Origin of the sequence: Herbaspirillum sp. B65, from assembly GCF_000333555.1 — a bacterium.
GTDB classification, from domain to species: Bacteria; Pseudomonadota; Gammaproteobacteria; order Burkholderiales; family Burkholderiaceae_D; genus Herbaspirillum; species Herbaspirillum rubrisubalbicans.
Genome location: NZ_BADI01000076.1, coordinates 1 through 53991, shown reverse-complemented (window position 1 = coordinate 53991; position 53991 = coordinate 1). Strand labels below are relative to the sequence as shown.

Annotated in this window: 56 protein-coding genes and 1 pseudogene; 25 read left to right on the top strand and 32 right to left on the bottom strand. The window is 63.4% G+C overall.

The window, feature by feature from the left end; genetic code table 11:
• The 17 genes and pseudogenes from I5W_RS02080 to I5W_RS02000 form a co-directional block, all read right to left on the bottom strand.
• The coding region (locus I5W_RS02080; protein WP_044528001.1) for a HisA/HisF-related TIM barrel protein at window positions 1–281 on the bottom strand (281 nt) is incomplete at its 3' end.
• A gap of 78 nt (window positions 282–359) precedes the next feature.
• Window positions 360–998 (bottom strand): imidazole glycerol phosphate synthase subunit HisH, encoded by a 639-nt coding sequence (gene hisH, locus I5W_RS02075; RefSeq protein WP_017453775.1) that lies wholly within the window; start codon window positions 996–998, stop codon window positions 360–362.
• A 59-nt stretch (window positions 999–1057) separates the two neighbouring features.
• Window positions 1058–1654, bottom strand: a complete 597-nt coding sequence (gene hisB / locus I5W_RS02070; RefSeq protein WP_017453774.1) for an imidazoleglycerol-phosphate dehydratase HisB — start codon at window positions 1652–1654, stop codon at window positions 1058–1060.
• Between the two features lie 67 nt (window positions 1655–1721).
• On the bottom strand, window positions 1722–2828 hold the full coding sequence (gene hisC / locus I5W_RS02065; protein ID WP_044527999.1) for a histidinol-phosphate transaminase: 1107 nt from the start codon (window positions 2826–2828) through the stop codon (window positions 1722–1724).
• Complete coding sequence (locus I5W_RS02060; protein ID WP_044527998.1) at window positions 2809–3645, bottom strand: DNA-methyltransferase; 837 nt, start codon at window positions 3643–3645, stop codon at window positions 2809–2811. The genes hisC and I5W_RS02060 overlap by 20 nt, the downstream gene beginning before the upstream one ends.
• A gap of 1 nt (window position 3646) precedes the next feature.
• Window positions 3647–4963, bottom strand: coding sequence for a histidinol dehydrogenase (hisD, locus tag I5W_RS02055; RefSeq protein WP_044527997.1), 1317 nt, complete (start codon window positions 4961–4963; stop codon window positions 3647–3649).
• 39 nt (window positions 4964–5002) lie between these two features.
• Window positions 5003–5653, bottom strand: coding sequence for an ATP phosphoribosyltransferase (gene hisG, locus I5W_RS02050; RefSeq protein WP_044527996.1), 651 nt, complete (start codon window positions 5651–5653; stop codon window positions 5003–5005).
• Complete coding sequence (gene murA / locus I5W_RS02045; protein WP_044527995.1) at window positions 5650–6933, bottom strand: UDP-N-acetylglucosamine 1-carboxyvinyltransferase; 1284 nt, start codon at window positions 6931–6933, stop codon at window positions 5650–5652. The genes hisG and murA overlap by 4 nt, the downstream gene beginning before the upstream one ends.
• A gap of 9 nt (window positions 6934–6942) precedes the next feature.
• On the bottom strand, window positions 6943–7179 hold the full coding sequence (locus I5W_RS02040; protein WP_017453768.1) for a BolA family protein: 237 nt from the start codon (window positions 7177–7179) through the stop codon (window positions 6943–6945).
• A gap of 55 nt (window positions 7180–7234) precedes the next feature.
• Window positions 7235–7999 (bottom strand): ABC transporter permease, encoded by a 765-nt coding sequence (locus I5W_RS02035; RefSeq protein WP_017453767.1) that lies wholly within the window; start codon window positions 7997–7999, stop codon window positions 7235–7237.
• Window positions 7996–8907: pseudogene (locus I5W_RS02030) on the bottom strand (ABC transporter ATP-binding protein). Before I5W_RS02030 ends, I5W_RS02035 begins: the two are co-directional and overlap by 4 nt.
• A 315-nt stretch (window positions 8908–9222) precedes the next feature.
• A complete protein-coding gene (locus I5W_RS02025; protein ID WP_017453765.1) occupies window positions 9223–9516 on the bottom strand; it encodes an STAS domain-containing protein in 294 nt (97 codons plus the stop codon).
• Between the two features lie 33 nt (window positions 9517–9549).
• Window positions 9550–10191, bottom strand: a complete 642-nt coding sequence (locus I5W_RS02020) for an MlaC/ttg2D family ABC transporter substrate-binding protein (protein ID WP_044527994.1) — start codon at window positions 10189–10191, stop codon at window positions 9550–9552.
• A gap of 251 nt (window positions 10192–10442) precedes the next feature.
• Entirely contained in the window at window positions 10443–11183 is a 741-nt protein-coding gene (locus I5W_RS02015; protein ID WP_017453763.1) for an MlaA family lipoprotein, read from the bottom strand.
• Window positions 11184–11188: 5 nt separating this feature from the next.
• Complete coding sequence (mlaD, locus tag I5W_RS02010) at window positions 11189–11665, bottom strand: outer membrane lipid asymmetry maintenance protein MlaD (RefSeq protein ID WP_017453762.1); 477 nt, start codon at window positions 11663–11665, stop codon at window positions 11189–11191.
• 63 nt (window positions 11666–11728) lie between these two features.
• Complete coding sequence (mlaE, locus tag I5W_RS02005; RefSeq protein WP_017453761.1) at window positions 11729–12508, bottom strand: lipid asymmetry maintenance ABC transporter permease subunit MlaE; 780 nt, start codon at window positions 12506–12508, stop codon at window positions 11729–11731.
• Window positions 12505–13308, bottom strand: a complete 804-nt coding sequence (locus tag I5W_RS02000) for an ABC transporter ATP-binding protein (RefSeq protein WP_026052193.1) — start codon at window positions 13306–13308, stop codon at window positions 12505–12507. Before I5W_RS02000 ends, mlaE begins: the two co-directional genes overlap by 4 nt.
• 399 nt (window positions 13309–13707) lie before the next feature.
• Between I5W_RS02000 and ychF the strand changes: the two genes are divergently transcribed.
• Window positions 13708–14799 (top strand): redox-regulated ATPase YchF, encoded by a 1092-nt coding sequence (gene ychF / locus I5W_RS01995; protein ID WP_044527993.1) that lies wholly within the window; start codon window positions 13708–13710, stop codon window positions 14797–14799.
• A gap of 198 nt (window positions 14800–14997) precedes the next feature.
• On the opposite strand, the gene I5W_RS01990 is transcribed toward ychF, so the two are convergent.
• Window positions 14998–15558 carry a hypothetical protein gene (locus I5W_RS01990; protein ID WP_044527992.1) on the bottom strand — a complete coding sequence of 187 codons (561 nt, stop codon included), beginning with the start codon at window positions 15556–15558 and terminating at the stop codon, window positions 14998–15000.
• Between the two features lie 459 nt (window positions 15559–16017).
• Window positions 16018–16935 (bottom strand): LysR family transcriptional regulator, encoded by a 918-nt coding sequence (locus tag I5W_RS01985; RefSeq protein ID WP_017453757.1) that lies wholly within the window; start codon window positions 16933–16935, stop codon window positions 16018–16020.
• 130 nt (window positions 16936–17065) lie between these two features.
• On the opposite strand from I5W_RS01985, the gene I5W_RS01980 reads away from it, so the two are divergent.
• From I5W_RS01980 to I5W_RS01955, 6 genes are all read left to right on the top strand, one after another.
• Window positions 17066–17824, top strand: a complete 759-nt coding sequence (locus I5W_RS01980) for a 5-oxoprolinase subunit PxpA (protein ID WP_044527991.1) — start codon at window positions 17066–17068, stop codon at window positions 17822–17824.
• A gap of 40 nt (window positions 17825–17864) precedes the next feature.
• On the top strand, window positions 17865–18113 hold the full coding sequence (locus tag I5W_RS01975) for an acetyl-CoA carboxylase (RefSeq protein WP_017453755.1): 249 nt from the start codon (window positions 17865–17867) through the stop codon (window positions 18111–18113).
• A 10-nt stretch (window positions 18114–18123) separates the two neighbouring features.
• Window positions 18124–19512: an acetyl-CoA carboxylase biotin carboxylase subunit gene (locus I5W_RS01970; RefSeq protein WP_044527990.1), complete on the top strand. Its 1389-nt coding sequence runs from the start codon at window positions 18124–18126 to the stop codon at window positions 19510–19512.
• Between the two features lies 1 nt (window position 19513).
• The gene (locus tag I5W_RS01965; RefSeq protein ID WP_044527989.1) at window positions 19514–20413 is read left to right on the top strand and encodes a 5-oxoprolinase subunit B family protein; all 900 of its coding nucleotides are present in this window, start codon (window positions 19514–19516) and stop codon (window positions 20411–20413) included.
• The gene (locus tag I5W_RS01960; RefSeq protein WP_044527988.1) at window positions 20403–21380 is read left to right on the top strand and encodes a biotin-dependent carboxyltransferase family protein; all 978 of its coding nucleotides are present in this window, start codon (window positions 20403–20405) and stop codon (window positions 21378–21380) included. Before I5W_RS01965 ends, I5W_RS01960 begins: the two co-directional genes overlap by 11 nt.
• A 124-nt stretch (window positions 21381–21504) precedes the next feature.
• Complete coding sequence (locus tag I5W_RS01955; protein WP_044527987.1) at window positions 21505–22833, top strand: purine-cytosine permease family protein; 1329 nt, start codon at window positions 21505–21507, stop codon at window positions 22831–22833.
• Window positions 22834–22949: 116 nt separating this feature from the next.
• Here I5W_RS01955 and I5W_RS01950 read toward each other — a convergent pair whose 3' ends face one another.
• The 6 genes from I5W_RS01950 to I5W_RS01925 all read right to left on the bottom strand — a co-directional run bounded on the left by I5W_RS01950 (window position 22950) and on the right by I5W_RS01925 (window position 30753).
• Complete coding sequence (locus I5W_RS01950; RefSeq protein ID WP_083893440.1) at window positions 22950–23747, bottom strand: ABC transporter ATP-binding protein; 798 nt, start codon at window positions 23745–23747, stop codon at window positions 22950–22952.
• Window positions 23747–25537 carry a branched-chain amino acid ABC transporter ATP-binding protein/permease gene (locus tag I5W_RS01945; RefSeq protein WP_017453749.1) on the bottom strand — a complete coding sequence of 597 codons (1791 nt, stop codon included), beginning with the start codon at window positions 25535–25537 and terminating at the stop codon, window positions 23747–23749. The genes I5W_RS01950 and I5W_RS01945 overlap by 1 nt, the downstream gene beginning before the upstream one ends.
• Before the next feature lie 10 nt (window positions 25538–25547).
• The gene (locus I5W_RS01940) at window positions 25548–26600 is read right to left on the bottom strand and encodes a branched-chain amino acid ABC transporter permease (RefSeq protein WP_044527986.1); all 1053 of its coding nucleotides are present in this window, start codon (window positions 26598–26600) and stop codon (window positions 25548–25550) included.
• Between the two features lie 148 nt (window positions 26601–26748).
• On the bottom strand, window positions 26749–28806 hold the full coding sequence (gene paaZ / locus I5W_RS01935) for a phenylacetic acid degradation bifunctional protein PaaZ (protein ID WP_044527985.1): 2058 nt from the start codon (window positions 28804–28806) through the stop codon (window positions 26749–26751).
• Between the two features lie 109 nt (window positions 28807–28915).
• Window positions 28916–30061, bottom strand: a complete 1146-nt coding sequence (locus tag I5W_RS01930; protein WP_044527984.1) for an ABC transporter substrate-binding protein — start codon at window positions 30059–30061, stop codon at window positions 28916–28918.
• Between the two features lie 71 nt (window positions 30062–30132).
• Entirely contained in the window at window positions 30133–30753 is a 621-nt protein-coding gene (locus I5W_RS01925; protein ID WP_017453745.1) for a TetR/AcrR family transcriptional regulator, read from the bottom strand.
• A gap of 257 nt (window positions 30754–31010) precedes the next feature.
• On the opposite strand from I5W_RS01925, the gene I5W_RS01920 reads away from it, so the two are divergent.
• The 14 genes from I5W_RS01920 to I5W_RS01855 all read left to right on the top strand — a co-directional run bounded on the left by I5W_RS01920 (window position 31011) and on the right by I5W_RS01855 (window position 44222).
• Window positions 31011–31613 (top strand): phenylacetic acid degradation protein PaaY, encoded by a 603-nt coding sequence (locus I5W_RS01920; protein ID WP_044527983.1) that lies wholly within the window; start codon window positions 31011–31013, stop codon window positions 31611–31613.
• 113 nt (window positions 31614–31726) lie between these two features.
• Window positions 31727–32713 carry a 1,2-phenylacetyl-CoA epoxidase subunit PaaA gene (gene paaA / locus I5W_RS01915; protein ID WP_017453743.1) on the top strand — a complete coding sequence of 329 codons (987 nt, stop codon included), beginning with the start codon at window positions 31727–31729 and terminating at the stop codon, window positions 32711–32713.
• Between the two features lie 95 nt (window positions 32714–32808).
• On the top strand, window positions 32809–33093 hold the full coding sequence (paaB, locus tag I5W_RS01910) for a 1,2-phenylacetyl-CoA epoxidase subunit PaaB (RefSeq protein WP_006461548.1): 285 nt from the start codon (window positions 32809–32811) through the stop codon (window positions 33091–33093).
• Between the two features lie 10 nt (window positions 33094–33103).
• Entirely contained in the window at window positions 33104–33856 is a 753-nt protein-coding gene (paaC, locus tag I5W_RS01905; RefSeq protein ID WP_044527982.1) for a 1,2-phenylacetyl-CoA epoxidase subunit PaaC, read from the top strand.
• Window positions 33751–34386, top strand: coding sequence for a 1,2-phenylacetyl-CoA epoxidase subunit PaaD (paaD, locus tag I5W_RS01900; protein ID WP_374702112.1), 636 nt, complete (start codon window positions 33751–33753; stop codon window positions 34384–34386). The genes paaC and paaD overlap by 106 nt, the downstream gene beginning before the upstream one ends.
• 50 nt (window positions 34387–34436) lie before the next feature.
• Complete coding sequence (gene paaE / locus I5W_RS01895; protein WP_044527980.1) at window positions 34437–35507, top strand: 1,2-phenylacetyl-CoA epoxidase subunit PaaE; 1071 nt, start codon at window positions 34437–34439, stop codon at window positions 35505–35507.
• A 2-nt stretch (window positions 35508–35509) separates the two neighbouring features.
• Entirely contained in the window at window positions 35510–36301 is a 792-nt protein-coding gene (gene paaG, locus I5W_RS01890) for a 2-(1,2-epoxy-1,2-dihydrophenyl)acetyl-CoA isomerase PaaG (protein ID WP_044527979.1), read from the top strand.
• 1 nt (window position 36302) lies between these two features.
• A complete protein-coding gene (locus I5W_RS01885; protein WP_044527978.1) occupies window positions 36303–37841 on the top strand; it encodes a 3-hydroxyacyl-CoA dehydrogenase in 1539 nt (512 codons plus the stop codon).
• Entirely contained in the window at window positions 37834–38310 is a 477-nt protein-coding gene (gene paaI, locus I5W_RS01880; protein ID WP_044527977.1) for a hydroxyphenylacetyl-CoA thioesterase PaaI, read from the top strand. The genes I5W_RS01885 and paaI overlap by 8 nt, the downstream gene beginning before the upstream one ends.
• A 49-nt stretch (window positions 38311–38359) precedes the next feature.
• Window positions 38360–39700 (top strand): phenylacetate--CoA ligase PaaK, encoded by a 1341-nt coding sequence (gene paaK / locus I5W_RS01875; protein WP_044527976.1) that lies wholly within the window; start codon window positions 38360–38362, stop codon window positions 39698–39700.
• A 41-nt stretch (window positions 39701–39741) separates the two neighbouring features.
• The gene (gene pcaF, locus I5W_RS01870) at window positions 39742–40947 is read left to right on the top strand and encodes a 3-oxoadipyl-CoA thiolase (protein WP_044527975.1); all 1206 of its coding nucleotides are present in this window, start codon (window positions 39742–39744) and stop codon (window positions 40945–40947) included.
• 11 nt (window positions 40948–40958) lie between these two features.
• Window positions 40959–41735 (top strand): enoyl-CoA hydratase-related protein, encoded by a 777-nt coding sequence (locus I5W_RS01865; RefSeq protein WP_374702111.1) that lies wholly within the window; start codon window positions 40959–40961, stop codon window positions 41733–41735.
• A 246-nt stretch (window positions 41736–41981) separates the two neighbouring features.
• Window positions 41982–42881, top strand: a complete 900-nt coding sequence (locus I5W_RS01860; RefSeq protein ID WP_044527973.1) for a class I SAM-dependent methyltransferase — start codon at window positions 41982–41984, stop codon at window positions 42879–42881.
• A gap of 222 nt (window positions 42882–43103) precedes the next feature.
• On the top strand, window positions 43104–44222 hold the full coding sequence (locus tag I5W_RS01855) for a sensor domain-containing diguanylate cyclase (RefSeq protein ID WP_044527972.1): 1119 nt from the start codon (window positions 43104–43106) through the stop codon (window positions 44220–44222).
• On the opposite strand, the gene I5W_RS01850 is transcribed toward I5W_RS01855, so the two are convergent.
• The 7 genes from I5W_RS01850 to I5W_RS01820 all read right to left on the bottom strand — a co-directional run bounded on the left by I5W_RS01850 (window position 44223) and on the right by I5W_RS01820 (window position 50339).
• Window positions 44223–45113, bottom strand: coding sequence for a DMT family transporter (locus I5W_RS01850; protein WP_044527971.1), 891 nt, complete (start codon window positions 45111–45113; stop codon window positions 44223–44225). It lies immediately after the preceding gene.
• Window positions 45114–45285: 172 nt separating this feature from the next.
• Window positions 45286–45546: a YfhL family 4Fe-4S dicluster ferredoxin gene (locus tag I5W_RS01845; RefSeq protein WP_017453730.1), complete on the bottom strand. Its 261-nt coding sequence runs from the start codon at window positions 45544–45546 to the stop codon at window positions 45286–45288.
• 61 nt (window positions 45547–45607) lie between these two features.
• Window positions 45608–46090 carry a pantetheine-phosphate adenylyltransferase gene (coaD, locus tag I5W_RS01840; RefSeq protein ID WP_006461533.1) on the bottom strand — a complete coding sequence of 161 codons (483 nt, stop codon included), beginning with the start codon at window positions 46088–46090 and terminating at the stop codon, window positions 45608–45610.
• Window positions 46091–46126: 36 nt separating this feature from the next.
• Window positions 46127–46804, bottom strand: coding sequence for a 16S rRNA (guanine(966)-N(2))-methyltransferase RsmD (gene rsmD, locus I5W_RS01835; RefSeq protein WP_044527970.1), 678 nt, complete (start codon window positions 46802–46804; stop codon window positions 46127–46129).
• A 58-nt stretch (window positions 46805–46862) separates the two neighbouring features.
• Window positions 46863–48227, bottom strand: a complete 1365-nt coding sequence (locus I5W_RS01830; protein WP_044527969.1) for a M16 family metallopeptidase — start codon at window positions 48225–48227, stop codon at window positions 46863–46865.
• Window positions 48224–48883: a ParA family protein gene (locus I5W_RS01825; protein ID WP_017453727.1), complete on the bottom strand. Its 660-nt coding sequence runs from the start codon at window positions 48881–48883 to the stop codon at window positions 48224–48226. Before I5W_RS01825 ends, I5W_RS01830 begins: the two co-directional genes overlap by 4 nt.
• Window positions 48884–48959: 76 nt before the next feature.
• Window positions 48960–50339 carry a M16 family metallopeptidase gene (locus I5W_RS01820; RefSeq protein WP_044527968.1) on the bottom strand — a complete coding sequence of 460 codons (1380 nt, stop codon included), beginning with the start codon at window positions 50337–50339 and terminating at the stop codon, window positions 48960–48962.
• 183 nt (window positions 50340–50522) lie between these two features.
• On the opposite strand from I5W_RS01820, the gene ftsY reads away from it, so the two are divergent.
• From ftsY to I5W_RS01800, 4 genes are all read left to right on the top strand, one after another.
• Window positions 50523–51671, top strand: a complete 1149-nt coding sequence (gene ftsY, locus I5W_RS01815) for a signal recognition particle-docking protein FtsY (RefSeq protein WP_083893439.1) — start codon at window positions 50523–50525, stop codon at window positions 51669–51671.
• A gap of 4 nt (window positions 51672–51675) precedes the next feature.
• A complete protein-coding gene (locus I5W_RS01810) occupies window positions 51676–52368 on the top strand; it encodes a cell division ATP-binding protein FtsE (protein ID WP_017453724.1) in 693 nt (230 codons plus the stop codon).
• The gene (gene ftsX, locus I5W_RS01805) at window positions 52365–53288 is read left to right on the top strand and encodes a permease-like cell division protein FtsX (RefSeq protein WP_044527967.1); all 924 of its coding nucleotides are present in this window, start codon (window positions 52365–52367) and stop codon (window positions 53286–53288) included. The genes I5W_RS01810 and ftsX overlap by 4 nt, the downstream gene beginning before the upstream one ends.
• Before the next feature lie 497 nt (window positions 53289–53785).
• Window positions 53786–53991 (top strand): sigma-70 factor domain-containing protein (locus I5W_RS01800; protein WP_305809650.1); only part of this gene is annotated, 206 nt, incomplete at its 3' end.

The following is a 53991-nucleotide window of genomic DNA, read 5'->3' as shown; positions in this document are numbered from 1 at the left end:
GCGGAGCCGCCACCCAGTTGCACCGGGATTTCCTCGACCTCGTTTTCCTCGGCGAAACGGGCGACCACCTGCAGGATGGACTTCACCGCCGCCTCGTTCTTGGGCTTGCCGGCAAAGGCACCGTTGAGGTCCACCAGGTGCAGGCGGCGCGCACCCTGCTTGAGCCAGTGCAGGGCCATTTCCGCCGGATCTTCGGAGAAAACGGTGGCTTGTTCCATATCACCTTGTTTGAGGCGTACGCAATGACCGTCTTTCAGGTCGATGGCGGGTATGAGCAGCATGGCTAGGGGATGACTAGTCAGTAAAAAAAGAGGGGTTATCGAAGCTCAGCAGTGTGATTCTTGCCGGAAAGACAAAAATCAAGGTTTCCAGTGTACGAAATTCCGATACAGCTGCAAACCCGCCGAGGCACTTTTTTCCGGGTGGAACTGGGTAGCAAAGATATTATCGCGTGCCACGGCACAGGCGAAGTCACGACCATACGGCGTCTGGCCGACCACATGGGCGGTCTCGGCCGGCACGGCATAGTAGCTGTGGACGAAATAGAAGAAGGCGTCATCCGCAATCCCTTCCCACAGCGGATGAGTGCGGGTCTGGTGCACATGGTTCCAGCCCATCTGCGGCACCTTGAACAGCGATCCATCATCCTGGCGCAGGCCTTCGAGTTCGAAGCGCACCACCTTGCCGGGCAGCAGGCCCAGGCCGGGAGTGTCGCCTTCTTCACTCCAGTCGAACAGCATCTGCTCGCCCACGCATACGCCGAACAGCGGCTTGGTGCGCGAGGCTTCGAGGACGGCGTCCTGCACGCCCGACTCACGCAAGCTGCGCATACAGTCGGGCATGGCGCCCTGGCCGGGCAGGACCACGCGGTCGGCAGCGCGGATATCGGCGACTTCACCGGAGATGCGCACATCGGCTTCAGGCGCGACATGGCGCAGCGCCTGCGCCACAGAGCGCAGGTTGCCCATGCCGTAATCGACTACAACAATTTTATTCATGGTGAAATTGAACGGCGCTCACGCACCGGAAAACCAGATGATTTAGCGATACCCTGCGTTTACAGGCTGCCCTTGGTCGAGGGAATCGTACCCGCAGCGCGCGCATCGAGCTCGACGGCCATGCGCAGCGCGCGGCCGAAAGCCTTGAACACGGTTTCAGCCTGGTGGTGGGCATTCACGCCACGCAGGTTGTCCACGTGCAGGGTCACCTGCGCATGATTGACGAAACCGTGGAAGAACTCGCTGGTCAGGTCCACATCGAAGGAACCGATCATCGAGCGGGTAAAGGGAATGTGGTATTCCAGGCCGGGACGGCCGGAGAAATCGATCACCACGCGCGACAGGGCTTCATCCAGCGGCACGTAGGCGTGGCCGTAGCGGCGGATGCCCTTCTTGTCGCCGATGGCCTTGGCAAAGGCCATCCCGAGGGTAATCCCCACGTCTTCCACCGTATGGTGCGCATCGATGTGCAGGTCGCCCTTGGCCTGGATATCCAGGTCGATCAGGCCATGGCGGGCGATCTGGTCCAGCATGTGGTCCAGGAAGGGCACGCCGGTATCCAGCTTCTGCTGGCCGGTGCCATCCAGGTTGATGGCAACGCGGATCTGCGTCTCGTTGGTGTTGCGGACGACTTCCGCGGTTCTCGGTGTAGACATGGTCAGGGTTAGACGGGCTTCTATCGTTGGGTAATGCTGGGAGCTTGCCTGGGCGCGATCTTTACCATCACAGTTCGCGCAGTGCTGCTGTCAGGGCCGTCAGGAAGATGGCGTTTTCTTCATCCGAACTGACGGTAATACGCAAACAGTTTTGCAGCAACATATGCATTCTACCGGCATTTTTGACAAGTACCTTGCGCGCCAGTAAAGCGGCAAAGACTTTATCGGCATCCGGGACGCGGATCAAGATGAAATTGGCCGCCGACGGGAACACCTGCACCCCGTCCAGCGCCGCCAGCGCGCTGGCCAGATCGCTGCGCGCCGCACGCAGCCGCGCGGCCTGGGCCTCCAGCACGTGCAGGTGATCCAGCACGAACAGGACGGCCGCTTCGGTCAAGACATTGACGTTATAGGGCGGGCGCACCTTGTCCAATTCACGCAACAGCGCCGGCGCCGCCGACAGGTAGCCCAGGCGCACGCCCGCCAAGCCCAGCTTGGAAACGGTACGCATGACCACCAGGTTGTTGTGCCGCGGCAATGCCGGCATGAGCGTAGAGGCGGCAAAGGGCTGGTAGGCCTCATCGACCACCACCAGGCCATAGGGTGCGGCGGCTTCGATGATGCGCAGCACGTCGGCCATCTCGTAGAGCGTGCCGGTGGGATTGTTGGGGTAGCCGAGCCAGGTGATGACCGGCTTGTGCGTCTCGATGGCCGCCAGCATGGCTGGCAGGTCCAGGCTCAGGTCGGCGCGCAGCGGCACGCCTACGTAGTCCAGCCCGGCCATCTGGGCCGAGATGCCATACATGACGAAGCCCGGCTCCGGTGCCACAATGGTGCGACCGGGCATGGCGCAAGCCACCGAGAGCATGGTGATCAACTCATCCGAACCATTGCCCAGCAATACCTCATAGCCTGCCGGCACCCCCAGGCGCTCGCAGATGGCCGCCTTGAGCTGCGTATAGGACGGCACCGGATAACGGTTCAGCTCCAGCGCAGCCAATCGCTGCGCCAGTTCCTCACGCAGCGCCACCGGCAGCACATAGGGATTTTCCATCGCATCGAGCTTGACCAGTCCCTCCGCCGAGGGCACGTGATAGGAATGCCAGCCGCGCACCACGGGGCGGATCACGTTGGCCACCAGTTGGTCCACGGTCTCAGGCTTGGAGGGATTCATCGTCTTGGCTCGCAGGGGCCGGCGCATCGAGGGCATCAAGGCGCTGGCGGATCAGTTCGCAATAATCGGGGTTGAGTTCGAAACCGGTAAAGTGCCGCCCGCAACGGCGCGCCGCCACGGCCGTAGTGCCACTGCCCATGAAGGGATCAAGCACCACGCCACCCGGCGGACAGGAGGCCTTGACCATGCGCTCCACCACTTCCAGCGGTTTTTGCGTAGGGTGATCGGCGCGCTCCTTGTGCTCGCGATGCAGGCGCGAGACGCTCCACACATCCTTGGGGTTGTAGCCCATCTCCAGCCACTTGGCCCCGACGAAGATGGAGCGCGAACGCGCTTTCTTGGTCTGGGCATCGTAGGGAATGCGGATGGCATCGAGATCAAAGAAATAATCCTTGGCGCGGGCAAAGAAGCCGATGGTGTCATGTACCGAGGAATAACGCCGCACGCTCCCCCCCATGGAGGGCACGCGACGGTCCCAGATGATTTCGTTGATCATGGTCATGCGCTGCTTCAACATCACGAAGATCTCCGGCGAATTGCGCCAGGTCAGGAAGATGTAGAGGCTGCCATTGGGCTTCAACTTGGGTAGCGCGGCGTCGACCCATTGCTCGGTCCAGGCCAGATACGCAGCGGTATCAAGCTTGTCGGAATCATTGCCGTAATCCTTGCCCAGGCCATAGGGCGGGTCGGCGATCAACAGGTCGACACTGCCATCGGGAATGCGCGCCAGCCCACCGCCGGCATCCAGCGCATCCTCGCAATACACGCGGTCCAGCCAGCCGGCGCCTGCGAGGGAGTCGGTGGCGGAGGTCATCATGTCACTTCTTGAGCCGCAATTCGGCCGAGCGGGCGTGCGCCTGCAAGCCTTCGCCATAGGCCAGTTCGGCGGCGATCTTGCCCAGCGTCTGCGCGCCCTGTTCCGACACGCGGATCACGCTGGAACGCTTCTGGAAGTCATACACCCCCAGTGGCGAGGAGAAGCGCGCCGTGCGAGAAGTCGGCAGCACGTGATTGGGACCGGCGCAATAATCGCCCAACGATTCGGACGAGAAACGCCCCAGGAACATGGCGCCGGCATGGCGGATCTGGTCGGCCCACTGCTGCGGCTCCTGCGCGGAAATTTCCAGGTGCTCGGCGGCGATCATGTTGGCGATCTCGCAGGCTTGTTCCATATCGCGCACCTTGACCAGCGCGCCACGGTCGGTCAGCGAGGTGCGGATCACGTCCTTGCGCGGCATGTCCTCCAGCAGGCGGTTGATCGAGGCTTCCACCTTGGCGATGTAGTCCGCATCCGGGCACAGCAGGATGGATTGCGCCAGTTCATCGTGCTCGGCTTGCGAGAACAGGTCCATGGCGATCCAGTCGGGATCGGTGGCGCCATCGCAGATCACCAGGATCTCGGAGGGACCGGCGATCATGTCGATGCCCACCACGCCGAACACGCGGCGCTTGGCAGCAGCGACGTAGGCATTGCCCGGACCGACGATCTTGTCCACCTGCGGGATGGTCGCGGTGCCATAGGCCAATGCGCCCACGGCTTGCGCACCACCGATGGTGAAGACACGATCCACGCCGGCAATCGCCGCGGCGGCCAGCACCAGTTCATTCTTCACGCCATCGGGCGTGGGCACCACCATGATGACTTCCTGCACACCGGCCACCTTGGCCGGAATCGCATTCATCAGCACCGACGACGGATAAGCCGCCTTGCCGCCCGGCACATAGATGCCCACGCGATCCAGCGGCGTGACCTTCTGGCCCAGTTCAGTGCCATCGGCTTCGCGATAGAGGAAACCATCGGAGCCGCATTCCTTCTTCTGGCGCTCATGATAGGCGCGCACGCGGTCAGCAGCGGTCTGCAACGCATGGCGGCGGGCCTCGGGCAACCCGGCCAGCGCGGCTTGCAGCGCCTCCTTGCCGATCTCCAGGCCGGCCACGGAAGCGGCCTGTACCCGGTCGAAACGCTGGGTGTATTCCAGCACGGCGGCGTCGCCGCGCGCCTTCACCTCGGCCAGGATGGTCGCCGCAGCGCGGTCGATGGCTTCGTCCTCGCTGGCTTCGAAGGCCAGTACGGCCGACAGCTTGTCACGGAAGCCGGCATCGGCGGAATCGAGTTTTCGGATGGCAATGCTCATGGTCTCACCTGCTCTGCGAAGATATCTGGGGTCGTGGAATTACTTGGCCTTGGATGCCTTCTCGAAGGCATCGAGAATCGGCTGCAAGCGCTCGCGCTTCAACTTCAGCGCGGCCTGGTTCACCACCAGGCGTGAAGAAATGTCGATGATGTGCTCGACTTCCACCAGCTTGTTGGCACGCAACGTGCCACCGGTGCTGACCAGGTCGACGATGGCGTCCGACAGGCCCACCAGCGGACCCAGCTCCATCGAGCCATACAGCTTGATCAGGTCCACGTGCACCCCCTTGGCGGCAAAGTGCTCGCGCGCGGTGTTGACGTACTTGGTCACCACGCGCAGGCGCGCGCCCTGGCGCACTGCGTTGGCGTAGTCGAATCCTTCCTGCACCGCCACCGACAGGCGGCACTTGGCGATGTTCAGGTCGATGGGCTGGTACAGACCTTCACCGCCGTGTTCCATCAGCACGTCCTTGCCGGCCACGCCGAAATCGGCAGCACCGTATTGCACATAGGTCGGCACGTCCGAAGCGCGCACGATGATCACGCGCACATTGGGATCATTGGTGGGCAGGATCAGCTTGCGCGAGGATTCCGGATCCTCGGCCACGGTGATGCCGGCGGCTTTGAGCAGCGGCAGGGTCTCTTCGAAAATGCGGCCCTTGGAGAGCGCCAGCGTCAGTTGTTGGGTCATGATGGTGTGCTTTTCTGGAATCGGAAAACTTTACTTGATGCGTCGATATCGGCACCGATGGCCGAGAGCTTGGCTTCCATGCGGTCGTAGCCACGGTCGAGGTGGTAGATGCGCTCCACCACCGTCTCGCCCTTGGCCGCCAGACCGGCGATGACCAGCGAAGCCGAAGCGCGCAGGTCGGTGGCCATCACGGGCGCACCGAGGAATTTTTCCACGCCGGTGACGATGGCGGTATTGCCTTCCACATCGATGGCCGCGCCCAGGCGATTCAACTCCTGCACGTGCATGAAGCGGTTCTCGAAGATGGTCTCGGTGACGTGGCTGGTGCCTTCGGCCAGGCAGTTCAAGGCCATGAACTGCGCCTGCATGTCGGTCGGGAAGCCCGGGTATTCGGTGGTACGGAAGCTCACCGCCTTGGGACGACGCGCCATCTGGATGCGGATCCAGTCCTCCCCCGAAGTGAGGATGGCGCCGGCTTCGCGCAGCTTGTCCAGCGCGGCATCGAGCAAGCCGGCGCGGGTGCGGTGCAGGGTCACGTCACCCCCGGTGGCCGCCACCGCGCACAGGAAGGTGCCGGTCTCGATACGGTCGGCGATGACTTCATGTTCGGCGCCGTGCAGCTTGTCCACGCCCTGGATCACCAGGCGGTCGGTGCCGATGCCTTCGATCTTCGCGCCCATCTTCACCAGCAGGTTGGCCAGGTCGCCCACTTCGGGTTCGCGCGCGGCATTTTCCAGCACGGTCTCGCCCTCGGCCAGCACGGCGGCCATCAGCAGGTTTTCGGTACCGGTGACGGTGATCATGTCGGTGACGATGCGCGCGCCCTTCAAGCGTTTGGCCTTGGCATGGATGTATCCGGCTTCGATATGAATTTCCGCGCCCATCGCCTGCAGTCCCTTGATGTGTTGGTCCACCGGACGTGAACCAATGGCACAACCACCCGGCAACGACACCTTGGCCTGGCCGAAGCGCGCCAGCAAGGGGCCCAGCACCAGGATCGAGGCGCGCATGGTCTTGACCAGTTCATAGGGCGCTTCGGGACGGGTGATGTCATTGCCGTTCAAGACCAGGTGCTCGCCGTTCTCGCGCACGCGCAGGCCCATCTGGTTCATCAGCTTGGTGATGGTGATCACGTCCTGCAGATGCGGCACGTTGGAGAGGACCAGGTCGCCATCGGTCAGCAGGCCCGCGCACAGGATGGGCAGGGCGGCATTCTTGGCACCGGAAATGGTGAGGTCACCGGAGAGGCGCTGGCCGCCACGGATCAGGAGCTTGTCCATCGTCTTGCCTTATTTCTGGAATTCTTCGGGGGTCAGGGTCTTCATCGACAGCGCGTGGATTTCCTCGCGCATCCGATCGCCCAGCGCGGCATAGACCAATTGGTGGCGCTGGATCAGGCGCTTGCCGGCGAAGGCCTCGGCGACGATGACGGCGGTGAAGTGCTGGCCGTCGCCTTCCACTTCCAGGTGCTGGCAATCGAGACCAGCGGCGATGTAGCTTTTGACGAGTTCGGGTGTGGGTAGCATGTTGTGGCTCTTCACGGGAATAGGGGGAGATGGCGAGGCAGGTGGCGCCAAGGATTCAATGGGAACCTGCGCGCAGCTTGTAGCCGCTCTTGAGCATATGGACGGCCAGGGTAGAGAGCGCCAAGAAGAACACGACGACGATACCGAGGCTGGTCATGGGAGCAATGTCGGACTGGCCGAAGAAGCCGTAGCGAAAGCCATCGATCATATAAAAAAACGGGTTGAAATGCGATACCGCCTGCCAGAACGGGGGCAGCGAGTGTATCGAATAGAACACGCCGGCCAGGAAGGTCAGGGGCACGATCAGGAAATTCTGGAACGCCGCCAGTTGGTCGAACTTCTCGGCCCAGATGCCGGCGATCAAGCCCATGCTGCCCAGGATGCCCGCGCCCAAGAGCGCAAAGACCAGGATCCACAGCGGCGCCACGAAATCGATGTGGCCGAACCAGACGGTCACCACGAACACCCCCGCACCCACTGCCAGCCCGCGCACCACGGCCGCCAGCACGTAGCCGCCGAACATTTCCCAGTGCGACAGCGGCGTCAACAGTACGAACACCAGGTTGCCGGTGATCTTGGACTGGATCAGCGAAGAAGAGCTGTTGGCGAAGGCATTCTGCAACACGCTCATCATCACCAGGCCCGGCACCAGGAAGCCGGTGTAGTTCACGCCTGGATAGACCTGCACGCGATCCTGCAGCACGTGGCCGAAGATCAGCAGGTACAGCAGCGCCGTGACCACCGGGGCAGTGATGGTCTGGGTAGCGACCTTCCAGAAACGCAGGATTTCCTTGTAGAACAAGGTACGGAAACCGATCATTTTTCATCTCCCATGATCTGGATGAAGACATCTTCCAGGTCGGCCTGCTGCAATTGCAGGTCGTCGATCTCTGCGCCCGAGGTCCGCAGCGTGGCCAGGATCGGTTCGACTTCCTGGTAGTCCGTCACGCGCAGCGTGAATTTATTGCCCGCCAACAGCTCTTCGGGATGGGTGACCAGCGCCTTCAAGCCATCGGGCAAGCTGCCGCGCTTCAAGCGCAGCACCATTTGCGAACCGGAGATGCGGCGGATCAGCCCTTCGGTGGAGTCCAGCGCCACCACCTTGCCGAACTTCAACATGGCGATGCGATTGCACAGGGCCTGGGCTTCTTCCAGGTAGTGCGTGGTCAACACGATGGTATGGCCCTCGCGGTTCAGGCGGCCGATGAAGTGCCACAGGGTCTGGCGCAATTCCACGTCGACCCCGGCAGTGGGTTCATCCAGCACGATCACCGGCGGCTTGTGCACCAGCGCCTGGGCCACCAGCACGCGCCGCTTCATGCCGCCGGAGAGCGCGCGCATGTTGGTATCGGCCTTGTTGGTGAGGTCCAAGTTTTCCATGACCTCATCGATCCACTTGTCGTTGTTGCTCAGGCCAAAGTAGCCGGACTGCATCCGCAAGGTCTCGCGCACCGTGAAGAAGGGATCGAACACCAGTTCCTGCGGTACCACGCCCAGCTTCATGCGGGCGGCGCGATAGTCGCTGACGACGTCATGCCCGTGGATGGTGACCGAGCGGAATCGGCCCGGTTCAGGCCGGCGATGATGGAAATAAGCGTGGTCTTGCCAGCGCCCGTTGGGGGCGAGCAAGCCGAAGAATTCACCCTCTTCGACCGCCAGCGACACGCCACCCAGCGCTTGCAGCGACTGGTAGCGTTTCTTGATGTCAGTGATTTGGAGAGCGGCCATGGCCTCGCCCGTTCAATACGTTACTTGCAAGAAAGAAATGAGGAGCAGCCCATTCCATGCGGAATTGGCTGCACGCCTCGCCCTGGCCGCGCCATCGCTCTCTGTGGGAAGAGGCGTGTGCGACGCGACCATATTGTTGTTATGCCATTAACAATGGCGCAGTATTTCGGTTTTGCCCGGCAGGTGAGACGCCGTGCCCAAGGGAAAGGAATCCGCTGTACCAGCCGCCAATGCGCCTGCAAAACCTTCGATTATAGGGGAATTCGATTTTCCGGGCCGCCGCAGACCATCAGGCCGGGCCGCAAGGAGGGACGATCAGTGATGTCGATCGGTGGCGGAGGTGGGTGCGGACGCGCCTTGCAGCAGGGCGGTCACGCCGTAGAGGTCGGCCAGGCTTTGCAGGTTGGCCGGCAGGATGCCGAAGTCCAGCGCGGCGCCACGGCCGGCCGCGGCGCGCCGCCAGGCCAGCAGCGTGGCCACGGCCGAAGAGTCGACCACACTCACGCCGCTCACGTCGATGCTGGCCTGACCGGCGGCGATGGCCGAGAGGCCCTCGCGCAGGACAGCACTGGCATTGGTGAAGGTCAGCGAGGTGCCGGGCTTGAACATGGTGCGCTCTTTCGGATCAGGGATCGGTACAGATTACTTCTTGCCGTTGCCGCGCGAGGCCAACTGCTGGTTCTTGTCGGTCAGCGCCTTGATCAGGCCGTCGATGCCGCCCTTGTTGATCTCGCTGGCGAAGGTGCCGCGATAGGCTTCCACCAGCCAGGCGCCCAGCACGTTGACGTCATACAGCTTCCAGCCGTCGCCCTTCTTTTCCAGGCGATAGCTCAACTGGATGGGCTCGCCACCGCGGGCGGAAATGACTTGCGAATTGACTTCCACTTCGGTGTCGCCAGGCGCGGCGCGCAGCGGCTTGAATTCGATCTTCTGGTCACGCACCTGCGACAGCGCGCCCGAATAGGTGAACACCAGCAGGCTGCGGAACTGGGTGATCAGCTGCTTTTGCTGGTCCGGGGTCGCCTGGCGCCAGTAGCGGCCGGCCGCCAGTTGGGTCATGCGTTCGAAGTCCACGTAGGGCAGGATCTTCTGTTCCACCAGTTGCATGATGCGGGAGTTGTCGCCGGACTGGATGTCCTTGTCGTTCTTGGCGGTATCCAGCACTTCCGAGCTGATGCGCTTGACCAGCGCGTCCGGGGCTTCCTGGGCTGCGGCCACGCCGGAGAAGGACAGCGCGGGGATCGCGAAGGCAGCGATGGCGAAAAGTTTGGTGAGCATCTTCATAAGTTGTTTTCCATTCGAGTCAGCAGAAGGGGCCAGTCACCTCCTCGCACGACTGTGAGCCCCATTAGGGGCAACAGCTTGCGGCAGCAGGCCGGCAACTCCTTCGAAACCCGCCCGAGAGCGGGGTTCCCGTACCGTCACAGATCGGCACGGATGTTACAGATTGAGCGATTGATCTGGATTTCAAGACCACGGCAAGCCGCTGCGCCGCGTGGCCTTGCAACACTCACTACATCCTGCGCATCCCGCCCTTAGGGCTTGATGGCTTCTTCCTTCTGTTCACCGCCACTGGAGGAGGCGCCATTGATCTGGCTCTGGCGACGTTGCAGGTAGGCGTCGCGCACGAAGTCGTACTTGTCCAGCGCGGCATCTTCCAGCAGGGTCGAGGCATCCAGCAACTGGGCACGGCGGTCGACGATGCGCACCACCGCACCGACGTTGCGCCAGCGCACCGGACGCTTGTAGGTCCACAGGTCACCGTACAGGTCCACCGGCATCCCGGCGGTATCACGCACGGTGGAGGGGCCAAAGAACGGCAGCACCACATAAGGACCGGAGCCTACGCCCCACTTGCCCAGGGTCTGGCCGAAATCGGACTTTTCACGCGGCAGGCGCGCTTCGGTTGCCACGTCCAGCACGCCACCCAGACCGAAGGTGGTGTTGATGGCCACGCGCATGAAGGTCGAGACACCCTGCTCAATACGACCCTGCAACAGCTGGTTGATGGACGACCAGACATCGCCGATGTTGCCAAAGAAATTACCCACGCCATGCTGGACCGGCGTCGGTACCACGGTGTCATAGGCTTGCGCGGCCGGCTTCAAGGCCACCTTGTCGACCGTGTCGTTGAAGCTGAACATGGTGCGGTTGAAGCCTTCCAGCGGATCGTTGGGATTATTGCTGGTGCTGGCACAGCCGCTCAGGGCAGCGGCAGCCAGGGCGAAGGCGCCCAGGCGGCCCGCGTAGGCGGTGTTGATGGCTTTTTTATTCATTTGATTCATTTGGAATCATCCTTTCCCTCTGCCGCCTTGCTGTACAGGAATTGACCGATCAGGTTTTCCAGCACGATGGCGGATTGTGTCATCTTAATCGTATCGCCTGCGGCCAGATTGGCCGTGTCGCCCCCCGGCTCGATGCCGATGTATTGTTCGCCCAACAGGCCCGAGGTCAGGATCTTGGCCGAGCTGTCCTTGGGGAATTTGTAGCTCTCATCCATGTTCAACGTGACCACGGCGCGGAAGGTCTGGTCATCGAAACGGATCGAATCCACTCGCCCCACCACCACGCCGGCACTCTTGACGGCCGCACGCGACTTCAGGCCGCCGATGTTGTCGAAGTTTGCCTTGAGGGCATAGGTCTTCTGGCCGAAGGACATGGAGCTCATGTTGCCGACCTTCAATGCCAGGAAAGCCAGTGCCGCCACACCCAGCAGCACGAAGATTCCAACCCAGGCATCCAGTGATTTACGTTGCATAGTCAACCCTTTTATTCACATCGTTGCACCCTGCACGGGCGCTTTATCCATTGCTTGCGGTACTTAGCTGAACATTAATGCAGTCAGCAGGAAATCCAGCCCCAGTACCGTCAGCGAAGCGATCACCACCGTGCGGGTGGTGGCGCGGGCCACGCCCTCGGGCGTGGGTTGCGCTTCATAACCCTGGAACAGGGCCACGAAGGTGACGGCCACGCCGAAGACGATGCTCTTCAACACACCGTTGGCGACGTCATTCCAGACATCCACCCCGCCCTGCATCTGCGACCAGAACGCCCCCTCATCGACACCGATCAGGAGCACGCCCACCACGTAACCGCCCATGACACCCACGGCACTGAAGATCGCCGCCAGCACCGGCATGGAAATCACGCCGGCCCAGAAGCGCGGCGCCACCACGCGTTGCAGCGGGTTCACGGCCATCATCTCCATGGCCGACAATTGCTCGCCAGCCTTCATCAGGCCGATTTCCGCGGTCAGCGAGGTACCGGCACGGCCAGCGAAAAGCAGCGCCGTTACCACCGGCCCCAGTTCACGGGTCAGCGACAAGGCCACCAGCAGGCCCAGCGCTTGCTCGGAACCATATTTATTGAGCGTGTAATAACCCTGCAAACCCAGCACGAAGCCCACGAACAGGCCCGACACCGTAATGATCACCAGCGAATAGTTACCGATGAAATGGATCTGGTCGGTAATCAGACGCGGCCGGCGCAGCAAGCCCAGTGAAGCACCCAGCATATTGACGAACATGCGCGCGGCAAAACCCACGCCGACGGCGAACTCACGCACGCTGCGGCCCAGGGCGCTGACAGCATTGACGATCATGCGCCACCTCCCAGACCCAGATCCTCGGCCAACGACTTGCCGGGATAGTGGAAGGGCACCGGGCCATCGGCCTGGGCATGGACAAATTGCTTCACATAGGGGTCGGTCGATTCACGCATTTCTTGCGGCGTACCCTGTGCCACGATCTTGCCGGCCGACAGGAAATACACATAGTCGGCAATGGCAAAGGATTCATTGACGTCGTGCGAGACCAGGATGGAGGTAGAACCCAGAGCATCATTGAGACGCCGGATCAGGTTGGCCGTCACGCCCATGGAAATCGGATCGAGACCGGCAAACGGTTCGTCATACATGATCAGCGCCGGATCCAGCGCGATGGCCCGCGCCAGCGCCACGCGCCGCGCCATACCGCCGGAAATCTCGGCCGGCTTCAAGGCCGCCGCATTGCGCAGGCCCACGGCGTTCAACTTCATGAGCACCAGGTCGCGGATCAGCGTGTCATCCAGATCGGTATGTTCGCGCAGCGGAAAGGCCACGTTGTCGAACACCGTCATATCGGTAAAGAGCGCACCGTTCTGGAACAACATACCCATCTTGCGACGCAGCAGATACAACTGCTTGGTCGCCAGCGACGGCACGTTTTCGCCATCCACTTCCACCCTGCCCTGCTGCGGCTGCAACTGCCCGCCGATCAGGCGCAGGATCGTGGTCTTGCCCGACCCGGAACCGCCCATCACCGCCACCACCTTGCCGCGCGGGAAGTCCATATGCAGACCGGTCAGAATAGGCCGGTCGCCATAACGGAAATGCAGATCGCGGATTTCAACGATATTAGGCAAAGGGATTCTTTGTGTGCTTTGGAAAACCGACATTGTAGAGCAAATTTTACAAATCGCTTTCAAGAAGGCAATACACCGTGTAAATGGCCAACGCGGAAAAGCCCCGTTCTTAACAAGTTACCTACAAGTTCACGACAGATGACAACTCTTGCCGTCAACCAACTTGTTGACGGCTGGGTCAGTAAAATATTGCATCTCACCGAAAATTCCCATTACGTGGTATGTACGCAACGAAATAGTGCGATTTCGACAATTTTCGAGACGCGACGTATCGTTCATATAGTAGCAATGATGGCGCAATGCCACAGCCTGCACCGAAGACCGATGCTGCGACGCAAAGCTGTGGGTTGGGGCGCGCGGCTTGCTACAATGACGGTTTTGCTTTCGGAAGAATCTGTCATGAGCCTCAAATGCGGCATCGTGGGTCTGCCCAACGTCGGTAAGTCCACTCTTTTCAACGCGCTGACCAAGGCCGGCATCGCCGCCGAGAACTACCCGTTCTGCACCATCGAGCCCAACGTCGGCATCGTCGAAGTGCCCGATCCGCGCTTGAAGGCGCTGGCCGAAATCGTCAAGCCCGAGCGCATCCTGCCGGCCGCAGTCGAATTCGTCGACATCGCCGGCCTGGTGGCGGGCGCCTCCAAGGGTGAAGGCCTGGGCAACCAATTCCTCTCGCACATCCGCGAGACCGACGCCATCGTCAACGTGGTGCGCTGCTTCGAAGACCCCAACGTGATCCACGTCGCCGGCCGCGTGAGCCCGCTGGACGACATCGCGGTGATCCAGACCGAACTGGCCCTGGCCGACATGGGCACGGTCGAGAAAGCCATCCACCGCGAACAGAAGAAGGCGCGCTCCGGCGACAAGGATGCCGCCAAGCTGGTGGCCCTGCTGGAACGCATCATGCCGGCGCTGGACGAAGCCAAGCCGGTGCGCGCCCTGGGCCTGGATGCCGAAGAAATGCTGCTGATCAAGCCGCTGTGCCTGATCACCGCCAAGCCGGCCATGTACGTGGCCAACGTGTCCGACAGCGGCTTCACCAACAACCCGCTGCTGGACCAGTTGACCACCTATGCCCAGGAACAGAACGCCCCCATCGTGGCCATCTGCGCGGCCATCGAAGCCGAGATCGCCGACCTGGACGACGCCGACAAGGCCGACTTCCTGGCCGACATGGGCATGGAAGAACCCGGCCTGGACCGCTTGATCCGCGCCGCCTTCAAGCTCTTGGGCTTGCAGACCTACTTCACCGCCGGCGTAAAGGAAGTGCGCGCCTGGACGATTCCGGTCGGCGCCACCGGCCCGCAGGCGGCTGGCGTGATCCACACCGACTTCGAGCGCGGTTTCATTCGTGCGCAGACCATTGCCTTTGAAGACTTCATCGCCTTCAAGGGTGAGGCGGGGGCCAAGGAAGCGGGCAAGATGCGCGCGGAAGGCAAGGAGTATGTGGTCAAGGATGGGGATGTGATGAATTTCTTGTTCAATGTCTGATTCAATTTAGCTGCTTCAGGCAATTTCATCACGTTGCAGAAATCGCCAAAAAAACTTAAATCCTCGTGAATACGGGGATTTTTTTTGCTTCTTGGTATTGCATGAAGCGCGCCACGGAGGGCGGCCATATTCATGCTTTTTTTTGTTGCCACAGAAGGCGCCGCGGAATGATTCGCATACGGCGGCCTTCTGTAAGGCTCAGTCGGGGTTTGCGCGGATGCAGAGGTCATACTGCTTGGACAGATGGGCGTTGGCTTCGGCAACGAAGGCCTCGGGCACGCTTTCTACAATGGACGATCGCCCCTGCTCCAGGGTGAATATGCCGAAACGGTCTGTTGGAAAATTCAGGAAATCGTAGATCAATAGATAATCCGTGTCCGCCGTATCCTTGTAGCGGCAAACACTTCTCAACAACGGAAGACTCGCCAAGAGGGTATAGATGCTGTAGGAGAAATCAAGGCTGCTGAATTGCCAGATGCCGGTTGCGGAATCGTAGGTCGACATGGTCAGGCCATAGCACTCCGATGATGAGCACCAGCCTTCGAGCGATTCCTTGACCGTTCGCTCTCCGCGCCTAACTTCGCTGTATTCATCAACATCGGCCTGCGTGATCGGCGGGTCGTAGTTGCCCTTGGTGTTCAGCCATTCGACCCAATCGTCGAAATCTGAGGCGACGCTACAGTCGTCGCTTTCCAGGTAATCGGCATACGCCTGCGGGCTCAACTTGACACGCATATAAAATGAAGGTGTGTCGGACATGGTCTGCCTTTCGAAAATGAGTGGACTACTTCATGACTGATGCCGGCGCGCGCAGGCATCTCAGTTGCAAGGGGGTGATTTGCTCGTCGATCTCGACCTCGCACGCGCTGACATCGGCCCCTAGATTCCGTGCCAGCGTCGGCTCGGCGCGGTCATCCAGCGGGAGGTTCGTTCGACATCGATTGGATCGTTTTTTGCCCCGATTCCCACGCGGATCAAATTGAAGTGGAACACGAGGCCAAGCCCCCGGACAAGTCTCTTCAGATTTCCCCCGCCGAATTCCTTAAACTTCTCCACAAAGGCAGTAATCTTTCGAACGACACTTCGTTTCTTGCTTGGATACTGCGGATCAAGCGGACTCATCTAGGGCAGCACGGCATTGAGCCCCGCCCCACTGTCGCGGCAAACTCCGTGGACAATTCAACTGGAAGTCATTCTCGACCTAGAAGGATGACCGCCTCATCTCCTCCCACTACTCAACTGCGGCGTCAAAAACGACTGCCTGAAATACTCCCGCACGGCCTCCATCGCCGGCGTAAACTTCACCCCCTTGCGCCAGGCCAGCCCCACGTTCATGGCCGGCACATGATCCATCAGCAACACGGTCTCAATCCGCAATCCCTCCAGCGACCAAGGCCGATACACCAGGTCCGACAGGATCGCCACCCCCGACCCATTGGCCACCATGCTACGCACCGCCTCGATGGAACTGGTGCGCATGAGGATGTTGGGCTTGCGTCCGCTCTGGTTCCAGTAGCGCAGCGCGGTCTTGTCGGCCTCATCCACCGTCAGCAGGATGAAGGGTTCCGTCGCCACCTCCGCGAGATTCACCACCGAGCGCTCGCCCAGCCGATGGCGCGCCGGTAGCCATAGCCGCCGTACGGAACCGAACAAGGTCTCATACGCAATGTCACGATGGCGCAGGTTGGATGTGAGCACCACCGCCATATCAATATCGCCCTCCACCAGGCTCTGCTCGATCTCGGCGCGCTCCTTCTCGTGGACATGCAGCTTGATGCCCGGATAGGACTGCGACAAGCGCTGCAAATGGTGCGGCAAAAAATATCCCAGCACCGTATAACTGGCCGCCACCCGCAAGCTGCCGCTGGCGGTGTTGTCGGGCAGCGGGCTCTTCATCGCGTCGTCTACGCTGCGCAGAATCGAATACGCGTGATTGAGGAAATGCCGCCCGCTGTCGGTCAGGATCATCCCCTGCGGCGAGCGGATGAACAGCGGTGCGCCCAGCAGCGCCTCCAGTTCCTGGATGGCGCTGGTGACCGAGGATTGCGAAATGTGCAGGTGGATCGCAGCCTGTGATATCTGGCCGACTTCGGCGGTGGCGACGAAATAGCGGATCTGCCGGAGGGTGATGGCCATGTTGTGATGCCCTTCATAAGCTATCGGATTTTTCGATATCAAGCCCTCTGATAATACATCTATCCAATACCAACCTCGATTTCTATACTCATTTTCACGCGCTGATTCCGGCAGCGCAGGAGAGCACGAGATGAGAAAAATCGATCTGAATTCGGACATGGGCGAAGGCTTCGGTCCCTGGACCATCGGCGATGGCGTCGATGACGCCATCATGCCCCTGATCAGTTCAGCCAATATCGCCACGGGTTTTCATGCGGGCGATCCCAACATCATGCGGCGCACGGTGGAACAGGCGCGGCGCCACGGCGTGGCCATCGGCGCCCATCCAGGCTTCCGGGATCTGGTCGGCTTCGGTCGCCGCCATCTCAATGCCCCGGCCACCGAGCTGGTCAACGACATGCTCTACCAGTTGGGCGCGCTGCGCGAGTTCGCCCGCCTCAACGGCATGAGCCTGCAACACATCAAGCCCCATGGTGCGCTCTACATGCACCTGGCCCGCGACGAAGAGGCGGCGCGGGTGTTCGTGCAGACCCTGCGCCAGCTGGACTCGAACTTGCTTCTGTTCTGCATGAACGGCTCGGCGGTCTGGCGCGTGGCGCAGGAACTGGGGCAGGCGGTGGTCTGCGAGTTCTATGCCGATCGCGATTACGACCACAGCGGCTCGATCGTCTTCACCCGCCGCGTGGGCGCACTCGATCCCGACCAGGTGGCCGCCAAGGTATTGCGGGCCTGCCGCGAGGGCGTGGTGCGCACCGTCGACGGGCAGGATATTCCGATCCGCTTCGACTCGGTCTGCATCCACAGCGACACCCCCGGGGCGCTGGCCCTGGTCCAGGCCACGCGCGCCAGCCTGGAGGCGGCCGATATCGCAGTAGCCGCACCGCGCTAAGTCAGTACATCGTCACGCATCATCACAAAGGAGAAAAGTCATGGCAGTCCACGAAGTGCACTCACCTTTGCCCGGCACCTTCTATCGCCGGTCCAGCCCGGAGGCGCCGCCCTATGCCGAGATCGGCGATGAGGTCCAGGCCGGTGCGGTCATTGGCCTGATCGAAGTGATGAAACAATTTACGGAATTGCAGGCCGAGCAAGGCGGCAAGCTGATCGGTTTCCATATCGAGAACGGCGATCCGGTCGAACCGGGCCAACTGGTGGCCTCCATCGACAGCGCCGCCTGAGGAGCAGGTGATGAATTCTTCCATCCACAAGCTGCTGGTGGCCAATCGCGGCGAGATCGCGGTGCGCATCATTCGCGCTGCGCAAGCGCTGGGCATCCCGACGGTGGCCGCCTGCAGCGAGGCCGATCAGGATTCCCTGGCCGCGCGCATGGCCGATGAAGTCCAGATCATCGGCCCGGCCCGCGCCGATCGCAGCTATCTGAATGGCGAGGCGCTGCTGCACGCCGCGAAGTCCAGCGGCGCCAATGCCATCCATCCGGGTTATGGGTTCCTGTCCGAGAATGCGGACTTTGCCGAGGCGGTGACGGCGGCCGGCTTGATCTTCGTGGGGCCGCAAGCCGAGACCATCCGCCGCATGGGCGACAAGGCCGAGGCGCGGCGCACCGCTGCCGCAGCGGGGGTGCCGGTGGTGCCGGGCTCGCCGGGCGAACTGGAGGATCTGCCATCGGCCCTGGCTTGCGCCGAACAGATCGGCTATCCCCTGCTGATCAAGGCCTCGGCCGGAGGCGGTGGGCGCGGCATCCGCATCGCCCACGATGCGGCCGAGCTGGCGCGTGAATTCCCGGTGGCGCAAGGCGAAGCCAAGGCCGCCTTCGGGTCCGGTGCGGTCTACCTGGAGCGCTTCATCGGCCAGGCGCGCCATATCGAAGTGCAGATCCTGGGTGATGGCCAGCGCGCCGTACACCTGTTCGAGCGCGAATGCTCGCTGCAACGTCGCCGCCAGAAGGTCTTCGAAGAAGCCCCCTCGCCGGCGCTGACTCCGGCCCAGCGCAGCGCCTTGTGCGACAGCGCGGTGCGCCTGGCCGAGGACTTGCGCTATCGCGGTGCGGGTACGCTGGAATACCTGTTCGATGCCCACAGCGGCGAGTTCTTCTTCATCGAGATGAATACCCGCATCCAGGTCGAACATCCGGTCACCGAGATGATCACCGGCATCGACCTGGTGCAAGCCATGTTGCGCATTGCCGGCGGCGAGCCGCTGGCGTGGCAGCAATCCGAGATCCAGATGGAAGGCGCGGCACTGGAGATGCGCATCAATGCCGAAGACCCGGCACGCAACTTCTTCCCCTGCCCTGGCACCGTGGCCGAACTGAGCTGGCCGCAAGGTCCAGGCATCCGTGTGGAAAGCCACCTGTACCCCGGTTACCGCGTGCCGCCCTATTACGATTCGCTGCTGGCCAAGCTGGTGGTGCACGGCGCCGACCGCGCGCAAGCCATCGCCCGCGCCCAGGCCGCGCTGGCCGCCACGCAGTTGACCGGCATGGCGACCACGCTGCCGCTGCACCAGTGGCTGCTGGCCGATGAACGCGTGCGCCACGCCCGCTTCGATACCGGTGCGCTGGAAAGCTGGCTGGCCGAACGCGCCGCCCAGCGTAGCGCGCAACTAGAGGAGGCATGAGATGTCCACCCGCTTAGCTACCGCAACCCCCGCCATCCGTTACAGCATCGCCGGCGATGAACACCTCTTTGCCGAGGTGTCGGAGGCGATGTCGCTGGAGGCCTTCTTCCGCGCCATGGCCATCACCCGCGCCGTCGAGCAGTTGGCGCTGCCGGGCGTGCTGGATGTCTGCCTGGCCAATGCCTCGTTCCAGATCCGCTTCAACCCCGACCTGATCCATCCGCTGGAGCTGCTGGAACAGGTCAAGGCACTCGAAGCCAGCACCACCACCGAGCGTCGCATCCAGACCCGCATCATCGAAATCCCGGTGCTCTACGATGATCCCTGGACCAATGAAACCCAGGCGCGTTTTCGGGACCGCCACCAAGACCCGAGCTCGACCGACCTGCAATACGCGGCGCGCATCAATGGTCATGCCGATGTCGCCGCCTTCATCGCAGCCCACAGCGGCAGCCCCTGGTTCGTCTCCATGGTGGGCTTCGTGGCCGGCTTGCCCTTCATGTTCCAGATGGTGGAGCAACACCAGCAATTGCAGGTACCCAAGTACCTGCGTCCGCGCACCGACACGCCCAAGCTGACGCTGGGTCACGGCGGCTGCTTCGGCTGCATCTACTCGGTGCGCGGGGCCGGTGGTTACCAGATGTTCGGGGTCACGCCCGCGCCCATCTATGACCCGCAACAGGCCCTGCCCTACCTGCAGGAATCGATGGTGTTCTTCCGTGCCGGCGACATCGTGCAATTCAAACCGATCACCCGCACCGACTACGATGCCGCCATCGCGGCGGTAGAAGCGGGGCGCTTCGACTTGCGCATCCGCCCCGCCAGCTTCGACCTCGACGCCTTCCAGGCCAACCCCAAGGCCTGCATCCAAGCCCTCAAGGAGGCCCTCCATGACGATTAAGGTCAAACAGCCCGGCCTGGCCACCTCGGTGCAGGATGGCGGGCGCGAAGGTTATTACCACCTCGGCATTCCGCCCTCGGGCGCACTGGACCAATATGCCCTGCGCGCCGCCAACCTGCTGGTGGGCAATGCCGCCACCACCTCGGCACTGGAATGCACGCTCCTGGGCCCGCAACTGCAGTTCCAGCGCGACGCCCTGGTCGCGGTCACCGGCGCCCGGATGCAGCCGCGCGTGGATGGACTGGAACAGCCGCTGGATACCGCTTTCAAGGTGCGCAGCGGGCAGGTGTTGAGCTTCGATTACCCCAAGTCCGGTGCGCGCAGCTATATCGCCATCGGCGGCGGCATCGATGTGCCGGTGGTGCTGGAAAGCCGCTCCACCTATGGCTTGGGGGCTCTGGGTGGATGGCAGGGACGCAAGCTGGCCAAGGACGATGAAATCCCGCTGGGCCGTCCCAGCGCGCAGGCACTGGAAGGCCGCGCCCTGCCCTTGTCGCTGGTGCCGGTGTATGCGCGCCAGACGACGCTGCGCGTGGTGCCCGGCCTGTATATACATCGCCTCACCGATGACGCCGTGGAGCGCTTCTTCGCCGACACCTGGACCGTCGGTTCCGAAGCCGACCGCATCGGCTACCGTTTCAAGGGCGGCCAGCCCATGCAATTCAGGCCGCGCGAGCAACCCTTCGGCGCCGGCTCGGATCCCTCCAACATCGTCGATGCCTGCTATCCCATCGGCTCGATCCAGATCCCCGGCGGCCTGGAACCCATCGTGCTGCTGCGCGACGCGGTTTCGGGCGGCGGCTACGCCACCATCGGCACCGTCATCAGCGCCGACCTCGACCTGATCGGGCAACTGCAACCCAACCACCAGGCGCAGTTCGAACGCGTCACGCTGGAACAGGCGCTGCAGGCCCGACGCCATTACCAGCAGCGCTTGCAGCGCCTGGGCAGTCTGTTGAACCTCTAGACGTATCACCCTCTCCCTGCCACAACACCAGGCTCACCCGCCTGGTGGGGGGAGCTGCTTGCTTGCAGCTTGATTTCATCCAGCCTCATCGTTACCACCCTTTCATCTCTTCTGGAGAACTAACATGGCCGGCTTATCACAAACGCAGAACAAGGAAATCGACCTCTCCACCCAAAGCATTCCCACCAGCGCCCGCATGGGCAAGCTCTCGCTGACGATGGCCTGGTGGGCCGTCTGCAGTGCGATCTTCTACATCGTGGTGGGGGCTTCGCTGGCGCTCACCTATGGCGCACGCAATGCCTTGATCGGCATGGTGCTGTCAGTCATCAGCTACGGGCTCATCAATGCCTGCATCAGCCGCTACGCCATGCGCACCGGGCTGTCGGTGGCGCTGTTCTCACGCATCCTGTTCGGCCGGCTGGGCGCTTCGCTGGCCACGCTGATCTTCTTTTCCACGGCGATCTATTACGCCGTCTTCGAGGGCTCGGTGATCGCCGTGGCCCTGCATCATCTGTATCCCTCGCTGCTCTATCCGGTGGCCGCGCTCATCGTGGTGCTCTATAGCGTGCCGCTGGTGTTTGGCAGCGTGCAGCACTGGCTGGACAAGTTCAACGGCGTGCTGCTGCCGTTCTACCTGCTGGGGTTATTGATGGCGCTGGTGCTGGCGGTGAGCCAGTATGGCTACCAGCCGCAGTGGCTCGACTTCGGCCCGGCGCTGCCGCCCGCCGACGGCTGGTGGAGCTGCTTCACCTATTACATGGGGGTGTGGGTGCTGATGATGTTCACCTTCGACTATGCCCGCTTCGGCAAGCCGGAAGATGCGACCTACCATGGCCGCTTCAATTTCGGGATGCCCTTCTACCTGGTCACCATCCTGCTCAATGGCGCTGCCGGCATCTACCTGGCCAGCAGCATCCCGCAGGAGGGCGCGCTCTCGGAAGTGTCGGTAGTGATGGCGATCCTGAAGCTGATGGGCGTCTGGGGCCTGCTCTTCGTATGGGTTACGCAGACCCGCATCAACACGGCCAACTACTACCTGGCCACGGTGAACATGCAAGCCTTCTTCGGCAACCTGCTGGGGCTGCGCGCCTCACGGCTGGTGTGGGCGGTGGTGGTGGGCGCGGTGGTGTATGGGCTGATGCTGGCTGACGTGTTTTCCTACCTGCTCAAGGCGCTGGCCTATCAGGGCGTGTTCGTGGTGGCCTGGGTGGGCGTGGCGCTGGCGCATATCCTCACTGCCAGCGAGCACGGCGTGGTGGCCGATGGCGCGCCGGGCATCAACCGCGTGGGGCTGGGGGCGTGGCTTTGCGGCGTGTTGCTGGGCTTCGTGCTGATGGAGATGGCGGGCTTCTGGCAGTCGCTGTCGGCGCCATTGACCTTTGTCGTGTCGCTGGGGGTGTATGCCTTGTTGCAGCAGCGGAGTCAGGCGATCAGGGGGATTGCAGGCGGCTAAACCTGCGACGACAGAACCGAGTCCTGGAAAACGTCGAGAATCGCACATTCAATGGGGTAAAAATGTCTAAAAAATACCCCATTCATGCATCCAAGTTGGGCCCCGCAGAGATCGGTTCAATGCCGCGCCACCCCCAGATAACTCTCCACGATCTTGCGATCCGCCGCCAACACCCCGGCCGGTCCCTCGCAGACCATCTCGCCCATCTCCAGCACATAGCCATGGTCGGCCACCTGCAAGGCGGCCCGCGCATTCTGTTCCACCAGCAAGGTGGCCACGCCGGTGCTGCGCAACTGGCTGATGATGGACAGAATTTCCTTGGTGATCAACGGCGCCAGTCCCAGGCTGGGTTCATCGAGCATCAGCACCTGCGGCTTGGCCATGAGCGCGCGGCCCACCGCCAGCATCTGGCGCTCGCCGCCGGAGAGCGTGCCGGCCGCCTGCTTGCGGCGTTCCTTCAGACGCGGAAACAACGTATAGACGAAATCCTGCTGGTCCAGGTAACCCGATTCCCCATTGCGCCGCCGCTTGTAGGCGCCCAGCAGCAGATTGTCTTCCACCGCCATGCTGGTAAATAATTCGCGCTTTTCCGGTACCAGCGACAGCCCGCGGGCCACGCGCTCTTCCACTTCCATCTGGCTCACATCCTCGCCCTGGAACAGGATACGGCCGCTGGCTGCGGCCCCGGCCGGCATGGCGCCCATCATGGCATTGAGCAGGGTCGACTTGCCCGCGCCATTGGGGCCGATGACGGTGACGATCTGGCCGGCACGCAGCGACAGCGCCGCATCGGTGAGCGCGGCGACCTTGCCGTAGCGGGCCGACAGGCCCGTCACTTGTAGCAGCACCGGGGCAGTAGTGGCACGCACTTCGGCCTGGCTGGGGGCGGGGGTCATCACGGTGGCAGCGGTCATCATTGGGCTCCTCCCAGGTAGGCTTCCAGCACGGCCGGGTGGACCTGGATCTGGGCCGGCGTGCCCTCGGCAATCTTGCTGCCGAATTCCATGACCACGATGTGGTCGGTCAATTGCATCACGAAGTCCATGTCGTGCTCCACCAGCAGCACCGCCATGCCTTCGCCGCGCAGCTTGTCCAGCAAGGCCGCCAGGGCTTGCTTTTCCTTCAGGCGCAGGCCGGCGGCCGGTTCATCCAGCAATAGCAGGGCCGGGTCGCAACACAGCGCGCGGGCGATTTCGAGGATGCGCTGCTGACCCAACGCCAGGCTGCCGGCAGGCCGGTGCATCAACTCGCCCAGGCCGACGCGTTCCAGTTGGCGCCGCGCTTCGCTCAAGATGCGCGCTTCTTCCCGTCGATTGCCCCGCACCAGGCTGGCCAGGATGCCGCGCTGGGGCGCGAATTCACCGCGCCGGAAAGCGCCCATGGCGGCGTTTTCCAGCACACTCATGCCCGGCACCAGTCGCACATGCTGGAAGGTGCGGGCAATGCCACGGCTGGCGATGTCGCGCGAGGACAAGCCCGCCAGCGATTGCCCGCGATAATCGAGCTTGCCGCTGGTGATCGACAGCACTCCGGTCACCAGGTTGAAGGTGGTCGACTTACCGGCGCCATTGGGGCCGATCAGACCGACGATCTCGCCCGCCTTGACCGAGAAGCTCACATCGTTGACCGCCACCAATCCGCCGAACTGCTTGCGGGCAGCCTGCACGTCCAGGATCACTTCGCCGCGCGTGGGCTTGGGGAGTTGCGCCAAGGCTGCTGCATCGGCCGGCAGGCGCGGCGCCAGGCGCCGTCCGAAGCGCGCTTGCAGGCGCGGCCACAGGCCTTCATTGGCGAACTGCAGGAAGATCACCAGGGCAATGCCAAAGACGATGGCCTCGAAGTTGCCGCCGGTTCCCAGCACACCGGGCAACCACTCCTGCAGGAAGTTGCTCAACACCGCCAGCAAGCCCGCCCCCAGAATCGCGCCCCACACGTAGCCGGCACCGCCCACCACCACCATCAGCAGGTAATCGATGCCGTACTTCAGACCGAAGGGCGTGGGATTGACCGCCTGTTGCAGGTGCGCATACAACCAGCCCGAGATCCCCGCCAGCACCGCTGCATAGACGAAGATGACGATCTTCAGCCGCGCCGTATCCACGCCCATCGCCTCCGGCATCACGGTGCCGAAACGGAGCGCACGCACGGCGCGACCGGCGCGCGAGTCGAGGAAATTGAGCACCGACACCAGCGCCAGGATCACCACCGCCCAGATCAGCAGGTACATCGAGGGGCCATTGCCGAACTCGACACTGCCGATGGCGATGGCGGGAATACCGTTGATGCCGTCATGCTTGCCCAGCATCTCCAGATTGCCGAACAGGTAGTACAGCGACAGCCCCCAGGCAATGGTGGACAACGGCAGGTAGTGGCCGGAGATGCGCATGGTCAGCGTACCGATCAGGAAGGCCGACAAGGCGGTCAGCGCGATGCCGGCCAGCAGGCCGATCCAGGGCGAAAGTCCAAACTGCGTGGTGAGGTAGGCCGTGGTGTAGGCGCCGATGCCGACGAAGGCAGCCTGGCCGAAGGAGATCAGGCCGGCCACGCCGGTCAGCAGCACCAGACCCAGGGCGACGATGGCGTACAGGCCGACGTAGGACAGCAGAGTCACCCAGAACGGTGGCAACCCCAGTGACGGCAAAGCCAGCACGATGGCGAAAAACAGCACCGGCAGCGCGGCGCGGTGCGATGTGAAAGCATTCATGGCGGCCTCCTCAGGCTTCTTCGTCGATGTGGTGGCTGGTCAGCGAGCGCCACAGCAGGATGGGGATGATGACCGTGAAGACAATCAATTCCTTGTAAGAACTGGCCCAGAAGGAAGAAAAACTCTCGATCAGCCCCACCGCCACCGAACCCAGCGCCGCAATCGGATAACTGGCCAGGCCACCGAAGATGGCGCCGACGAAACCCTTCAAGGCGATGATGAAACCGGACTCGTAGTTGACGATGGTGAAGGGCGCAATCAGGATGCCGCACAGCGCACCGATGCCAGCGGCCATCGCAAAGGACAGCTTGCCAGCCTGGTTGATGCCCACCCCCACCAGGCGCGCCCCCAGACGGTTGACGGCGGTGGCGCGCAAGGCCTTGCCGGTCAGGGTGCGTTCGAAGAAGACATAGATCACTGCGATCAGCGCCGCCACCGTGACCAGCACGATCACGCTCTGGCCCGACACCGGGCTCTCACCCAGGTTGAACTGCAGCTCGGTGAAGGGCCGCGTATTGGTCCCTTCCGGCCCGAACATCAGCAAGCCCAGGCCGACCATGGCCAGGTGCACACCCAGCGAGACGATCAGCAGCACCAGCACGCTGGAGTGCGCCAGCGGCTGGTAGGCCACGCGATAGATCATCGGCCCCATCGGTACCACGATCAAGAGCGCCAGCAAGATCTGCCAGGGCATGGCCAGGGCTTGCAGATCGAGGTAGCGCGTGACGGCATAGAGCGCCACCGGCAGCGCGATATGGGTCACCAGCAGCAACGGCAGGCGCCGCAGCAAGCGCGTGCGGGTAGCGGCCAGGCGCAGGGCGGTGCCGGCTTCCACCGCCAGGCTCACGCCGCCCAGCGCCACCAGCAGCAGCGCCGTGCCGGGCGCCTGGCCGTTCTGGATGGCCGCCAGCGTCAAGGCGCCGAAGGCGACGAACTCGCCCTGCGGCAGGAAAATCACCCGTGTCACTGAAAACACCAGCACCAGCGCCAGCGACAGCAGCGCATAGATGGCGCCGGTCGTGATGCCGTCCTGGATCAGCACGGTCAGAATGCTCGTATCCACTTGTCTCCTCCTGTTGATGCCGGCCGCCGCAGTTCGGGCTGCGACTGGCCGGTAGATGCCTGGTTCTTGTTTATATGAACCTTTTAGGCTTTTTTTCTGGTCTCTGGCGCGGATACCACTTGGTACATGAAGCTTTCTTCCAGCAACCCTAGGCCGGTTTCTTGGCCACCAGGGTCAGGATGTCGTAGGAAGCCACCAGCTCGCCGTCCTGGTTGCTCACCTCCACATCCCAGGCCACCACGCCCTGCCCCTGGCCGTTGGCGTCCTTCTTGTTGCGGTCGATCTTGCGCTTGCAGGTCAGGCGCGCCGAGATGGTGTCACCGATGCCCACCGGCTTGACGAAGCGCAGCGTATCCAACCCATAGTTGGCCAGCACCGGACCCGGCGCCGGCGAGACGAACAGGCCGGCGGCCGCCGAGAGCACGAAGTAACCGTGCGCGATGCGCTTGCCGAAGGGCGACTGGCGGGCCGAGATATCGTCGAAGTGCATGTAGAAATGGTCGCCCGAGAGACAGCCGAAATTGACGATGTCGGCTTCGGTGACGGTGCGGCGGTGCGTGGTGTGCGAATCGCCGATCTGCAGGTCTTCGAAGTAATGACGGAAGGGATGGATGCCCGAATCGCGCACCTGGGCGCCGCGCACGTGTTCTCCCACCACCGCGGACAGCATGGTGGGCGAGCCTTGCACGGCAGTACGTTGCAGGTAGTGCTTGACGGCGCGTGCGCCGCCCAGCTCCTCGCCACCACCGGCGCGACCAGGACCGCCATGCTTGAGCTGCGGCAGCGGCGAGCCGTGGCCGGTGGATTCGGTGGCGGCTTCGCGGTCCAGTACCAGCAGGCGGCCATGCCAGGCCGCCGCCACCGGAATGGCGCGCGCCGCCACGGCCGGGCTGCGCGTGACCAGGCTGGCCACCAGGCTGCCGCGGCCACGGGCGGCCAGGGCCAGGGCTTCATCCAGATCGTCGTAGGGCATCAGGGTGCTGACCGGGCCGAAGGCTTCCACTTCATGCACCGGGCTGCCGGCGCCGGTGTCGCGTGCCAGCAGCAAGGTGGGCGCGAAGAACGCGCCCTCGGCCACGCCCTCGCCTTGCGGCTGGAAGCTTCCGCCCGCACCCAGAATCACCTCGGCGCTCTGCTTCAACAAGGCCACCCGTTCTTCGACATCGCGCTGCTGGGCCTTGGAGGCCAGCGGCCCCATGCGCACCGACTCCAGCGCCGGGTCGCCCACCACGATCTTGGACAGACGTGCAGCCAGCCGTTCGGCCACCGCATCGACGTGCTGGCGCGGCACGATGGCGCGGCGAATGGCCGTGCATTTCTGGCCGGCCTTGGTGCTCATCTCGCGCGCCACTTCCTTGACGAAGAGCTCGAACTCTTCATCGTCGGCGGTGACATCGGGGCCGAGGATGGCGCAGTTCAGCGAATCGGCTTCGGCATTGAAGGGGATGGCATTGGCGATCAGGTTGGGATGGGCGCGCAGCTTGGCGGCGGTATCGGCCGAGCCGGTGAAGGTGACCACATCCTGTGCCTGCAGGCGCTCCAGCAGGTCGCCGGTGGCGCCGATGACCAATTGCAGGCTGCCCGCCGGCAGCAGGCCCGATTGCTGGATCAGGCGCACCGCGGCTTCTGTCAGGTAGCTGGTGGCGGTAGCCGGTTTGACGATGCAGGGCATCCCGGCCAGGAAGCTGGGGGCGAATTTTTCCAGCATTCCCCAGATGGGGAAGTTGAAGGCATTGATGTGGACCGCCACCCCGCCGCGCGGCACCAGGATGTGGGTGCCGGAAAAACGTCCCTGCTTGCCCAGCGCCAGGGCCGGGCCTTCGTGCACCAGGTTGGAGGAAGGGAATTCATTGGTGCCGATGCTGGCGTAGGCAAACAGCGTGCCGCTGCCGCCTTCGATGTCGATCCAGCTATCGTTGCGGGTGGCGCCCGTGTGCGCCGAGACGGCATACAGCGTTTCCTTGTGCTCCACCAGATACTTGCCCAGCGCCTTGAGGATCGCTGCGCGCTGCTGGAAGTCCAGCGCCATCAAGCCCGGCAAGCCTTGCCTGCGGGCATGGTCCAGCGCCTCGCCGAAATCGATGGACTCGGCATGGGTGCTGGCCACGGTGTGACCGTTGACGGCGCTGTGCAGCGCCTGGGCCGGGCTTTCGCCAAACCAGCGGCCGGCGATGAAACTCTGTAGCAGAGGGGGACGGGTAGTCATGGGAGGACTCCTGTAGACGGATTGCAGGTCAGTGATGGCAAGCCCGCACGCGGGCGATGGAGGCCCGGGTGCGAAGGGTGAAATACGGATGATGAAATCGGAATCAGGATCAGGGCTGGTATTGCCAGGCGCCATCGACGATCTTGACCATCACCGTGGCGCGCTGGTCCAGGCCCAGGTGATCGGTGGCCGACATGTTGTAGACGCCATGCACGCCCGTGACCTCCTTGGTGGCTTCCAGCGCATCACGCAGGGCCGCACGGAATTCCGGCGTGCCTGGCTTGGCCCCCTTCAATGCCGCCGGAATGGCCGCTTGCAGCAAGACCCCGGCATCCCAGGCATAACCGCCGAAGAGCGACACGCTGCCCTTGCCATGGGCGGCTTCATACTTGCCGGTATAGTCCAGCGCTACCTTGCGGATGGGGTTGCTGGCCGGCAGTTGCGCCGCTACCAGCACCGGGCCGGCCGGCAACAAGGTGCCGTCGAGCATCTTGCCGCCCACGCGCAGGAAGTCGGCATTGGCCACGCCGTGGGTCTGGTAGATCTGGCCCTTGAAGCCACGCTCCTTCAAGGCCCGCTGCGGCACCACGGCCGGGGTGCCGGAGGCGGCAATGAGGATCGCATCGGGCTTGGCCGCCACCAGCTTCAGAGCTTGCGCGGTGGCCGATGTATCGTTGGGGGCGAAGCGCTCATTGGCCACCAGTTCCAGCTTCTTGATGCCAGCGGCCTTCTTGAATTCTTCATACCAGCCTTCGCCATAGGCATTGGCATAGCCGATGAAGGCGATGCGCTGGTAGCCGCGGGCCACCATGTCCTTGGCGATGGCCAGCGACATCATGATGTCGTTCTGCGGGGTCTTGAAGACCCATTTCTTCTTGGCGTCCATGGGCTCGACGATGCGCGCGGCGGCCGCCAGCGAGATCATCGGGGTCTGCGCCTCGGCGGCCACTTCGGTCATCGAGATCGAATTGGGGCTGATCGAGGAGCCGACGATGACGTCCACATTGTTTTCAGTGACGAAGCGGCGCGCATTCTTGACCGCCTGCGTGGTGTCGGAGGCGTCATCGAGGACGATGTAGTTGATCTTCTGCCCGGCGATGCTGGTGGGCAAGAGCGCGATGGTGTTCTTTTCGGGGATGCCCAGCGAAGCGGCCGGGCCGGTGGTCGATACGGTGACGCCGACGTTGATGTCGGCGTGTGCGGCCAGCGCGCAGCCGGCCAGGGCCAGCGCCAGCAAAGGGCGAGCAAACTGCATGGAGGTCTCCTTGATGTGTTGTCATTGTGGTGCTGCACGCCTGCAATGACGCTCGCGATCAAGGGCTCACGTCATCGTTTCTTCTTTCCTGCGCCGTCCAGGCTCACGGCGCCGATCCCGCCAAACAACAGGTCGGCCACGACCACGGCCATGCGTTCATGGGTCAGCGCGCCATCGGGCTTCAACCACATGAACATCCAGTTGATCATGCCGAACAACAACATGGCCAACGGCTTGGCCATGCGACTGCGATCCAGTTCCGGCCGTACCGCGCACATGGCCTCGGCGACCGCCTTGACGACCTTGCGCTCGCCGTTGAGGATGCGCTTCTGGTCTCCCGGCTCCAGGAAACGCACATCCTCGGTCAGTACCCGATGCTCGTTCTGCGCATCGCTGTATTCCTCCACGAAGCGCTGGATCAGCAGGCGCAGACGCGGCTCGGGGAGCAGATCCTGCTCGGCCACTTCATCGACCAGGGCACACAGGCGATCGATGTGGCCCTCGCAGATGTGCATGAGCAATTGATGCTTGTCGGCAAAGTAGTGATACAACGAAGCCTTGGACAGGCCGCAGGCCAGCGCTACTTCATTCATCGATGTGCCCACGAAACCGTTGCGCGCAAACAGGGCGGCTGCCTGTTCGACGATGGTCTCGCGCTGGTTGTCATATCCCGCTGCACGCTTGCGTGGCATAAGTGCGTCCTCTTCGATATTTCCGCAAAAGTCATGATTGTGCCGTAAATCAAAACTCTGGCGAAATATCTGCGTTCTGCCTGCACCAGCCACCCTGCCCTGCCCTGCCCAACACCGCGATGCATCTCCGAGACGGTCAGAAAAAATCTTCAAAACATTATTGACCAACCGGTCGGTCGAAATTATTATTCCTCAAAAAACAGCCACAGGCAAATGGTTTTTCCGTCTCATCGGGAAAACCGAAAAAGGAGACGGCAATGCCTTGTTATTCGATCGAAGGCGTGATCCCGGTAGTCGCTGCGAGCGCCTATGTGCATCCCACGGCGGTGCTGATCGGCGACGTCATCATCGGGCCGGACTGCTATGTCGGCCCGGCCGCCTGCCTGCGCGGCGACTTTGGCCGCATCGTGCTGCAGCGAGGTGCCAACGTGCAGGACACCTGCGTGATCCACGGTTTTCCCGCCCACGAGACGGTAGTGGAAGAAAACGGCCACATCGGCCATGGCGCCGTGCTGCACAGTTGCACCGTCAAGCGCGATGCGCTGGTGGGCATGAATGCGGTGGTGATGGATGAAGCGGTAGTGGGTGAGCAAGCCATCGTGGCGGCCTGCGCCTTCGTGCGCGCCGGGATGCAGATTGCCCCGCGCAGCCTGGTGGCGGGCGTGCCGGCCAAGGTGGTGCGCGAACTATCGGCAGAAGAGCTGGCCTGGAAACAGGCCGGTACCCGCACCTATCACGACCTGGCCCGGCGCAGCCTGCACAGTCTGCGCGAGGTCAGCCCCTTGCGCGAGCTCGACGCCAACCGGCCAGCGCTGGCCGCGCCCCTGGTCGAACCGCTGATTGCGGCCAAGCGGGCTTAGTCACAAGCGTTACCAGTTTTTCAGTGTTCAGTTTGACGCACCCGAAGCGGGCCGATACGGCCAGGACCCTTTACGTCCATCGCCAGGGCTGCCCCTTTTCATGGAGAAGCACCATGTATGCACAACTCGTAGAAACCGGACTGACCAAGGTGCGCAGCATCGAGGACATGTCCCCCGAAGAACAGGCCTTCCAGGCGCGCATCGATGCCGGTGTGAAGATCGAGCCCAAGGACTGGATGCCGGAGGCCTATCGCAAGACCCTGGTGCGCCAGATCTCGCAGCACGCCCACTCGGAAATCGTCGGCCAGCTGCCCGAGGGCAACTGGGTCACGCGCGCCCCCACGCTGGAACGCAAGGCCATCCTGCTGGCCAAGATCCAGGATGAGGCCGGCCATGGCCTGTATCTCTACAGCGCCGCCGAAACCCTGGGCGTATCGCGCGACGATCTGCTGGCCGAACTGCACGCCGGGCGCGCCAAGTATTCCAGCATCTTCAACTACCCCGCCATCAGCTGGGCCGACATGGGCGCCATCGGCTGGCTGGTGGATGGCTCGGCCATCATCAACCAGATCCCGCTGTGCCGCTGTTCCTTCGGCCCCTACTCGCGCGCCATGGTGCGGGTGTGCAAGGAAGAATCCTTCCACGCCCGCCAGGGCTACGACATCATGCTGGCGCTGTGCCGCGGCACGCCCGAACAGAAGCAGATGGCGCAGGATGCGCTGAACCGCTGGTGGTGGCCGGCGCTGATGATGTTCGGGCCATCGGATGCCGATTCGGTCAACAGTGCCCAATCGATGCAATGGCGCATCAAGCTGTTCTCCAACGATGAACTGCGCCAGCGCATGGTCGACCAGACCATCCCGCAGATCGAATACCTGGGCCTGACCGTGCCCGACCCCGACCTGAAGTGGAATGCCGAACGTGGCCGTTATGACTTCGGCGCCATCGACTGGGACGAATTCAACAACGTGGTGCGCGGCAACGGCCCCTGCAACCGCGAACGCCTGGCCACCCGCAAGAAAGCCTACGACGACGGCGCCTGGTTCCGCGATGCGCTGGTGGCGCACGCCGACAAGCGCGCGGCGCGCAAGGCGGCCTGAGCCGTCAATACTCATTTTTCTGAATCGCTTCATCTCACAACCCTGCCAGTGGCCGCCCGACCAAGGACGGCGGCCCGCCAACAAGGAACCGCATCATGAGCAAGGAATGGCCTCTCTGGGAAGTCTTCATCCGCAGCCAGCACGGTCTGGCCCATAAACACGTCGGCAGCCTGCACGCCCCCGATGGCGAGATGGCCATCAACAATGCGCGCGACGTCTATACCCGCCGCAACGAAGGCGTGGGCATCTGGGTGGTGCGCGCCGCCGACATCGTCTCCTCTAGCCCCGGTGACAAGGCGCCGTTGTTCGAGCCGTCCAACAGCAAGGTCTATCGTCATCCGACCTTCTTCCCCATGCCGGCCGAGTTGAAGAATCTGTAAGGGGCCGACCATGACTAGCAAAACCGATTACGTGCGACGCCTGGGCGACAACGTCCTGGTGCTCTCGCAACGTCTGTCCGAATGGTGCGGCAAGGGCCCGGCGCTGGAAGAGGACATGGCCTTGATCAACGTCTCGCTGGACCTGATCGGCCAGGCCCGCCTGTGGCTGGCCTATGCCGGCGAGCTGGAAGGCGCCGGCCGCAGCGAAGACCAGTTGGCCTTCCTGCGCGACGCCCACCAGTTCCACAACCTGCTGCTGGTGGAACTGCCCAACGGCAGCTATGCCGATACGCTAGCGCGCCAGTTCCTCTTCGACGTGTGGCATTACTTCCTGCTCGAAGGCCTGTGCGCATCGAGCGACGCGCGCATCGCCGAGATCGCCCAGAAGTGCTTCAAGGAAGTGACCTACCACGTGCGCCGCAGTACCGACCTCATCATCCGCCTGGGTGACGGCACCGAGGAAAGCCATCGGCGGATGCAGGAAGCCATCGATGCGCTGTGGATGTACACCGGTGAACTGTTCGCCGCCGACGCGCTCGATCACGCCATGCACGCCGCAGGCGTGGCGCCGGCGCTGGACGAGTTGCGCCAGAAATGGCAGCAGCACATCACCGAGGTCATCGCTGAGGCCACCCTGCGCCTGCCGGCGGCGGGCCTGTGGATGCAAAGCGGCGGCAAGCAAGGGCGGCATACCGAGCACCTGGGCTATCTGCTGGCCGAGATGCAGTTCCTGCAGCGCAGCTATCCGGGAGCCAACTGGTGAACCAGATCACCACCCGTGCCGAGGTGCTCCAGGCGCAGATCTGGGCGTGGCTGGAAGCCATCCCCGATCCCGAGATCCCGGTGATCTCGGTGGTGGACCTGGGCATCGTGCGCGCCGTCGAGGTCTCGGATGAAGATGCCGCCGCGGCACGCTGCACGGTGGTGATCACGCCGACCTATTCCGGCTGCCCGGCCATGGGCGTGATCGCCCAGGACATCGGCGTGGCGCTCAAGCAGCATGGGCTGGTGCAGGTGACCATCCGCACCCAGCTGGCGCCGGCCTGGAACACCGACTGGATGAGCGAGAAAGGTCGCCGCAACCTCAAGCAATACGGCATCGCGCCCCCGGCCCAGCAGGTGATCGACATCAGCAGCATCCATCTCAAGCGCCACGCCGCGCCGCAGGTGCCCTGCCCGCGCTGCGGCTCGACGCACACGGTCTGCGTGAGCCAGTTCGGCTCCACCTCCTGCAAGGCGCTGTACCAGTGCAAGGACTGTCGCGAGCCGTTCGACTACTTCAAGGCCCATTGACATTGACATCGAGCCCGCGCTCGGGCCACCAGAACAGAAGGCACAACATCATGAGCAAATTCTATCCATTGACCATCTCGGGCGTGAAGCAGGAAACGCGCGACACCATCGTGGTCTCCTTCGCCCTGCCAGCCGAGTTGCAGGACACCTTCGCCTACCAGCAGGGCCAGCACCTGACGCTGCGCTCGCACCTCAACGGCGAGGAACTGCGGCGCTCCTATTCGATCTGCTCGGCGCGCCAGGACCGGCAGCTGCGGGTGGCCATCAAGCGTGTACCCGGCGGTCTGTTTTCGAACTGGGCCAATGAATCCTTTGTCCCGGGACAAAGCATCGAGGCCATGCCGCCCATGGGCCAGTTCAACGTGCCGCTGGATGCGGCCAACCGCAAGCATTACCTGGCCTTTGCCGCCGGCAGCGGCATCACGCCCATGCTGTCGATCATCAAGACCACGCTCCTGGCCGAGCCGCACAGCCAGTTCACGCTGGTCTATGCCAACCGTGCGTCTTCCTCGGTGATCTTCAAGGAAGAACTGAGCGACCTCAAGGATGCCTACCTGGAACGCTTCAACGTGGTCTATGTGATGAGCCGCGAACAGCAGGATGTGGAATTGTTCAACGGCCGTATCGACCGCGCCAAGTGCGATGCCTTCTTCGCCTCCTGGATCAAGTTGCAGGACATCGACACCGCCTTCCTGTGCGGCCCGCAAGAGATGGTGCAGGCGGTGGCCGATTCTCTGCAGGCGCATGGCATGAGCAAGGCGCAGATCAAGACCGAATTGTTCAGCGCCGGCACCAGCGTACGCGAGCACGCCGCGCGGCCGGTGGTGGGCAAGACGGAGTGCGAAGTGACCGTGATCGTCGATGGCTATCACAACGTCTTCACCATGGACAAGGAAAAGGAATCGGTGCTCGATGCCGGCTTGAAGCACGGCATCGACCTGCGCTATTCCTGCAAGGGCGGTGTCTGCGCCACCTGCCGCTGCAAGGTGGTCGAAGGCAAGGTCGACATGGATGCCAACTATGCGCTGGAAGACTACGAGATCGCCCGCGGCTTCGTGTTGAGCTGCCAATCCTTCCCGGTCAGCGACAAGCTGCTGCTGGACTTCGACCAGGACAACTGACCATGAGCGCCCCCTCCATCCTCTTCGAGAACCAGGACGGCGTGGCCGTCATCACGCTCAATCGCCCCGACAAGCTCAACAGCTTCACGCTCGCCATGCACCTGGAACTGCGCGAGGCCATCGCCAGGTTGCAGGCCGACCCCGGCGTGCGCGTGCTGTTGCTGACCGGTGCCGGACGTGGCTTTTGCGCCGGCCAGGACCTGGGCGACCGTGCCGTCACCCCCGGCGACGAGGCGGTCGACCTGGGCCACTCCATCGACCAGTATTACGGCCCGCTGGTGAAGTCGCTGCGTGCGCTGCCCTTCCCGGTGATCTGCGCAGTCAATGGCGTGGCCGCAGGCGCCGGCGCCAACCTGCCGCTGGCCTGCGACATCGTGCTGGCGGCGCGTTCGGCCAGTTTCGTGGAAGTGTTCTGCAAGCTGGGACTGATCCCCGACACCGGCGGCACCTACTTCCTGCCACGCCTGGTGGGCACGGCCCGCGCCATGGGCATGGCGCTGCTGGGGGAAAAGATCAGCGCCGAACAAGCCGAGCAATGGGGCCTGATCTGGAAGTGCATCGATGACGATCAATTGATGCCGCAGGCGCGCGCCATGGCCGCCCAGTTCGCCAAGGCGCCCACCCGCGGCCTGGCCGCCACCAAGGCCACGCTGTATGCCAGCCCGGCCAATACCCTGGCGCAGCAACTGGACCTGGAACGCGACACCATGCGCGAGCTCGGCCATAGCCGCGATTACCGCGAAGGCGTGAGCGCCTTCCTGGAAAAGCGCGCACCGCACTTCACGGGACAATGACATGAGCACCCACGAACATCCGCACGCCCTGCCGGCGTCGGCCACGGTAGCCGTGATCGGCAGTGGCACCATGGGCGCCGGCATCGCCCAGGTGGCGGCAGTGGCTGGTCATCCGGTGCTGCTCTATGACAGCCGCGAAGGCGCGGCCACCAAGGCCATCGGCGACATCCGCACCAGCCTCGACAAGCTGGCCAACAAGGAAAAGATCCGTGCAGAGGTGGCGCAGGCGGCCAGCGAACGACTGCGCGTGGCGTCCTCGCTGCAGGAGCTGCGCGAAGCGCGCCTGGTGGTGGAGGCCATCGTCGAACAACTGGCGGCCAAGCAGGAATTGTTCGGCAAGCTGGAAGCCCTGGTCGATGCGCAGTGCATCCTGGCCAGCAATACCTCTTCGCTCTCGATCACCCATATCGGCGCCACGCTGCGCCACCCCGAGCGCCTGGTGGGGATGCACTTCTTCAATCCGGTGCCGCAGATGGCGCTGGTGGAAATCATCCGCGGCCTGGCCAGCGACGCCACCGTGGCGCAATGCGTGTATGACACCGCGCAGGCCTGGGGCAAGCTGCCGGTGTTTGCCAGTTCCACGCCGGGCTTCATCGTCAATCGCCTGGCCCGGCCTTACTATGCCGAAGGCTTGCGCGTGCTGCACGAGCGCGGCGCGCAACCGGCCACCATCGACGCCATCATGCGCGAGTCCGGGGGCTTTCGCATGGGGCCGTTCGAGTTGATGGACCTGATCGGGCATGACGTCAACTTTGCGGTGACGCAGTCGGTGTTCCAGGCCTACTTCAACGATCCACGCTTTACGCCCTCGCTGATCCAGCAGGAACTGGTCCATGCCGGCTACCTGGGCCGCAAGAGCGGGCGCGGTTTCTACCGCTACGGTGCCGATGCCGAGCCGCCCCAGGTGGTGAGCCTGGAACCGTGCAGCCCGCCCACGGTGCCGCTGCAACTGTTCGGTACCCATCCGCTGGTGGAGGTGATCCGCGCGCGCTACAAGGGGCGCGTGGAATACCACCCGCCGCGCGCCGACCATCTGTTGATCAAGGCTGGCCCGGGCCGGCTCTACGTCACCGAAGGCCGCAGCGCCACCCAGCAATCCTACGACTACAACATGCCCGACGTGGTGCTGGTGGACCTGGCGCTGGACTATGCCAAGGCCACCCGCCTGGCCATCACCCGCGCCGATCAATGCCGCGACCGCGCCTATGAAGCGGTGGCGGGCGTGCTGCAGAACTGCGGCTATGCGCTCTCGCCGCTGGCCGACGTACCCGGCATGGTGGTCATGCGTACCGTCTGCATGTTGGTCAACGAGGCCGCCGACGCCGTCAATCAGGGCGTCTGCAGCGTGGCCGACGCCGACCTGGCCATGCAGAAGGGCGTCAACTATCCGCGCGGCCCGCTGGCCTGGGCCGATGCCCTCGGTACCGAGACGGTAGCCAGCGTGCTGCGCCAGCTCAGTGCCACCTATGGCGAAGACCGTTACCGGGTCTCGCCCCTGCTGCAACGTCTGCAAGCTTCCATGAGGAGATTCTATGAGTGAGACCGCCCTGTCATTGCCAAGCAGCGAGATGGACCCGCAAGCCCTGGCCGAGGCCACCGTGCAAGCCATGTATCCGCGCGACAACGCGTCCCAGGGACTGGGCATGAAGATCCTCGAGGTCGGCCCGGGTCATGCGCGCATGAGCATGTTGGTGCGCAGCGACATGCTCAATGGCCACCAGACCTGCCATGGCGGTTTCATCTTCGCCTTGGCCGACAGTACCTTTGCATTTGCCTGCAACAGCCGTAATCTCAACACCGTGGCATCGGGTTGCAGCATCGAGTACGTGGCACCGGCCCTGCGCAACGACGTCCTCACCGCCCAGGCCCAGGAGCGCACGCTGGCCGGACGCACCGGCGTCTATGACATCACCGTGAGCAACCAGGACGGCAAGACCATCGCGCTGTTCCGGGGCAAGTCCTATCGCATCCGGGGCGAGGTGATCACCGGTCTGCCGGCCACCGCTTGACGGCAACAAGACAACAACAAGACCGATTTCAACAGAGACTGGAGACACCATGACCACCCGCACTCCCCAACCCGGCGACCTGGAAGCCATCGAAACCGCCAGCCGCGATGAATTGCAGGCGCTGCAACTGCAACGCCTGAAATGGTCCTTGCAGCACGCCTACGACAACGTGCCGCACTACCGCAATGCCTTCGACCAGGCCGGGGTGCACCCGGACGATCTGAAGAGTTTGTCTGACCTCGCCAAATTCCCCTTCACCACCAAGCAGGACTTGCGCGACCACTATCCCTTTGGTCTGTTTGCCGTGCCGCGCGAACAGGTGGTGCGGGTGCACGCTTCCAGCGGCACCACCGGCAAACCCACCGTGGTGGGCTATACGCAAAACGACATCGACACCTGGGCCACGGTAGTGGCACGCTCCATTCGCGCCGCCGGTGGCCGGCGCGGCGACATCGTGCAGATTTCCTATGGTTATGGCCTGTTCACCGGTGGCTTGGGTGCGCATTATGGCGCCGAGAAACTGGGCTGCACCGTCATCCCCATGTCGGGCGGCCAGACGGAAAAGCAGGTGCAACTGATCCGCGATTTCAAGCCCAGCATCATCATGGTCACGCCCTCCTACATGCTCAACGTGATCGAGGAATTCCAGCGCCAGGGATTGGACCCTGCGGCCAGTTCGCTGAAGGTCGGCATCTTCGGCGCCGAACCCTGGACCGATGCCATGCGTCAGGAGATCCAGCAGCGCGCCGGCATCGATGCGGTGGATATCTATGGCTTGTCCGAAGTGATGGGGCCGGGCGTGGCCAGCGAATGCATCGAGAGCAAGGATGGCCCGGTGATCTGGGAAGACCATTTCTATCCCGAGATCATCGATCCCGATACCGGCGAAGTGCTGCCCGATGGTTCGGAGGGCGAGCTGGTCTTCACCTCGCTCTCCAAGGAAGCCTTGCCGATGATCCGCTACCGCACCCGCGACCTGACGCGCCTCTTGCCGCCGACCTCGCGCTCCATGCGTCGCATCGGCAAGATCACCGGACGCTCGGACGACATGCTCATCATCCGCGGTGTGAATGTGTTCCCGACCCAGATCGAAGAACTGATCCTGAAGCTGCCGCAACTGGCGCCGCAATATCAATTGCAGATCGAACGCCACGGTCACATGGATAGCATGTGCGTCTTCGCCGAGCTGCGCGAGGATGCGTCCAACGAACATGTAGAGGCGCTGGAGAAGGAACTGCAGCACAGCATCAAGACCTACGTCGGCATTTCCACCAAGGTCACGGTGGTGCCGGCCGGGATGATCGAGCGCAGCTCGGTGGGCAAGGCCAAGCGCGTGATCGACCATCGCAAGAAGGCTGAAGCCGCCGCCCCATCGGCGCTGCCGGCCTGATGCCCGGCCCGCAAACACCCTATCCTGGAAGAAAGAGACCTATGCAAGCATTGATTTGTGACGCCATTCGCACGCCCTTCGGTCGCTACGGTGGCGCATTGGGTGCGGTGCGCGCCGACGACCTGGCGGCCGCGCCGATTCGCAGCCTGATGGAGCGCAACCCCGGCGTGGACTGGAGCCGGGTCGATGACATCCTCTACGGCTGCGCCAACCAGGCCGGCGAAGACAACCGCAACGTGGCGCGCATGGCGGGCCTGCTGGCCGGCCTACCCATCGAGGTGCCGGGCACCACCATCAACCGCCTGTGCGGCTCCAGCCTGGATGCGGTGGGCCTGACGGCGCGCGCCATCAAGTCGGGCGAAGTGGAGCTGATGATTGCCGGTGGCGTGGAAAGCATGACGCGCGCGCCCTTCGTGATGGGCAAGGCGGAATCGGCTTTCTCGCGCAGCGCGGCGATCTTCGATACCACCATTGGCTGGCGCTTCGTCAATCCGCTGATGAAGGCGCAATACGGCATCGACTCCATGCCCGAGACGGCCGAGAACGTGGCCACCGATTTCCACATCAACCGCGCCGACCAGGACGCCTTTGCCCTGCGCAGCCAGCAGCGCTGGGCGGCGGCACAGGAGGCCGGCTTCTTCACGGGCGAGATTGCGCCGCTGGCGATCCCGCAGAAGAAGGGCGACCCGCTCATCGTCACCACCGATGAACACCCGCGCCCCGACACCACCCTGGCCATGCTCTCCAAGCTCAAGGGCGTGGTGCGTCCCGATGGGACGGTGACCGCCGGCAATGCCTCCGGCGTCAACGACGGCGCCTGCGCCCTGCTGCTGGCCTCGCCCCAGGCCGCTGACCGGTATCGCCTGCAGCCGCGGGCGCGCGTGCTGGGCATGGCCACGGCCGGGGTGGCGCCGCGCATCATGGGCTTCGGCCCGGCACCGGCGGCGCGCAAGGTGCTGGCCCAAGTCGGGCTGACGCTGGCGCAGATGGACGTGATCGAATTGAACGAAGCCTTTGCCGCACAAGGGCTGGCGGTCACCCGCGAGCTCGGCCTGCCGGACGACGCGGCGCATGTCAATCCGAATGGCGGCGCGATTGCCATCGGCCATCCGCTGGGGGCCTCCGGTGCGCGCCTGGTGACCACCGCCCTCAACCAGTTGGAGCGCACGGGTGGGCGCTATGCGCTATGCACCATGTGCATCGGCGTGGGCCAGGGCATTGCACTGGTGATCGAGCGGGTGGCGTGATGCAGGAGCCATTGCCTCACGACGATATCCTGGTGGCGCGCCACGGTGAGCAGGTGCTGCATCTGAGCTTGAACCGGCCCGCCGTGCGCAATGCCCTGCGCAACCAGAGCCTGCAGGAAATCGTGCAGGAACTGGCGCGTGCCGAGCAGGACGACAGCGTGCGGGTGGTGGTCATCAGCGGCAACGACCAGGCCTTTGCCGCCGGTGCCGATCTCAACGAGATGATCCACAAGGATGCCATCGCCACCCAGCTCGACGTGCGCGCCCAGTACTGGCGCGCCATCGCCCGTTTCCCCAAGCCGCTGCTGGCGGCCGTGAACGGATATGCGCTGGGCGCCGGCTGCGAGCTGTTGATGCACGCCGACATCGCCATCGCCGGACGCAGCGCCCGCATCGGCCAACCGGAAATCAATGTCGGCACCATTCCCGGCGCAGGCGGCACACAGCGCCTGATCCGCACGGTGGGCAAGCCACTGGCCATGAAGATGGTGCTGTCCGGTGAATTCATCACCGCCGAACAAGCCTTGCAGGCCGGGCTGGTGGCCGAGGTGGTGGACGATGACGCCACCCTGCAGCGCAGCCTGGCGCTGGCCACCCGCATCGCCCAGAAGTCGCCACTGGCAGTGCGCCTGGCCAAGGAAGCCATGCTGCAATCCTTCGAGCTGGGGCTGGAGGCGGGCCTGCTGCTGGAACGCAAATCCTTTTCCCTGATGGCCGCCAGCGCCGACCGCCAGGAAGGCATCGCCGCCTTCCAGGAAAAACGCGCAGCCGTCTTCAGCGGTCGCTGACAAACTCGCGGCATCCGGGCTGCGCGCCCGGATGCTTGCAGCCTGGCAACAAGACTAGGGCGCGTTACTTCACGAGCTTGGTAGCCGGATCGGGTAAAATGCCCGGCCACGGCGCAATTCGGTTCCCCTTCTTCATATCCGCTTCAGGAGACCGTTCGGACTGGACAGTTCCGAATGACGGGATGCCGATCCTGCCCCCATACCAACCCGCCGGCTCACGCGCCGGCCCTTCGCCAGTGCAGCACCATGAGCAAGCCATCCTCCCCCGCCTCCGGCCGATCGCAGCGCCGCGCCAAACCCGTCGCAGAGAGCGCGCCGCAGGCGCATGAGATCCGCCCCGGGCAGTCCATCGAACTGTTGAAGGAACTGCACATTCTGACCCGCGACGGCAAGCTCAACCAGGACAGCCGCCGCAAGTTGAAGCAGGTCTATCACCTCTACCAATTCATCGAACCGCTGCTGCAGGAAGTGCTGGCCGACCACCCGGACGTGTCCCTGGTGGACCACGGGGCGGGCAAGTCCTATCTCGGTTTCATCCTCTACGACCTGTTCTTCAAGGGTCTGGCCGGCGCGCCCCACATCTACGGCATCGAGACCCGCGAAGAACTGGTGCGCAAGTCCGAAGAGCTGGCGGCACGCCTGGGCTTTGGCGGCATGTCCTTCCTCAACCTGTCGGTGGCCGATTCGATCAGCTCGCCCAGCCTGCCCGAGAGCATCGACGTGGTCACCGCGCTGCACGCCTGCGACACCGCCACCGACGACGCCATCCATTTCGCCCTGGCCAAGCAGGCCCGCTTCATCGTCCTGGTGCCCTGCTGCCAGGCCGAGGTGGCCTCGGTACTGAACCGCAACAAGGGCAAGTCGCTGGCCAATTCGCTCACCGAAATCTGGCGCCATCCGCTGCATACCCGCGAATTCGGCAGCCAGGTGACCAATGTGCTGCGCTGCCTGCAACTGGAGGCGCATGGCTACAAGGTCAGCGTGACCGAGCTGGTGGGCTGGGAACATTCGATGAAGAACGAGTTGATCATTGCACAATACCGCGACCTGCCGCGCCGCCGTCCGGCCGAGCGCCTGCAGGAGGTGTTGCGCACGCTGGGGCTGGAAGAGATGCAGACGCGCTTTTTTGCGTCTGCGGCCGCATAAGCCGGGCCGCCAGCCTGGGCAAGGACAGGAACGCTTCTTGCTGGCCATCACAGGCGTGGTGCGCAGCTATCAAGCTGGCGCCTTGGCTGCCGATATAGTTGGATTGCGTCAGATCGCGTCACATGCAGTAGGCCGCACGTCATGAGCGTGGCAGGCCGCAGGGGGACCGGGCAACCGGTTTGGGCGAGGGCCGGCGATGCGCCGGAAAATGCAGATGAGCACATGAGATCGACCATCGAGATGGAATCGCTGATTGCCGACAACGAACAACTGAGGAGCGAACTGCAGGATCTGCTGCAGCAGGCGCACATCAATCAATCCATCATCGAGCGCCACCAGGCCTTCGACCTGAAACTGATCGGCGCCAGCCAGTTCCGCGAACTGATCGAGGTGATGCTGACCGTGATGCCGGGCGTGTTCAGCCTGGAGACCGTGACCTTGTCGCTGATCGATCACGACCATGGTATCCAGCACATCCTGCGCGACCTGCAGATCGGCGTGAACGAATTTCCCAAGCTGCTGTTCCTGAAGGATCCGCTGCACTTCATCGACGACAAAGATGCGCTGGAAAGCGAGAAACCGCGCCTGGGGGAATATGTCTCGGCGCTGCACGGCCCGCTGTTCCCGCATTACGAGCCGGTGAGCGTGGCGGTGCTGCCGCTGGTGCGCCAGCATCGGCTGCTGGGCTATCTGTCGCTGGGCAGCGCCTATCAGGAGCGCTTTACCCGTACCCTGGCCACCGACTTCATCCAGCGCCTGGCCACGGTGGCAGCGATCTGCCTGGAAAACGTCATCAACAATGAGCGCCTCAAGCACATCGGCCTGACCGATCCGCTGACCGGGGTCAACAACCGCCGCTACATCGAGCAGCGCATGGCCGAAGAGGTGGCGCGCAGCCAGCGGGATCGTTCGGCCTTGTCTTGCCTGTTCATCGACATCGACCACTTCAAGCGCGTCAACGACCAGTTCGGCCACCAGAGCGGCGATGATGTGCTGCGCGAAGTGGCTGTGCGCATCAAGAAGGAACTGCGCCTGTCGGATGCGCTGGGCCGCTACGGCGGGGAAGAGTTCGTAGTGCTGTTGACGCACGCCACGCGCGACGATGCGGTGCGCATTGCCGAACGTATCCGCGCCGGCATCTGCAGCCGCGGCGTGATGATCGAGGGTTCGCGCGATCCCTTGAAGATCACCGCCTCCATCGGTGCGGCGTCGTTGTCACCGCCGGATCGCGGGCGCCCGGCGGCGGACGTCAAGCAAGCCATGCTCAAGGCCGCCGACCAGGCCCTGTACCAGGCCAAGGAAGCCGGCCGCAATCGCGTAGTGCAGGCCGCCAGCGACTGATCAGGCCGCCTGCGCGGCGACGCGGCGCTCACGCACGATCCACGGCGCGGCGATGATGAGGATGCCGCCCACCAGGTCCTGCACGCGCAGTTCAGCCGCCCCCAGGGCCCAGGAGGAGAGGCTGGCCACCAGGATCTCGGTCAACATCACCACTGCCGTGATATTGGCCGGCAGGCGCGAGACGCCATATTGCAGGCACAGGTTGGAGAACAGGAACAACAACGCCCACACCCCCACCACCGGCGCGGCAGCAGCCGACACCTGCAGCGGCCAGGCGATCATCCCCGAGAGCGACAGCAGCAGCCCCAACAAGGTAGCCAACAGACCACTGCCGGCCAGCATGGCGACGGCGCGCGCACCATCGGAGGACAGTCCGTGCATCCGCCGCAGCAAGACATTGGTGAAGGCAAACAGCAAGCCGGCTGCCAACGCCATCCAGTCCGGCAGGCTGCGCGGCAGCGGAATGCCCAGCCGCGGCTGGTACAGCACGATGAAGGCGCCAGCCAGGCCCAGCGCCACGCGGGCCAGGGAGCGCGGGGTGATGGCTTCGTGCAGCACCAGGCGCGCCAGGATCACGGTCCAGACCGGCATCAGGTAGAACAGCAAGACCACCCGCACCACGTCACCATAGGCCACGGCAACATTGAAGGCGCAGTTGGTCAGGCCCGTGGCCAGGCCCACGCACAGCAGGGCCGGATGGCGCCACAGTTGCGGCAGGTCGCGGTAGCGCAGGGTCAGCAGCAGCAAGGCGCAGAGGCCGAAGATGGCGGCCGTGGCCCAGACCGGGTGCAGGCCCATGCCTTCGAGCGCACGCGTGCCGGTCCAGGACAGGCCCCAGATGGTGGTGTTGAGCAGCAGCGCCGCGACGGCGGGCTTGGGCAGGTGTTGCATGTTGTTCCTTGGGATGACAGCGCTAGCGAGCAACTAGGGAGCAACTAGCGGGCATTAAGGCTGGCTTATGGCTCACCGAGAGTGCATTAAGAAAACCAAAATGCCGTTCAGTGCAACACTGAACGGCATCTCGGCAGACCACCGCAGGGCTAGCAGGGCCAGATGAGCAGACTCAACTGCCCTTGGCCTCGGCCTGCAAGCGTTCGTACTTGTCCATCAACTGCTCGCGGCTTTCGCGCCAGGCCGGGTTGAAGGGGATGCAGGCGACCGGGCAGACCTGCTGGCACTGCGGCTCGTCGAAGTGGCCGACGCACTCGGTGCATTTGCCCGGATCGATCTCGTAGATCTGCGGCCCCATATAGATCGCCTCATTGGGGCATTCCGGTTCGCACACGTCGCAGTTGATGCAATCGTCGGTAATCATCAGTGCCATGGCTGCACCTCGCTTGCTTGAAACATCATTGCCCTACCTTTACCTCTTGGGAACGCCAGCCTTATTGCTTGGCGATCTTTTCCTTCAGCCATTTTTCGACCGAAGGGAACACGAACTTGGACACATCGCCGCCCAACTGGGCGATTTCGCGCACGATGGTGCCGGAGATGAACTGGTACTGGTCAGACGGCGTCAGGAACAGGGTTTCCACGTCCGGCAACAGATAGCGGTTCATGCCGGCCATCTGGAATTCATATTCGAAGTCCGAGACCGCGCGCAGGCCGCGCACGATGACGCGGGCATTGTTCTGGCGCACGAAATCCTTCAACAGGCCAGAAAAACTCTCGACCTGGACATTGGGATAGTGGCCCAGTACTTCATTGGCAATCGACAGACGCTCTTCGAGCGAAAAGAAAGGCTTCTTGTTCTTGCTGTCGGCTACGCCCACGACCAGCTTGTCGAACAGTCCGGAGGCGCGGCGGACCAGGTCCTCATGCCCACGCGTCAACGGATCGAAGGTCCCCGGATATACAGCTGTGACCATGGTGTCTCCTCACCGGCTATTGAATAAGAAGGCGCATTATGCCTCAATTTGGGCGCTGCTTTTGCGTTGCAATAAATGATAGAAGACCATGCCGGCCTGGTCGGCGCGCACCACTTCCCAGGCTTGCATCCAGGCGGGGGCCTGCGCGCCGTGGAGCGCATATTCGGCCTCGACGTAGACCAGGCCGGAGGGCGTGAGCAATGACATGCACGCTGGCAACACTTTTTCCAGCCAGCCCTGGTGGTACGGCGGGTCGATAAAGACCAGGCTGAAGCCGCCCGGTTCGCGCTGGGCGGCGTTCTGTACCGCGGCCAGGGCGTCGCCTCGCACGATGGCGATGCTCTCGGCCTTGAGCTTGGCGCGGTTGGCTTCCAGCTGGCGCACCGCCGGTCCATTGTTTTCCACCATCACCACGCGCCGTGCGCCACGGCTGGCGGCTTCGAAACCGAGCGCACCGGAGCCGGCAAACAGGTCCAGGCAGGCCACTTGCTCCCAGTTGGCATCGATCAGGTGGGTGATCCAGTTGAAGACGGTCTCGCGCACACGGTCAGGCGTGGGGCGCAGGCCCTCGGCCTCCAGCACCGGCAGCGGCGTGCGCTTCCACTGGCCACCGATGATGCGCACCTGGTGCGGGCCACGGTTGACCGGTCGGGCCGGCTTGCTACCTTGACCGGCAGGGCGGGGGCTGGATTTGGGGGAACTGCTCTTGCGCATGAATTTCCTTGCTGCAAACAGGCTTGGCCGTCGAACTGAGATGAATGATTGAAATGATTTACTGCGTGCCTTCGCCGACGATGACGGTGGACAACGCCTGCGGATGCACATGCTTGCGGAAGGCAGCGCGCACATCCTGCACGCTCACAGCGCGAACGCGCTCTATCCAGTGCTCCAGGTAATCCAGCGGCAAGCCGTAGAAGCCGATCACGGCCAGGTTTTCCAGCAGCTTGGCATTGCTGTCGATGCGCAGGGCGAAGCCGCCGGTCAGGTTGTCCTTGGCAGCCTTGAGCTCGGCGGAGGTGGGGCCTTCCTGCAGGAACCTGTCGAGCGTGGCGCGGGTCACGCGCAGGGCTTCGGCGGTCTGTTCCTTCTTGGTCTGCAAGCCAATCTGGAACGGGCCCGGCTGGGCCAGGGGCGAAAAACCGCTATAGACGCTGTAGCTCAAGCCGCGCTTTTCACGCACCTCATCGGTCAGGCGCGAGACGAAACCGCCACCGCCCAGCACGTAATTGCCCACCGTCAATGCGAAGAAATCCGGGTCGCCACGCTGCAGGGCCGGCGCGCCGATCAAGATGTGCGATTGCGAGGCCGGGTGGGCGATGCGCTGCTCGCCGCCCTGGGGCGCGAGCACCGGCGGCAGCGCCGGCAGGGCGGCGCCTTGCGGTAGCGCGCGCGTGAGGGCGCTGGCCATGGTGCGCGCCTGCTCCGGGGTGATGTCGCCGATCATGGCGATGACGGCGCGGTTGGCCACGTAATGGCTGCGGTGGAAGGCCAGCAGGTCGTCGCGGGTGATGGCTTGCAGGGTGGCGGGGCTGGCCTCGATGGCATACGGGTGATGACCGTAGGCGGCTTGCATGAAGGCTTTTTCGGCGATGGCTTCAGGCTTGGTCAGTTCCTCCTTGAGGTTGGCGATGCTCAGGGCGCGGTCACGCTCCAACGCCGCCTGCGGGAAGCTGGGCTGGGCCAGGATGCGCGCCAGCAGGCCCAGCGCGGCATCGCGCTCGGTCGGCGAAGACAGGGTGCGCAGACTCACGCCGGCCCGGTCCTGGCCGGCGCCGCCCTGCTGCTGGGCCGCAACGTCGGCAAAGCCGTCCAGGATCTGCGCTTCGGTCAGGGCCGGCTCGCCATCGGCGGCCTGCACACCGCGTGTGAGGCTGGCCACGGTCAGTTCGGCCAGGCCGGCCTTGGCGGCCGGGTCACGGCGACGGCCGGCGTCGAACTGCACGCTCACGTCCAGCATGGGAATGGCATGATTGCTCACCAGCAGCACGCGCGCGCCATCGGGCTGGGTCCAGGACTGGATGGCCAGGGCGGCCTGGGCCGAGGCACTGAGCAGCAGGGCCAGCGGCAGCAGGAGCAGGGTGAAGGTCTTTTTCATGGAAGACGGGAAGATCGAGCCGAAGTAGAAGTGGCCCATCATTGGCCCTCTTCCTTGCCACTGTCATGGGCCGGGCGTCGGTCCAGCCATTGCAGGATCGGTTCCCATTGCTCCAGGTCGCGCTGTACGCGCGAGGGCGCGATATCCCACAGGGTCAGGCCGTGGGCAGCCAGTTGGACGTAGTTCTGGGTATCGCGCAGATAGCCCAGCACCGGCAGCTTCAGGCCTTCGATGAAGCGCTGCAGTTGCTCGGCCGAGCGGGTGCGCGCATCCACCCTCATGCCGACGATGCCGACATCGATCTCGCCATCGCGCACCGCCTTTTCATTGGCCAGGCGACGCAGGAAATCCTGGGTGGCCAGGATGTCGAAGATCGAGGGTTGCAGCGGCACCAGGATCTTGTGGGCCAGTTTGAGGGTGTCGTTGAGGCGCCAGCCGTGCAGTCCGGCCGGGGTGTCGAGCACCACGTGGCTGGTGCCTTTGGGGGGCTTGGCGACGTTGTCTTCACTCACGTCCCAGGTGGCGATGGGGCGCGCCTGCTCAGGACGGATCGCCAGCCAGGCGCGCGAGGACTGCTGGCGGTCGATGTCGCCCAGCAGCACGCCATGGCCCTGGCTGGCGAAATAGCCGGCCAGGTTGGTGGCCAGGGTGGTCTTGCCTACGCCTCCCTTGGGATTGGCAACGACGATGACAGGCATGTTTTCCTCCGAGAAGAACAGCAAAAGAACAATAAAGCCGATCGGCTATCGGATTGGGGTGTGGTAGATCAAGGCTTCAGTGCAACAGCCCGGCCGGGGGCGCGGCGGGCTTCTTGCCCTCCAGCGGCAGCGGCACCAGCGTGGCCACGGTCAGGGTATCGTCCTTGAAATATTTCTGCGCCACCGCCTGCACCTGGGCCGCGGTCACGCTCTTGAGGCGCTCGATGAGACGGTCGATATTCTGCTGGCCCAGGCCGATGGTCTCCATCATGCCCATTTCCATGGCCTGGCCGAAGACCGAATCACGCTTGTAGATCTGGGAGGCGATCAATTGCCTCTTCACGCGCTGCAATTCCTGTTCGGATACGCCTTCGCGGGCGATGCGCTCGACCTCGGCGCGCAGCAGGCCTTCCAGTTCTTCGGTGCTGACGCCATTGGCCGGGCTGCCTTCCAGCGTGAACAGCACCGGGCCGCGCGCCACGCCGCTATAGCTGGCGCCCACTGCGGTGGCCTTGCTGGCGGTACGCACCAGTTGGGCGCTCAGGCGTGCATTGTCGTAGCCATCGAGCACCGCCGAGAGCACGTCCAGGGCGTAGGCATCCTGGTCCGCTTCGACCTGGCGCAAGGCCGGTACCTTCCAGGCCATCACCACATAGGGATTCTCGGCCGGGGCCTTGACGGTGACGCGGCGCATCCCGCGTTGCTCGGGCTCGTTCTGCGGCTTGCCCTGCGGCAGGGGGTGGGCGGGGATCTTGCCGAAATATTTCCTGGCCAGCGCCAGCACGCGCTGCGGCTCGACATCGCCGGCCACCACCAGGGTGGCGTTGTTGGGGGCATACCATTGGCGGTACCAGTGGGCGATGTCCTGTACCGTCATGTGCTGCAGGTCATCCATCCAGCCCACGACCGGATGATGATAGGGATGGGCGGTCCAGGCGGCGGCATTCAAGGCTTCGTTCAACAGGCCCATGGGCTGGTCATCGGTGCGCCAGCGGCGCTCTTCCATGATGACGCGGATTTCCTTGGCGAACTCGTTGGCATCGAATTGCAGATTGGCCATGCGGTCGGCTTCCAGCGCCATCACCTGTTCCAGGTGGCTCTTTTCGATCTGCTGGAAATAGGCGGTGAAGTCGTTGGCGGTGAAGGCATTTTCCTGGCCGCCCAGTTCCGCCACCAGGCGGCTGAATTCGCCGACCTTGTGCTGCTTCGTGCCCTTGAACATCATGTGTTCCAGCGCGTGCGACACCCCTGTGGTGCCATTGAGTTCATCGATGCCACCCACCTTGTACCAGACCATCTGCACCGCCGTAGGCGCGCGCCGGTCTTGCTTGACGATGAGCTTCAAGCCATTGCCCAGCACGAACTCCTGCGCCGGCTCGGCTTGCACCTGGGGCGCGGTGCCGGCGAGCAGGCTCAACAGGGCGCTGGCCAGGAGGGCTCTGATCTTCGATTTCATGGGCTGTGCTCTGATAAAATGCAGGATTCATTGACCCTGGCGGCCATGCGCGGGTCTTGTGGAGGGGGCAATTGTAACCTGTGTCACCTGTCCACTGCGGTGCTCAGGGCAGCCAGGCGCCTGTCTTCCCACCCTCCCCTCCTGCCGCCCGGCCGCAGCACAATCCAGCCTATCCGCCATCCGATGTTCAGTTTCTTCAAGAGAAAACCCAAACCGGAAGCGCAACCCGCGCTGCCACCCCAGGCCGAACCGGCGCCTGCTCCTGCCGTCCCTGCTGCTCCTATGGCGCCTGTAGCGCCTGCTGCCATTGCTGACATCCCCGCCGCCCCGGTCGCTGCGGCACCCGCAAGCCAGCCGGCACCGCCACCCGAGCCGATGGCCGCCAGCGAGGAAGAGGTCGAGATCGTGGCCGCCCCGGAACCCGCGCCCGAGGCCAAGCGCTCCTGGCTCTCGCGCCTCAAGGCCGGCCTGTCCAAGACCTCCAGCAACCTGACCACGCTCTTCGTCGGGGCGCGCATTGATGAAGATTTGTACGAGGAGCTGGAGTCGGCCCTGCTGGTATCGGACGCCGGGGTCGAAGCCACCCAGTGGCTGCTGGCCGAACTGAAGAAAAAGGTCAAGAACGAGCGCCTCACCGAAGCCGCCCAGGTGCGCACCGCCCTGCGTACCCTGTTGATCGACCTGCTGCAGCCGCTGCAGCGCCCGCTGGTGCTGGATCGCGCCAAGCCGCTGGTGATGATGATTGCCGGCGTCAACGGTGCCGGCAAGACCACCACCATCGGCAAGCTGGCGCTGCATCTGCAGGCGCATGGCCAGTCGGTGCTGCTGGCGGCCGGCGACACCTTCCGCGCCGCCGCCCGCGAGCAACTGGCGGTCTGGGGCGAACGCAACAACGTCCAGGTGATCGCCCAGGAGTCGGGCGACCCGGCGGCGGTGGCTTATGACTCGGTGCATTCGGCGCAGGCGCGCGGCACCCATGTGGTGATGGTCGATACTGCGGGCCGTCTGCCCACGCAATTGCACCTGATGGATGAACTCAAGAAGATCAAGCGGGTCATTGCCAAGGCGATGTCCTCGGCGCCGCACGAAGTGCTGCTGGTCATCGATGGCAACACCGGCCAGAATGCCCTGGCGCAAGTGAAGGCCTTCGATGATGCGCTGGGGTTGACCGGCCTGGTGGTGACCAAGCTGGATGGCACGGCCAAGGGCGGCATCCTGGCGGCCATCGCCAAGACCCGCCCGGTGCCGCTGTACTTCATCGGCGTGGGCGAAAAGATCGAAGACCTGCAACCCTTCAACGCCACTGAATTCGTCGATGCCCTCCTGAGTTGAACCGATGATTGAATTTACCCGGGTTTCCAAGCAATACGCGCGCGAGGTCTATGCCCTGCGCGACATCACGTTGTCGGTGAAGAAGGGCGAATTGATCTTTCTGGCCGGCCCTTCCGGCGCCGGCAAATCGACGCTGCTGAAGATGATCGCGGCCATCGAGCGCCCCACCTCGGGCAAGCTCACCGTCAGCGGCACCGACATCGTCGGGCTCAAGGCGTCCGGCCTGCCGTATCTGCGGCGCAACCTGGGGCTGATCTTCCAGCAGCAGAAACTCTTGCTGGACCGCAACCTGCTGGCCAACGTGATGCTGCCGCTGATCGTGACCGGCTCCTCCCGCCCGGACGCCGAAAAACGCGCCCGCGCCGCGCTGGACAAGGTCGACCTGCTGGGCAAGGCCATGTGCGAGCCGCTGGAGCTCTCCGGTGGCGAGCAGCAGCGGGTGGCCATTGCGCGCGCCATCGTCAACCGGCCGCAGATCATCCTGGCCGACGAACCCACCGCCAACCTGGACCGGGCCAATGCCAACAAGGTGCTGGCGGCGCTCAAATCCTTCCACGGCGTAGGCGTGACCTGCCTGATCTCGACCCACGACGAACAATTCCTCACCGGTGCCGACCGCATCATCTACCTGGACCGGGGCCGCATCGTCGATGGCTGGCACAACGGCGTAGCCAATCCCGTGGAGGTATCGCCATGAACTGGCTGCGACAGCATTGCGCCGCGATTGCGGACGCCCTGCGCCACCTGCTGCGCTCGCCGGGCAATTTCGTCTTGAACGTGCTGGTGGTGTCGATTGCGCTGGCGCTGCCCTTTGCCGGCCTGTCGGCGCTGGAGAACGTGCGGCCGATCTCGGACCAGATGTCAGTGGAGCCCGAGATCAGCATCTTCATGAAGCCCGACGCCAGCCGCGAGGCGGCCCAGGCGGTGGGCAAGACCATCAGCCAGGTATTGAAGGACAGCAAGACCAATGGCCAGGTCGAGTTCATCCCGCGCGAGAAGGCCTTCGAGACCTTGAAGAGCAAGACCGGCCTGGCCGACGTGCTCAACACGCTGGGCAGCAACCCGCTGCCGGACAGCTACGTGGTGCGCCTGCCGGGCTTCGAAAACGCCATGAACGCCGGCCGGGTGGATGACATCGCCCGACAACTGAAGAAGGAAGCGGGCGTGGATACGGTGCAGATCGATTCCGAGTGGGTCAAGCGGCTGGCGGCATTGCTGCGCATCCTGCGGCTGGTGCTGCTGTTCCTGGGGATCACGCTGGGGGCGGTGGTGGTGGCCGTGGTGTTCAACACGATACGCCTGCAGGTGATGACGCAGCGCGATGAAATCGAGGTCTCGCGCCTGTTCGGTGCGACCAATTCCTTCATTTATCGGCCCTTCTATTACACCGGTGCGTTGCTGGGACTGTGTGCCGGGCTGGTGGCGCTGGGGCTGGTGGTGGCGGCGCAACAACCGCTGAACGAAGCCATTCTGGATTTTGCCCACTTATATGCATCGGAATTCCAGCTGGCCCTGCCCAGCCCCATGGCCATCGGCCTGCTGCTGGCGGTGAGCGGCTTGCTGGGCTTGTTCGGGGCGATGCTGTCGGTGCGCAGGCAGTTGGCGCGCAAGGCTTGAGTCGATGACAAGGCCCGCTGGTGCGGGCCCGTTTGCTTCATATATGAACATTTGGACCGACATGGTCCGCCCACAATATCTTCCCGCCTGATCCGTCTACAGGTATGTGAAGAAAAGCGCTTAGTCCCCACTCTTCCCGCCTTGCATCCTGAGCGCTTCCCGCTCCTTGCGCGCTGCAAAAATTGTTACAAGTTTCTCGCCCCGTTTTGACTCCAATCGCAACTTCTGTCGTCCAAAGGCGACTAATATGAAGGGGAAACAATGCAATGACTAGCTGGACAGCAATAGAGGGTATCTATCAGAGCTTCACTATCATGCTATTAGCACTCTTGGGTGTCGAGTGCTAGAATACCTTATCGAATTGCTCCAGTTTTAGTTGAGCACTGCACCAAACAGCATCTGGCCACGTTGGCCAAGCCGGGGAAGTTGGCTACATTCCCCCCCGGCACCCGAACCTACCGCTTCATACTGTTTCCGTGAGGAACCAAGGAGAATCCATGAAAACTGCGTCTGCACACACTGCACTCATGCCTGCCGAGTCCAATGCACTCGCGCTGGGTTTTTCCGGCAGCCTGGGCAATATCGACGCGTATATCTCGGCAGTGAACCGCCTGCCCATGCTGACCCAGGAAGAAGAGGTCAAGCTGGCGCGCGACCTGCGCGAAAAGAACGACCTGGGCGCCGCCCAAAAGATGGTGTTGTC

Excerpts from the sequence above, each read along its gene's own strand:
- hisH (WP_017453775.1), bottom strand. The coding sequence starts at position 998 with ATGAATAAAATTGTTGTAGTCGATTACGGCATGGGCAACCTGCGCTCT.
- hisB (WP_017453774.1), bottom strand. The coding sequence starts at position 1,654 with ATGTCTACACCGAGAACCGCGGAAGTCGTCCGCAACACCAACGAGACG.
- hisC (WP_044527999.1), bottom strand. The coding sequence starts at position 2,828 with ATGAATCCCTCCAAGCCTGAGACCGTGGACCAACTGGTGGCCAACGTG.
- I5W_RS02060 (WP_044527998.1), bottom strand. The coding sequence starts at position 3,645 with ATGATGACCTCCGCCACCGACTCCCTCGCAGGCGCCGGCTGGCTGGAC.
- hisD (WP_044527997.1), bottom strand. The coding sequence starts at position 4,963 with ATGAGCATTGCCATCCGAAAACTCGATTCCGCCGATGCCGGCTTCCGT.
- hisG (WP_044527996.1), bottom strand. The coding sequence starts at position 5,653 with ATGACCCAACAACTGACGCTGGCGCTCTCCAAGGGCCGCATTTTCGAA.
- murA (WP_044527995.1), bottom strand. The coding sequence starts at position 6,933 with ATGGACAAGCTCCTGATCCGTGGCGGCCAGCGCCTCTCCGGTGACCTC.
- I5W_RS02040 (WP_017453768.1), bottom strand. The coding sequence starts at position 7,179 with ATGCTACCCACACCCGAACTCGTCAAAAGCTACATCGCCGCTGGTCTC.
- I5W_RS02035 (WP_017453767.1), bottom strand. The coding sequence starts at position 7,999 with ATGATCGGTTTCCGTACCTTGTTCTACAAGGAAATCCTGCGTTTCTGG.
- I5W_RS02025 (WP_017453765.1), bottom strand. The coding sequence starts at position 9,516 with ATGTTCAAGCCCGGCACCTCGCTGACCTTCACCAATGCCAGTGCTGTC.
- I5W_RS02020 (WP_044527994.1), bottom strand. The coding sequence starts at position 10,191 with ATGAAGATGCTCACCAAACTTTTCGCCATCGCTGCCTTCGCGATCCCC.
- I5W_RS02015 (WP_017453763.1), bottom strand. The coding sequence starts at position 11,183 with ATGAATAAAAAAGCCATCAACACCGCCTACGCGGGCCGCCTGGGCGCC.
- mlaD (WP_017453762.1), bottom strand. The coding sequence starts at position 11,665 with ATGCAACGTAAATCACTGGATGCCTGGGTTGGAATCTTCGTGCTGCTG.
- mlaE (WP_017453761.1), bottom strand. The coding sequence starts at position 12,508 with ATGATCGTCAATGCTGTCAGCGCCCTGGGCCGCAGCGTGCGTGAGTTC.
- ychF (WP_044527993.1), top strand. The coding sequence starts at position 13,708 with ATGAGCCTCAAATGCGGCATCGTGGGTCTGCCCAACGTCGGTAAGTCC.
- I5W_RS01990 (WP_044527992.1), bottom strand. The coding sequence starts at position 15,558 with ATGTCCGACACACCTTCATTTTATATGCGTGTCAAGTTGAGCCCGCAG.
- I5W_RS01985 (WP_017453757.1), bottom strand. The coding sequence starts at position 16,935 with ATGGCCATCACCCTCCGGCAGATCCGCTATTTCGTCGCCACCGCCGAA.
- I5W_RS01980 (WP_044527991.1), top strand. The coding sequence starts at position 17,066 with ATGAGAAAAATCGATCTGAATTCGGACATGGGCGAAGGCTTCGGTCCC.
- I5W_RS01975 (WP_017453755.1), top strand. The coding sequence starts at position 17,865 with ATGGCAGTCCACGAAGTGCACTCACCTTTGCCCGGCACCTTCTATCGC.
- I5W_RS01970 (WP_044527990.1), top strand. The coding sequence starts at position 18,124 with ATGAATTCTTCCATCCACAAGCTGCTGGTGGCCAATCGCGGCGAGATC.
- I5W_RS01965 (WP_044527989.1), top strand. The coding sequence starts at position 19,514 with ATGTCCACCCGCTTAGCTACCGCAACCCCCGCCATCCGTTACAGCATC.
- I5W_RS01960 (WP_044527988.1), top strand. The coding sequence starts at position 20,403 with ATGACGATTAAGGTCAAACAGCCCGGCCTGGCCACCTCGGTGCAGGAT.
- I5W_RS01955 (WP_044527987.1), top strand. The coding sequence starts at position 21,505 with ATGGCCGGCTTATCACAAACGCAGAACAAGGAAATCGACCTCTCCACC.
- I5W_RS01950 (WP_083893440.1), bottom strand. The coding sequence starts at position 23,747 with ATGACCGCTGCCACCGTGATGACCCCCGCCCCCAGCCAGGCCGAAGTG.
- I5W_RS01945 (WP_017453749.1), bottom strand. The coding sequence starts at position 25,537 with ATGAATGCTTTCACATCGCACCGCGCCGCGCTGCCGGTGCTGTTTTTC.
- paaZ (WP_044527985.1), bottom strand. The coding sequence starts at position 28,806 with ATGACTACCCGTCCCCCTCTGCTACAGAGTTTCATCGCCGGCCGCTGG.
- I5W_RS01930 (WP_044527984.1), bottom strand. The coding sequence starts at position 30,061 with ATGCAGTTTGCTCGCCCTTTGCTGGCGCTGGCCCTGGCCGGCTGCGCG.
- I5W_RS01925 (WP_017453745.1), bottom strand. The coding sequence starts at position 30,753 with ATGCCACGCAAGCGTGCAGCGGGATATGACAACCAGCGCGAGACCATC.
- I5W_RS01920 (WP_044527983.1), top strand. The coding sequence starts at position 31,011 with ATGCCTTGTTATTCGATCGAAGGCGTGATCCCGGTAGTCGCTGCGAGC.
- paaA (WP_017453743.1), top strand. The coding sequence starts at position 31,727 with ATGTATGCACAACTCGTAGAAACCGGACTGACCAAGGTGCGCAGCATC.
- paaB (WP_006461548.1), top strand. The coding sequence starts at position 32,809 with ATGAGCAAGGAATGGCCTCTCTGGGAAGTCTTCATCCGCAGCCAGCAC.
- paaC (WP_044527982.1), top strand. The coding sequence starts at position 33,104 with ATGACTAGCAAAACCGATTACGTGCGACGCCTGGGCGACAACGTCCTG.
- paaE (WP_044527980.1), top strand. The coding sequence starts at position 34,437 with ATGAGCAAATTCTATCCATTGACCATCTCGGGCGTGAAGCAGGAAACG.
- paaG (WP_044527979.1), top strand. The coding sequence starts at position 35,510 with ATGAGCGCCCCCTCCATCCTCTTCGAGAACCAGGACGGCGTGGCCGTC.
- I5W_RS01885 (WP_044527978.1), top strand. The coding sequence starts at position 36,303 with ATGAGCACCCACGAACATCCGCACGCCCTGCCGGCGTCGGCCACGGTA.
- paaI (WP_044527977.1), top strand. The coding sequence starts at position 37,834 with ATGAGTGAGACCGCCCTGTCATTGCCAAGCAGCGAGATGGACCCGCAA.
- paaK (WP_044527976.1), top strand. The coding sequence starts at position 38,360 with ATGACCACCCGCACTCCCCAACCCGGCGACCTGGAAGCCATCGAAACC.
- pcaF (WP_044527975.1), top strand. The coding sequence starts at position 39,742 with ATGCAAGCATTGATTTGTGACGCCATTCGCACGCCCTTCGGTCGCTAC.
- I5W_RS01860 (WP_044527973.1), top strand. The coding sequence starts at position 41,982 with ATGAGCAAGCCATCCTCCCCCGCCTCCGGCCGATCGCAGCGCCGCGCC.
- I5W_RS01855 (WP_044527972.1), top strand. The coding sequence starts at position 43,104 with ATGAGATCGACCATCGAGATGGAATCGCTGATTGCCGACAACGAACAA.
- I5W_RS01850 (WP_044527971.1), bottom strand. The coding sequence starts at position 45,113 with ATGCAACACCTGCCCAAGCCCGCCGTCGCGGCGCTGCTGCTCAACACC.
- I5W_RS01845 (WP_017453730.1), bottom strand. The coding sequence starts at position 45,546 with ATGGCACTGATGATTACCGACGATTGCATCAACTGCGACGTGTGCGAA.
- coaD (WP_006461533.1), bottom strand. The coding sequence starts at position 46,090 with ATGGTCACAGCTGTATATCCGGGGACCTTCGATCCGTTGACGCGTGGG.
- rsmD (WP_044527970.1), bottom strand. The coding sequence starts at position 46,804 with ATGCGCAAGAGCAGTTCCCCCAAATCCAGCCCCCGCCCTGCCGGTCAA.
- I5W_RS01830 (WP_044527969.1), bottom strand. The coding sequence starts at position 48,227 with ATGATGGGCCACTTCTACTTCGGCTCGATCTTCCCGTCTTCCATGAAA.
- I5W_RS01825 (WP_017453727.1), bottom strand. The coding sequence starts at position 48,883 with ATGCCTGTCATCGTCGTTGCCAATCCCAAGGGAGGCGTAGGCAAGACC.
- I5W_RS01820 (WP_044527968.1), bottom strand. The coding sequence starts at position 50,339 with ATGAAATCGAAGATCAGAGCCCTCCTGGCCAGCGCCCTGTTGAGCCTG.
- ftsY (WP_083893439.1), top strand. The coding sequence starts at position 50,523 with ATGTTCAGTTTCTTCAAGAGAAAACCCAAACCGGAAGCGCAACCCGCG.
- I5W_RS01810 (WP_017453724.1), top strand. The coding sequence starts at position 51,676 with ATGATTGAATTTACCCGGGTTTCCAAGCAATACGCGCGCGAGGTCTAT.
- ftsX (WP_044527967.1), top strand. The coding sequence starts at position 52,365 with ATGAACTGGCTGCGACAGCATTGCGCCGCGATTGCGGACGCCCTGCGC.